56 protein-coding genes (1 of these 56 running past the window's edge) are annotated in these 57,671 nt (G+C 36.9%); 17 read left to right on the top strand and 39 right to left on the bottom strand.

Annotated elements, in window-relative coordinates; all coding sequences use genetic code 11:
* The 7 genes from C9J35_RS17035 to C9J35_RS17005 form a co-directional block, all read right to left on the bottom strand.
* Positions 1-867 carry the 5' portion of a PH domain-containing protein gene (locus tag C9J35_RS17035; RefSeq protein WP_107925466.1) on the bottom strand. Its footprint begins 612 nt before the window's first position, so 867 of the gene's 1,479 nt are visible here — the first part of the coding sequence; the start codon lies at positions 865-867; its stop codon lies beyond the left edge, outside the window.
* Positions 860-1,339 (bottom strand): PH domain-containing protein, encoded by a 480-nt coding sequence (locus C9J35_RS17030; RefSeq protein WP_107925464.1) that lies wholly within the window; start codon positions 1,337-1,339, stop codon positions 860-862. The genes C9J35_RS17035 and C9J35_RS17030 overlap by 8 nt, the downstream gene beginning before the upstream one ends.
* A 114-nt stretch (positions 1,340-1,453) precedes the next feature.
* Positions 1,454-3,013, bottom strand: a complete 1,560-nt coding sequence (cshA, locus tag C9J35_RS17025) for a degradosome RNA helicase CshA (RefSeq protein ID WP_107925462.1) — start codon at positions 3,011-3,013, stop codon at positions 1,454-1,456.
* A 351-nt stretch (positions 3,014-3,364) separates the two neighbouring features.
* Positions 3,365-4,057 (bottom strand): alpha/beta hydrolase, encoded by a 693-nt coding sequence (locus C9J35_RS17020; RefSeq protein WP_010860321.1) that lies wholly within the window; start codon positions 4,055-4,057, stop codon positions 3,365-3,367.
* Positions 4,058-4,382: 325 nt separating this feature from the next.
* Positions 4,383-5,750 (bottom strand): UDP-N-acetylmuramoyl-tripeptide--D-alanyl-D-alanine ligase, encoded by a 1,368-nt coding sequence (locus C9J35_RS17015; RefSeq protein WP_107925460.1) that lies wholly within the window; start codon positions 5,748-5,750, stop codon positions 4,383-4,385.
* An 11-nt stretch (positions 5,751-5,761) separates the two neighbouring features.
* On the bottom strand, positions 5,762-6,841 hold the full coding sequence (locus tag C9J35_RS17010; protein WP_107925458.1) for a D-alanine--D-alanine ligase: 1,080 nt from the start codon (positions 6,839-6,841) through the stop codon (positions 5,762-5,764).
* Between the two features lie 144 nt (positions 6,842-6,985).
* Positions 6,986-7,738, bottom strand: a complete 753-nt coding sequence (locus C9J35_RS17005; protein ID WP_107925456.1) for a hypothetical protein — start codon at positions 7,736-7,738, stop codon at positions 6,986-6,988.
* Positions 7,739-7,910: 172 nt separating this feature from the next.
* On the opposite strand from C9J35_RS17005, the gene C9J35_RS17000 reads away from it, so the two are divergent.
* Positions 7,911-9,098, top strand: coding sequence for an FtsW/RodA/SpoVE family cell cycle protein (locus C9J35_RS17000; RefSeq protein ID WP_107925454.1), 1,188 nt, complete (start codon positions 7,911-7,913; stop codon positions 9,096-9,098).
* Between the two features lie 82 nt (positions 9,099-9,180).
* On the opposite strand, the gene C9J35_RS23730 is transcribed toward C9J35_RS17000, so the two are convergent.
* Positions 9,181-9,318, bottom strand: coding sequence for an Lmo0850 family protein (locus tag C9J35_RS23730; RefSeq protein WP_167395997.1), 138 nt, complete (start codon positions 9,316-9,318; stop codon positions 9,181-9,183).
* A gap of 525 nt (positions 9,319-9,843) precedes the next feature.
* Between C9J35_RS23730 and C9J35_RS16990 the strand changes: the two genes are divergently transcribed.
* The 3 genes from C9J35_RS16990 (at position 9,844) to cls (ending at position 13,524) form a co-directional block, all read left to right on the top strand.
* Positions 9,844-11,004, top strand: a complete 1,161-nt coding sequence (locus C9J35_RS16990) for an MFS transporter (protein ID WP_107925450.1) — start codon at positions 9,844-9,846, stop codon at positions 11,002-11,004.
* 129 nt (positions 11,005-11,133) lie between these two features.
* Positions 11,134-11,925 carry a YwqG family protein gene (locus tag C9J35_RS16985; RefSeq protein ID WP_167395996.1) on the top strand — a complete coding sequence of 264 codons (792 nt, stop codon included), beginning with the start codon at positions 11,134-11,136 and terminating at the stop codon, positions 11,923-11,925.
* A 141-nt stretch (positions 11,926-12,066) separates the two neighbouring features.
* On the top strand, positions 12,067-13,524 hold the full coding sequence (gene cls / locus C9J35_RS16980) for a cardiolipin synthase (RefSeq protein WP_107925446.1): 1,458 nt from the start codon (positions 12,067-12,069) through the stop codon (positions 13,522-13,524).
* Positions 13,525-13,587: 63 nt separating this feature from the next.
* On the opposite strand, the gene C9J35_RS16975 is transcribed toward cls, so the two are convergent.
* The 4 genes from C9J35_RS16975 to C9J35_RS16960 all read right to left on the bottom strand — a co-directional run bounded on the left by C9J35_RS16975 (position 13,588) and on the right by C9J35_RS16960 (position 16,648).
* Complete coding sequence (locus C9J35_RS16975; protein WP_107925444.1) at positions 13,588-14,370, bottom strand: M15 family metallopeptidase; 783 nt, start codon at positions 14,368-14,370, stop codon at positions 13,588-13,590.
* A 181-nt stretch (positions 14,371-14,551) separates the two neighbouring features.
* The gene (locus tag C9J35_RS16970; RefSeq protein WP_107925442.1) at positions 14,552-14,800 is read right to left on the bottom strand and encodes a hypothetical protein; all 249 of its coding nucleotides are present in this window, start codon (positions 14,798-14,800) and stop codon (positions 14,552-14,554) included.
* A gap of 55 nt (positions 14,801-14,855) precedes the next feature.
* Complete coding sequence (gene yidC, locus C9J35_RS16965; protein ID WP_054768242.1) at positions 14,856-15,617, bottom strand: membrane protein insertase YidC; 762 nt, start codon at positions 15,615-15,617, stop codon at positions 14,856-14,858.
* A 236-nt stretch (positions 15,618-15,853) separates the two neighbouring features.
* Positions 15,854-16,648, bottom strand: a complete 795-nt coding sequence (locus C9J35_RS16960; protein WP_107925440.1) for a helix-turn-helix transcriptional regulator — start codon at positions 16,646-16,648, stop codon at positions 15,854-15,856.
* 502 nt (positions 16,649-17,150) lie between these two features.
* On the opposite strand from C9J35_RS16960, the gene C9J35_RS16955 reads away from it, so the two are divergent.
* From C9J35_RS16955 to C9J35_RS16945, 3 genes are all read left to right on the top strand, one after another.
* On the top strand, positions 17,151-17,801 hold the full coding sequence (locus tag C9J35_RS16955) for a LytTR family DNA-binding domain-containing protein (RefSeq protein ID WP_107925438.1): 651 nt from the start codon (positions 17,151-17,153) through the stop codon (positions 17,799-17,801).
* 317 nt (positions 17,802-18,118) lie between these two features.
* Positions 18,119-19,639 (top strand): succinyl-CoA:acetate CoA-transferase ScpC, encoded by a 1,521-nt coding sequence (gene scpC / locus C9J35_RS16950; RefSeq protein ID WP_107925436.1) that lies wholly within the window; start codon positions 18,119-18,121, stop codon positions 19,637-19,639.
* Positions 19,640-19,907: 268 nt separating this feature from the next.
* Positions 19,908-21,050, top strand: coding sequence for an MFS transporter (locus C9J35_RS16945; RefSeq protein WP_107925434.1), 1,143 nt, complete (start codon positions 19,908-19,910; stop codon positions 21,048-21,050).
* Positions 21,051-21,066: 16 nt separating this feature from the next.
* On the opposite strand, the gene C9J35_RS16940 is transcribed toward C9J35_RS16945, so the two are convergent.
* The 13 genes from C9J35_RS16940 to C9J35_RS16880 form a co-directional block, all read right to left on the bottom strand.
* On the bottom strand, positions 21,067-21,378 hold the full coding sequence (locus C9J35_RS16940; RefSeq protein WP_107925432.1) for a YbyB family protein: 312 nt from the start codon (positions 21,376-21,378) through the stop codon (positions 21,067-21,069).
* Positions 21,379-21,451: 73 nt separating this feature from the next.
* Entirely contained in the window at positions 21,452-21,901 is a 450-nt protein-coding gene (locus C9J35_RS16935; protein ID WP_054768241.1) for a GNAT family N-acetyltransferase, read from the bottom strand.
* A 386-nt stretch (positions 21,902-22,287) separates the two neighbouring features.
* Positions 22,288-22,569, bottom strand: coding sequence for a GNAT family N-acetyltransferase (locus C9J35_RS16930; protein ID WP_107925430.1), 282 nt, complete (start codon positions 22,567-22,569; stop codon positions 22,288-22,290).
* A 190-nt stretch (positions 22,570-22,759) separates the two neighbouring features.
* Complete coding sequence (locus C9J35_RS16925; protein ID WP_107925429.1) at positions 22,760-23,674, bottom strand: DUF1002 domain-containing protein; 915 nt, start codon at positions 23,672-23,674, stop codon at positions 22,760-22,762.
* 182 nt (positions 23,675-23,856) lie between these two features.
* Positions 23,857-24,714, bottom strand: a complete 858-nt coding sequence (locus tag C9J35_RS16920) for a CvfB family protein (RefSeq protein WP_107925427.1) — start codon at positions 24,712-24,714, stop codon at positions 23,857-23,859.
* A 127-nt stretch (positions 24,715-24,841) separates the two neighbouring features.
* Entirely contained in the window at positions 24,842-25,261 is a 420-nt protein-coding gene (gene mntR, locus C9J35_RS16915; protein WP_010860342.1) for a transcriptional regulator MntR, read from the bottom strand.
* Between the two features lie 135 nt (positions 25,262-25,396).
* Complete coding sequence (locus C9J35_RS16910) at positions 25,397-25,678, bottom strand: late competence development ComFB family protein (RefSeq protein WP_369122298.1); 282 nt, start codon at positions 25,676-25,678, stop codon at positions 25,397-25,399.
* 161 nt (positions 25,679-25,839) lie between these two features.
* Positions 25,840-27,969 carry a heavy metal translocating P-type ATPase gene (locus tag C9J35_RS16905; RefSeq protein WP_107925425.1) on the bottom strand — a complete coding sequence of 710 codons (2,130 nt, stop codon included), beginning with the start codon at positions 27,967-27,969 and terminating at the stop codon, positions 25,840-25,842.
* The gene (locus tag C9J35_RS16900) at positions 27,950-28,321 is read right to left on the bottom strand and encodes an ArsR/SmtB family transcription factor (protein ID WP_054768238.1); all 372 of its coding nucleotides are present in this window, start codon (positions 28,319-28,321) and stop codon (positions 27,950-27,952) included. Before C9J35_RS16900 ends, C9J35_RS16905 begins: the two co-directional genes overlap by 20 nt.
* A 173-nt stretch (positions 28,322-28,494) precedes the next feature.
* On the bottom strand, positions 28,495-30,858 hold the full coding sequence (locus C9J35_RS16895) for a penicillin acylase family protein (protein WP_235616346.1): 2,364 nt from the start codon (positions 30,856-30,858) through the stop codon (positions 28,495-28,497).
* Positions 30,859-31,087: 229 nt separating this feature from the next.
* Positions 31,088-31,849, bottom strand: coding sequence for an exodeoxyribonuclease III (locus C9J35_RS16890; protein ID WP_107925421.1), 762 nt, complete (start codon positions 31,847-31,849; stop codon positions 31,088-31,090).
* 62 nt (positions 31,850-31,911) lie between these two features.
* Positions 31,912-32,826 carry a UDP-N-acetylmuramate dehydrogenase gene (gene murB / locus C9J35_RS16885; protein ID WP_054768237.1) on the bottom strand — a complete coding sequence of 305 codons (915 nt, stop codon included), beginning with the start codon at positions 32,824-32,826 and terminating at the stop codon, positions 31,912-31,914.
* Positions 32,827-33,098: 272 nt separating this feature from the next.
* Positions 33,099-33,404 (bottom strand): winged helix-turn-helix transcriptional regulator, encoded by a 306-nt coding sequence (locus tag C9J35_RS16880; RefSeq protein ID WP_054768236.1) that lies wholly within the window; start codon positions 33,402-33,404, stop codon positions 33,099-33,101.
* A 142-nt stretch (positions 33,405-33,546) separates the two neighbouring features.
* On the opposite strand from C9J35_RS16880, the gene C9J35_RS16875 reads away from it, so the two are divergent.
* The 3 genes from C9J35_RS16875 (at position 33,547) to C9J35_RS16865 (ending at position 35,476) form a co-directional block, all read left to right on the top strand.
* Positions 33,547-34,410: a VOC family protein gene (locus tag C9J35_RS16875; protein WP_054768235.1), complete on the top strand. Its 864-nt coding sequence runs from the start codon at positions 33,547-33,549 to the stop codon at positions 34,408-34,410.
* Positions 34,411-34,549: 139 nt separating this feature from the next.
* Entirely contained in the window at positions 34,550-34,990 is a 441-nt protein-coding gene (locus tag C9J35_RS16870; protein WP_235616345.1) for a YceI family protein, read from the top strand.
* Between the two features lie 117 nt (positions 34,991-35,107).
* The gene (locus tag C9J35_RS16865) at positions 35,108-35,476 is read left to right on the top strand and encodes a DUF2500 domain-containing protein (RefSeq protein ID WP_054768234.1); all 369 of its coding nucleotides are present in this window, start codon (positions 35,108-35,110) and stop codon (positions 35,474-35,476) included.
* A gap of 23 nt (positions 35,477-35,499) precedes the next feature.
* Here C9J35_RS16865 and C9J35_RS16860 read toward each other — a convergent pair whose 3' ends face one another.
* The 3 genes from C9J35_RS16860 to C9J35_RS16850 form a co-directional block, all read right to left on the bottom strand.
* Positions 35,500-37,863: a bifunctional 2',3'-cyclic-nucleotide 2'-phosphodiesterase/3'-nucleotidase gene (locus C9J35_RS16860; RefSeq protein WP_107925419.1), complete on the bottom strand. Its 2,364-nt coding sequence runs from the start codon at positions 37,861-37,863 to the stop codon at positions 35,500-35,502.
* 306 nt (positions 37,864-38,169) lie between these two features.
* On the bottom strand, positions 38,170-38,796 hold the full coding sequence (locus tag C9J35_RS16855) for an FMN-dependent NADH-azoreductase (protein WP_107925417.1): 627 nt from the start codon (positions 38,794-38,796) through the stop codon (positions 38,170-38,172).
* A 230-nt stretch (positions 38,797-39,026) separates the two neighbouring features.
* Positions 39,027-39,734, bottom strand: coding sequence for a DsbA family oxidoreductase (locus tag C9J35_RS16850; protein WP_107925415.1), 708 nt, complete (start codon positions 39,732-39,734; stop codon positions 39,027-39,029).
* Between the two features lie 127 nt (positions 39,735-39,861).
* Between C9J35_RS16850 and C9J35_RS16845 the strand changes: the two genes are divergently transcribed.
* Positions 39,862-41,241 carry an FAD-dependent oxidoreductase gene (locus tag C9J35_RS16845; protein WP_107925413.1) on the top strand — a complete coding sequence of 460 codons (1,380 nt, stop codon included), beginning with the start codon at positions 39,862-39,864 and terminating at the stop codon, positions 41,239-41,241.
* A gap of 194 nt (positions 41,242-41,435) precedes the next feature.
* Here C9J35_RS16845 and C9J35_RS16840 read toward each other — a convergent pair whose 3' ends face one another.
* Complete coding sequence (locus C9J35_RS16840) at positions 41,436-42,362, bottom strand: manganese-dependent inorganic pyrophosphatase (protein ID WP_107925411.1); 927 nt, start codon at positions 42,360-42,362, stop codon at positions 41,436-41,438.
* Positions 42,363-42,718: 356 nt separating this feature from the next.
* Between C9J35_RS16840 and C9J35_RS16835 the strand changes: the two genes are divergently transcribed.
* Entirely contained in the window at positions 42,719-43,510 is a 792-nt protein-coding gene (locus C9J35_RS16835) for a GNAT family N-acetyltransferase (protein WP_235616344.1), read from the top strand.
* Positions 43,511-43,776: 266 nt separating this feature from the next.
* On the opposite strand, the gene C9J35_RS16830 is transcribed toward C9J35_RS16835, so the two are convergent.
* Together C9J35_RS16830 and C9J35_RS16825 are read right to left on the bottom strand one after the other, a co-directional pair.
* Complete coding sequence (locus tag C9J35_RS16830) at positions 43,777-44,643, bottom strand: MurR/RpiR family transcriptional regulator (protein ID WP_107925407.1); 867 nt, start codon at positions 44,641-44,643, stop codon at positions 43,777-43,779.
* A 374-nt stretch (positions 44,644-45,017) separates the two neighbouring features.
* Positions 45,018-46,250: an MFS transporter gene (locus tag C9J35_RS16825; protein ID WP_107925405.1), complete on the bottom strand. Its 1,233-nt coding sequence runs from the start codon at positions 46,248-46,250 to the stop codon at positions 45,018-45,020.
* A 204-nt stretch (positions 46,251-46,454) separates the two neighbouring features.
* Between C9J35_RS16825 and thrC the strand changes: the two genes are divergently transcribed.
* From thrC to C9J35_RS16810, 3 genes are read left to right on the top strand one after another with little or no spacing between them, the layout of a single operon-like run.
* Positions 46,455-47,507, top strand: coding sequence for a threonine synthase (thrC, locus tag C9J35_RS16820; protein WP_107925403.1), 1,053 nt, complete (start codon positions 46,455-46,457; stop codon positions 47,505-47,507).
* Entirely contained in the window at positions 47,504-48,397 is an 894-nt protein-coding gene (thrB, locus tag C9J35_RS16815) for a homoserine kinase (RefSeq protein ID WP_107925401.1), read from the top strand. The genes thrC and thrB overlap by 4 nt, the downstream gene beginning before the upstream one ends.
* A 54-nt stretch (positions 48,398-48,451) precedes the next feature.
* Complete coding sequence (locus C9J35_RS16810; RefSeq protein WP_107925399.1) at positions 48,452-49,117, top strand: 2-hydroxy-3-keto-5-methylthiopentenyl-1-phosphate phosphatase; 666 nt, start codon at positions 48,452-48,454, stop codon at positions 49,115-49,117.
* Between the two features lie 87 nt (positions 49,118-49,204).
* On the opposite strand, the gene zupT is transcribed toward C9J35_RS16810, so the two are convergent.
* The 7 genes from zupT to C9J35_RS16775 all read right to left on the bottom strand — a co-directional run bounded on the left by zupT (position 49,205) and on the right by C9J35_RS16775 (position 56,378).
* Positions 49,205-50,014, bottom strand: coding sequence for a zinc transporter ZupT (gene zupT, locus C9J35_RS16805; RefSeq protein WP_107925397.1), 810 nt, complete (start codon positions 50,012-50,014; stop codon positions 49,205-49,207).
* Between the two features lie 171 nt (positions 50,015-50,185).
* Positions 50,186-50,794 carry a phosphatase PAP2 family protein gene (locus C9J35_RS16800; RefSeq protein WP_107925395.1) on the bottom strand — a complete coding sequence of 203 codons (609 nt, stop codon included), beginning with the start codon at positions 50,792-50,794 and terminating at the stop codon, positions 50,186-50,188.
* 277 nt (positions 50,795-51,071) lie between these two features.
* Positions 51,072-51,971 (bottom strand): hypothetical protein, encoded by a 900-nt coding sequence (locus C9J35_RS16795; protein ID WP_107925393.1) that lies wholly within the window; start codon positions 51,969-51,971, stop codon positions 51,072-51,074.
* 442 nt (positions 51,972-52,413) lie between these two features.
* Entirely contained in the window at positions 52,414-53,028 is a 615-nt protein-coding gene (locus C9J35_RS16790; protein WP_235616347.1) for a response regulator transcription factor, read from the bottom strand.
* Complete coding sequence (locus C9J35_RS16785; RefSeq protein ID WP_235616343.1) at positions 53,012-55,315, bottom strand: ATP-binding protein; 2,304 nt, start codon at positions 55,313-55,315, stop codon at positions 53,012-53,014. The genes C9J35_RS16790 and C9J35_RS16785 overlap by 17 nt, the downstream gene beginning before the upstream one ends.
* The gene (gene comX / locus C9J35_RS16780) at positions 55,306-55,464 is read right to left on the bottom strand and encodes a competence pheromone ComX (protein ID WP_054768231.1); all 159 of its coding nucleotides are present in this window, start codon (positions 55,462-55,464) and stop codon (positions 55,306-55,308) included. Before comX ends, C9J35_RS16785 begins: the two co-directional genes overlap by 10 nt.
* Before the next feature lie 11 nt (positions 55,465-55,475).
* On the bottom strand, positions 55,476-56,378 hold the full coding sequence (locus C9J35_RS16775; RefSeq protein WP_107925389.1) for a polyprenyl synthetase family protein: 903 nt from the start codon (positions 56,376-56,378) through the stop codon (positions 55,476-55,478).
* Between the two features lie 507 nt (positions 56,379-56,885).
* Between C9J35_RS16775 and C9J35_RS16765 the strand changes: the two genes are divergently transcribed.
* Complete coding sequence (locus C9J35_RS16765) at positions 56,886-57,263, top strand: inorganic diphosphatase (RefSeq protein WP_054768229.1); 378 nt, start codon at positions 56,886-56,888, stop codon at positions 57,261-57,263.
* Positions 57,264-57,307: 44 nt separating this feature from the next.
* A complete protein-coding gene (locus tag C9J35_RS16760; RefSeq protein WP_107925387.1) occupies positions 57,308-57,505 on the top strand; it encodes a hypothetical protein in 198 nt (65 codons plus the stop codon).
* A gap of 77 nt (positions 57,506-57,582) precedes the next feature.
* On the opposite strand, the gene C9J35_RS24900 is transcribed toward C9J35_RS16760, so the two are convergent.
* On the bottom strand, positions 57,583-57,666 hold the full coding sequence (locus C9J35_RS24900; protein WP_369122299.1) for an IS3 family transposase: 84 nt from the start codon (positions 57,664-57,666) through the stop codon (positions 57,583-57,585).
* Positions 57,667-57,671 lie beyond the last annotated feature (5 nt).

Below are 57,671 nucleotides of genomic sequence, written 5' to 3'. Positions count from 1 at the left end.
TAAGGTAATGCGCTTCTTTTCCAGCAAACCCTTTGTAATAATAAGCTTTTCGTCTTCAATTCGAACTGTATAATCGTAATAATTTACAAGTGTAATCATGACGGATACAAACCATGCGACTATAAGAATTAGCATGACTGTCAATGCTACTAAAAACGCACCAACTTTTACAAAGTCGGAAAGCTCATGGAATACTGCTTCATACGGAATAATATCTGAAAACTGTGAGACTACTGCCACAAGCCCCGAAAGCACTACGCCAATTCCACCAGAGGTTGTTGCTAACACCAGTAAATCACGGATTGACATATGATAAATTGTCGGAACTATCACTTCTTCCACATGCGTAGAATCAAGCGACTGTCCTGCTTCAATGTGTTGATCTACTTGACTTTTCGCCCGACGCATTTCAAGTTCAATAACATCTGCTGCCACCTTGCGTATTGCTGTTAATTCTACCTCTGGCTTACCGCCCTTACTACCAGCGGTTTCAACTTGCACCTTTACTAAACCAAATAAACGATGAAAAATGCCCTCATTATAATTTAAGCTTTGAATGCGTTCAAATGGAATATATCGTTTCTTCTTTACGAACAATCCGTACTTTACACGTAGTTCACCATCCTCAAACCAATAGACAAATGTGCGCCATTTTATAAGACCACCTACAAGTGCAAGTACTGCCGCTCCACCCCATACACCAAACAATAAAATCGTTTCAAAAAAATGTTCACTGTGGAAGTTAAATGAAAAATTAAAGCCATTACTAATAATAATAATCGCAACTGGTAAAATCATACTCTTCAATGCTTTTATAGTCGTGATAATGGCCGACACTGGGTGCAAACGATAAATTTCATTAGACATCATCTTCCGCCACCCTTGCTAATTCCGAAATACGCGCACGAAGTCCATCTGCCTCATCCATGATAAGTGCAGGAATTGTATGTACAGTAGCAGCAGTAGAAATCGAAATATTACCGAGATTATATCTTTTTAATATCGGCCCTTGTGTTGTATCAACGTGTTGAACACGCACCATTGGAATCAGTGTACGTTTTACAACGAATAAGCCATGCTGCACTTCGATTTCATGTTCACGTACTTCATAACGCCAACGATCCCAACGAATCTTCGGAAATAAATAGACAGACAGAATGACACTCAGTAAAACAACAGCACCTGCAATAAAATAAATGAATGTTGGCCATTCAAAATAATATACGCCATAACATACAAATGCTGCCACAATTATGAGTACCACGGTCTGAATTACACCATATAGTCGCCATACCGTTAGCCCTTTACGAGAAATTTGATGAATTGGTTCTGCTCTCAAAGTTGTTCCTCCTCTTTTATTCAACTATGTATACGTACCTAAACACCATATTGTTTCAATTAAAAACGAAAAAAACCTTACAGTCAAATTAGACTGTAAGGTTCAAAATGAGTATTAGTCTTCATGGCGGCGAGGAGCTCTAGAACGTCCTTGGCCTTGTCCTTGACTTTGACCTTGTCCACCTTCACGGCGACCTCCGTCACGACGTCCGCCATCTCGGCGACCTCCACGATCTCCACCGCGGCGTTCTCCGCTTCGTCCGCCTTCTCGACGGCCTCCGCTGAAGTTACGACCTCCACGGCCTCCACGATCTCCACTGCGGCCTCCGCCACCGCCAGAACGTTCACGACGCATTGGTAATGGACGCTCTTCTGTAATTGTTACAGGTGTATCATCAGGCTCTTTTGTTAATGAGCGTAATGCAGCAGCAACTACATCTGTTGCATCATGGTTTTCAAGTATTTCTGCAGCAAGAGTGCGGTATTCACCTAAGTCATTGTTAGTAACAAGACCCTCAAGCTTCTCAACAGCTAAACGTTGTTGACCAACCAATGCTTCGTCAGTTGTTGGTGGACGAAGTGGCGTCATGCGTTTTTTCGTAGTATCTTCAACGATACGTAGGTAACCCATTTCACGTGGTGTTACGAAAGTGATTGCTGTACCCGATTTACCAGCACGACCAGTACGTCCAATACGGTGAACGTAAGATTCTGGATCTTGTGGAATATCGAAGTTGTAAACATGCGTTACGCCTGAAATATCAAGACCACGAGCAGCTACGTCCGTTGCAATTAAAATGTCAATTTTACCCTCTTTGAATTGGCGTAAAACTGAAATACGTTTCGCTTGGCTTAAATCACCATGAATACCTTCTGCAAGGTAACCACGTACGCTTAGCGCTTGTGATAATTCATCAACACGGCGTTTTGTACGACCAAAGATAATCGCAAGTTCCGGTTTTTGAACATCTAATAAACGAGATAACGCATCAAATTTCTCACGTTCAGTCGCTTTCACGAAGAACTGCTCGATATTTTCAACTGTCATTTCTTTTGCTTTAATTTTAACTACTTCTGGGTTGTTCATGAAAGTTTCAGCAATTTTACGAATAGCTGGTGGCATAGTAGCTGAGAACAATAATGTTTGACGGCTAGATGGCACGCTTTCTAAAATTGTGTTAATGTCATCGATGAAGCCCATGTTCAGCATTTCATCCGCTTCGTCTAGTACAAGTGTTTGAACTTCTTCTAATTTAAGCGTACGACGATTAATATGGTCTAAAATACGCCCTGGTGTACCAACAATAATTTGTGGCTTATTTTTCAGTGCACGGATTTGACGACCAATTTCTTGACCACCGTAAACTGATAATAATTTAACACGTTTGTCGTAACCTAATTTATATAGTTCTTCTGAAACTTGAATCGCTAGCTCACGAGTCGGAGCGATGATTAAAGCTTGGATTGCAGGGTTTTTAGGATCGATTTTCTCAATAAGTGGAATACCGAATGCTGCTGTTTTACCAGTACCAGTTTGCGCTTGACCTAAAACGTCGCGGCCTTCCATTGCAAACTTGATAGTACCTTCTTGTATTGGTGTTGCTTCTTCAAATCCCATTCGCTTTAGTGAACGTAATGAAGATTCGCTAATATTTAATTCTGAAAAATTTGTCAAACTTCTCAATCTCCTTTTTCCTTTATAAGTTGACAAATGGTTACATTTTCAGATGAAGTTGTCGGCAAATTCGAGCCTGTGGTGTGGAACGTTTCCGTTACTTAAAAATTCTCTCTACGTGGATGTATCGTGTAGAGCTCTCTTATATGAAAAGGAAAGCCCGGTCTTTACCGAGCGGTTCAATTCTGTCGTAATTATTCACTTAGAATAAAACCGTTATGTTCAAAAAAAAGCACTCTTCAACCAAATCATGAAGAGTCTTCGCACAAAATGTATCCATTGCTTACACTAGTCTATCACGTGAATCAGTCGTATGCAACGATAACGCATGAGTCGTAATAATCTGACTACTTATTGACCCTTTAAAAATTCAAGAACCCTTAAAAACCAAGCAGAGCAATCCTCGCCATAACAAATATGATGCTTGCCATTATCAGAAAAATACAAATGTTTGTCTTTCGAGGCAAGTTGATCATACAAAAATTGTGCCGTATGATATGGTACAATACCGTCTAATTTTCCCTGTATTATAAATACTGGATTTTTTATATTTTTATAATACGGCGCTACCGCTTGAACGAGTTTCATAAATTCAATTGTTGCTGATAAGGGCACGTTGTTAAATTTACTGCGATAACGTAAAAACAGTTCATTATTAGAAAGATTGCGATGGTAAGCCTCTGTCGCCAGCATTTTAAAATCCTTAACAAGCTGCTTTGGACTCACGTACCTCGCGGCCGCACTAAGTAACACAAGCTTTTTCACTTTATAACGTTTCGCCAAGTATAAAGCGATAATACCACCCATCGAAAAGCCAACTATTATTACTTCATCCACCTTTTTCGCAAGTGCACGAAAAGCTAGTTCAGTATCCATTAGCCAATGTTTTGCTGTAAAACCTCGCATATGCAATTCTTCACCATGTCCAGATAAGGTCGGCGTCTCAATCAACCAATCTGTCTGCGCCCGTAAATAAGCTGTAAATGGTTCTACTTCGTAAGGTCCACCTGAAAATCCATGTATACATAGCACCCCTACTGTCATTACCTCACCCCTAGAAAAGAAACTAGTTTGACAACTAGCACTTATTGATTAATCCCACACTAATTAAATACTAGGAAATCTACTTCAAAAGATGGGAATTCGAGATGATTCAAAAGTGGCCCATCATCATTATGTACCTAAATAGAATTAATATACTCCATTCACAACACCCTTTGAAGCCATCTATGTAATGATAATATATGAATATGTAACTAAATCCTCCAGTCTTTAACTCCGTTAATGTAGTGCTGAAGCAAAAATAACAATTTTAAGCTCAGTTATCTTTAACATAAAAATCGATGGGGTTCGCCCCCATCGATAAATTTTAATGCGTAAATGCTTTTAAAATATTTTCTAACTTCATTCCTCGTGAGCCTTTTAATAAAACGATGGATTGCTCATTAGCCAGCTGTAACTTTTCAATAATCGGTGCATAATCATCTTCTACGTATAGTAAATGCTCCTTGTCAAAACGCTCTTTTAACACCTCATACAAACAAGCCATGCGCGGTCCATATAAGCAGACGTATGCAATTTCTTCTACATCAATATCTAGTGATAAGTCTTTGTGGAAACTTTGTTCATTTACGCCTAACTCAAGCATATCACCTAGCACAAGCCATTTTTCTGGTCGAATCGTCGTTGTGGCTACAAACTGAATAGCAGCCTTTACGGAAGTTGGTGCCGCATTGTAAGCATCATTAATGAACAATGCACCATTTGTACCGTACACTTGTTGCATGCGCATATCAGTTAAGGCCACTTGTTTTAACGATTCCCGTATTTGGTCATTATTTAAACCTAGCTTTTGTGCAATTAGCATAGCAACTAATGTATTTTTCACCTGATGCTTGCCGAGTACAGAAATAAAGAAATCCCCTTCGATTACACCGTGTGTCGTGAAACTACTTCCGTTAGCAGTCGCTTCTATATTTTCGGCAAATAATAAATCTCCAGGCTCTAAACCAAATGCCTGTGCATTTAAATTTTCTTCTTGGTCAACCAATTCCTGCAATAACGGCTCATCACCATCATAGAAAAGTACTCCGCCGTCTTGCATACCTTGAATAATTTCAAACTTCGCCTTGGCAATCCCTGCACGTGAGCCTAGATCTTGCATATGCGCCTCACCAATATTCGTAATAACTGTTATATGCGGGCGGGTTAGCTTTGTTAAAAATTCTATCTCACCAAATCCACTCATGCCCATTTCAAGCACAGCGACGTCAGTATCTTCATCAAGTTGTAATAGCGTAATTGGTAAGCCTAACTGATTATTAAAGTTCCCAATGGTTTTTTGCACCTTGAAAAATGGAGCCAATGTTCCTGCTAGAATATCCTTCGTTGATGTTTTACCATTCGACCCAGTAATCCCTATAAACTTAGCTTTATGTTCACTGCGATAAGCGCGCGCCATATGCTGTAATGCCTTTTCTGGATCATCGACAAACAGTAACGGAACGCCTGCTGGCGGATTCGGTTCGTCCTTTTGCCACAGCGAAGCTCCAGCTCCTTTTTCAAAAGCCTGCAAAACAAATTTATGGCCATTTGCTTGCTCACCACGAAATGGCACAAATAAGTCTCCTTGTTGAATTGTTCTTGTATCAATAGAGATCCCTGATACTAGCGTGTCACCGAAAGCTGGCACTTCCTCATTTAACCATGCTGCTAATTGCTTTAATGTCTTTTTCACAATAATCCCACTCAGTCTTTTTTATAGTGAAGCTCTTGTTTTTCCTCGTATCGCTCAATCGCTAGCTCAATTAATCGATTAATTAGCTCTGGATAACTTACATTTGTATGTTGCCATAGAAGTGGATACATACTGACAGGTGTAAATCCAGGCATTGTATTTACTTCATTGATATAAATCTCGTTATTAGCTGTAACAAAGAAATCTGCACGTACTAAACCGCTTCCATCTAGGATTTTAAAGGCACGTTTCGCATAATCCGTTAAGTTTGCTACCACATCTGTAGACAATTCTGCAGGAATAATAAGCGCCGTTGAACCATCTTTATATTTGGAATCATAATCATAAAACTCTGTTACTGGCTTAATCTCACCTGGTACGGAAACTTCTGGAAAATCATTGCCCAATACACCAAGCTCTATTTCACGTGCTACAATACCTTGCTCCACTACGATTTTTCGATCATATTGTAATGCAACTTCAATTGCCTTAGTAAGTTCTTCGCGGTTTGATGCCTTGCTAATGCCAACACTTGAGCCTAAGTTGGCTGGTTTCACGAACATCGGCCACGTTAATTTTTGTTCACAGTGCGCTAAAATAGCTTGCTGTTCATTTGCCCACTCACTGCGGATGAAATACGTATATGGCACTTGTGGTAAGCCAGCAATTTCAAATAATTGCTTCATGATTACTTTATCCATACCTGCCGATGATGCTAACACACCATTTCCTACATACGGAAGATTTAAAACTTCCAGTAACCCCTGTACAGTACCATCCTCACCATTTGTACCATGTAGCAGTGGGAAAATCACATCGAACTGTACAGCTTTACCATTGTCGTCGATTAAGAAATTTGTAATATTGTTTTCTAAAATAATGGCATCATCACCAAATTGTAATTCTTCAATTGTACTTGCAGGTTTTACTAGGCGCTTACCTTGTCGCCACTCCCCATCAAGTGTAATGAAAATCGGATATACTTCATACTCCTCGAAATTTAAAGCCCCAGTGACTGCGCATGCCGTCGACAATGACACTTCATGCTCTGCAGACTTTCCGCCGTATAATAAACCGATTCTTTTTTTCATTTTTGTGCCCTCCACATACTTCTTGAGTACTATTAGTTTATCACGAAACGGCTTGACAAATTACATAAAAATCTCACCGTAATTTTGACGGTGAGATTTAAGTATCCTATTCAATCCACGCTTAAAAGGTGAATGTGAGTTCGCTTAAATAATATGAATCAGTTCATCGTGTTCGTTTTTCAAAATCGCATTTAAATCATCCCATACTTCGTCAGGGAAAGAATAATCTGATAGGTTGCGAATTTCAATGCCATATGCTGCTTTTGGTTTTTCAATCCGATAAAGTGACAATAACGCTCCGTCTTTAGCGAAAGAACGATATGCTCTTAAAAATTCTGGTGTGAGTGAAGGCGTACTGGATTTCACTTTTCGACGCCAAAAACCCGTGCTACGTTCTTTTTCACGTATTAAACTATTAAAAATATTGGCAACCAGCAAATCTGAATCACTTAAATGGCGAAAATAAACTTTTGTCATCTTTTCCACATCGGAAGAATAATAGACAAACCGGTTTTGCAATTTATTAAAAAATGGAGAAGTAATTGGTTCTTTTTTATGACTTAGGTAAAGTAGTTCCCCTTGCTCCATAGGCGTCAACTGATTTAATTTTTTTTCATCCATAAAGTCTACCCAACACAATTCTTTTGACTCAGTCGCTTTTTTCACAAAATGAGGAACTTCCTCATCTGGTACATAGTCAAATTGTGTATGCATATTAAATGATCCATCTTCATAGGAATGTTTCAATAATAGTAAGTGATGCAGTGGATCTAATGAAGCTACAAATTGTGAGAGCTTAAGGCCACTAAAAATGACGAATTTATCGACATCATTCATATGAACATATATATGGTACATAAAATCTTCAGCTGACTTCAATTTTTTAGCCACACCCATCACCCCATTCTTCATATCATTATAAAACTAAACCGAATTTTTTTGAAACATTTTATGCTAATTGTCGTCACAACAATATACGTAGGCGGAAAAACGTTTTTTGCGTTATAATGTTAATGTTCTACACGCGTTAGCGCACATATTTTTAAATATTTTATTTTAGGTGGCTTTTATGGAAAATAAACGAAATTTCGCGAATCGTTTCGACTGGACACTCGCTTTTATACTTATCACTTTCCTTGTCATTAGTTTATTAGCTATTGCATCGGCGCAAACTTCAGGACAATATGGCATTAACTATGTACCTAAGCAACTTCAATGGTACGTGATTGGTGCAGTTATTATTGGTATTGTCATGTTTTTCGAACCAGATCAATATAAAAAAATGGCTTGGTATATGTATGGAGCCGGTATCGCTCTCTTAGTACTACTTATCTTTATGCCTGAAGGAGAAGGACAAATTGGTGCACCTGTTAACGGTGCTAAAAGCTGGTTTCATACACCTATGGGGAATATTCAGCCCTCTGAGTTTATGAAAACATTTTACATTTTAGCACTTGCACGATTAATTAGTAAGCACCACGAAGTCTATTCTTTAAAATCATTAAAAACTGATTTCATTTTACTCGCTAAAATCGGTGTCGCTTTGATTATACCATTAGGCATTATTATGAAGCAGCCCGACCTTGGTTCAGCACTCGTATTCTTTGCTATCACCGCTGCACTTGTTATAGTTGCAGGTATCACTTGGAAAATAATTTTGCCGACTTTCGTTGGGGGTGCTGCAATTGGTGGTATTCTCCTATGGATGGCACTTTATATGCAAGATTTCTTAGAGAAAACTTTCGGCTTTAAGACTTATCAGTTCGCCCGTATTTATTCATGGCTCGATCCTTATTCATATTCATCAAGTGATGGCTACCATTTAATTACTTCTTTGAATGCCATTGGTTCAGGTGAAATTTTCGGTAAGGGTTTCCGTGGCCGTGAAGTTTACGTGGCCGAAAACCATACCGATTTCATCTTCACTGTTATCGGTGAGGAATGGGGCTTTATTGGTGCAAGTATCGTTATTTGTATTTTCTTCTTGTTAATCTATCATTTAACGAAAACAACACTTTTACTGAAAGATCCGTTCTCAACTTATGTATGTGCTGGCATTATTGCCATGATTACGTTCCACGTCTTTGAAAATATCGGTATGACCATACAGCTACTACCGATTACGGGCATCCCTTTGCCATTCATTAGTTATGGCGGGAGTTCATTGATGGGGAATGCACTTGCTATAGGACTTGTCTTTAGCATGCGTTTCCATTATCGTACTTATATGTTTACAACGCATGATGAGGACGATTAAATAGTAAAATTTACGAATGCCAAAGATATAGGAAATGGGTAGTCTCAATTTTAGGAGACTACCCATTTTCATTTTAAACGAGTTAAGCTTGAACTTGCGGTGTTTGCGTTGGCGGTGTGAGTACTTTTAAAAGCTCAAGTCGAGACTTGGTAACAGTAGCTTTCACACCCAACTTCGATAAATTCGAAACAATCTTTTTCAAATCTACTTCCTTCGTCATACGTTCCACCTCAATCTTTCCTCGAATTTTATAACGTTTAAATTACAAAAAAGTTTCAATTTAATATGTGTAAGATGTCTGACAAGTATATCTGTTTCTATCATACCATTTAACTTGACTTTATAGTTTTTCAATTTTGTTACAATGTAAATTTTATTTACCCACCAACTAATGCCATCCACATACCCCTCATTGGTATGTAAATATTATACTGTAGAATTACTCGGAGGTGCTATATGACAAATGATTCAAATCAAAATGCTCGGCAAAGTGTCGATTGCTCGCTCCCCGGTTATCTATAGCTAAATTATTTACATATCACGTCACTTCTATTCGCTTTCAAAAAATTCTTCTTCCATCAAACAATCATTTTCATTGTAATGTGTGACCAATGTAACCGTTAGCCAAAGACATAGTCCCAGTATTTATTAAAGTTGAACAGTCTAATGATTCCTTGTAATAGCAAGAACAAGAGAGGTAGAATATACATACTGAAATATCGTAAGAAAGCAGGGTACTGTATTTATGAAAAAGGCTATTCTATTGTTAATGTCTGTTCAATTTCTCGTTTACCTAGGTTTCGGAATTATTATTCCTGTGTTACCAGAGGTTATTGTCCAGCAGGGCTGGGATGATATACACGTGGGTGGTTTACTAACTGTGTATTCACTCGCAAGTTTTTTTACTGCACCACTTTGGGGAATGCTATCTGATAAGGTAGGGCGCAAGCAACTTATTTTAATGGGTCTAATAGGCTTTAGTTTAAGCTTCGTTATTTTCTCGTTATTTATAGATAATTTAACCATTCTCTACGTATCACGTGTTGTAGGTGGTTTATTTTCAGGCGCACTATACACAGCCGTAACAGGCTTTATCGGTGATATGTCTAGCGAGGAAGATCGTAATAAATACATGGGTCTAATGGGCATGTCCATCGGTCTTGGTTTTATCTTCGGTCCAGCTATTGGTGGTGTGCTTGGCCATTATAGCTTGCAATTACCTTTTATCGCTTCTGCAGCTTTAATCGCACTATTATTTATTTATGCAAGTATCGTCTTAAAAGAACCTGAAAAACGAAAAGATTCAAGAAAACGTGCAATTGTGCCAAAAGGTGCTGGCAAAATGCTGCAATATCGAGTGCGATATTTATTTATGTTCTCTTTTTTAGTGACATTTATGCTAGCGGGCGTTGAAGCGACTTTCCAACTATTCCAAATTGACCGCATTAACATCACCCCATTACAGATTGGTTATCTGTTTATGTTTAGCGGTTTTGTGGATGCAGCTATTCAAGGCGGTGTCGTTCGACGAATTAAAAATGGTACTGAAACATCTTGGTTAATTGGCGCTCAAGTTATTACTGCGCTTGGTATGCTGTTATTTACTTTAACGGCTAATTTAGTGGTGGCTGGGCTAGCACTTTGTGTCTTTACAGCCGGGAACGCTCTTGCTAGAACATGTGTCGTCTCTCTTTCGTCCAAAGAATCCGGTGGTCAATATGGCACTGCGGCCGGTCTTTCCTATTCTATGGATAATTTAGGCCGTATTCTCGGCCCGCTATTCTTTACATGGTTGTTCACTGTAGAATCGAATCTTGGTTATTACATTTCAGCAGGCATAGCTATTGTATCGATTACCTTAATTTTTATTTATAAATCATCAAATAAATCTTTACGGCTTGAATAATTTAGCCGTTAAAAGGCGTAACCTATAATAATTCACAACTTTATATATTAGATCAAATACGTAATAAGGTATATGGAGCATATGTAAAGAACATTGAATGCTTTTATGTGTAAAATCGGAGGGCTTTACATGAACAAAACAACGAATCTTTTACTTCCTAAAGAACTTGAAACGTTTCGTTCTGAAATTGAAGAAACACTTCTTTCAGCGGTGATTATCTCACCATTCAAACGTTCTACTTCGTTAACGGAAAGTAAATTTGCTGGCGAACCTTACTTACCTTATTATCAAACCTACCCTAAGGATATAACTGGTGAACCGATGCGCTTATTAGCTCAAATTAATTTTGCAGAAATGCCAACACTTCAGGATTTTCCATCACAGGGCATTCTTCAATTTTTTATATCATCTAATATATTTACCAATGCGGCGCATTACCATGAGGATATTTTCCAGCAGTTTTATAAAATACGATTTTACCCAACAGTAAATACTGACATAGCTGCTCCTATACACGAGACAACTGTGAACGCATCAAATGATTGGTTTCCTATTAACCAAGAGCTAGCACTACAATTCAGATCTGAGCAAGAACCTGTTTCTGCATTAGATTATCGTGCAACCCACTATTTACCGAACCTGAAACCACATCATGATGATGTTAATTTGCATGAAATATACTTACAGCATTTTTTAGGGGCTGGTGCAAAAATTGGTGGCTACGCATATTTTCTAGAGGAAGATATTCGTCATGAATCACAATTGCTTCAGCGCTATGACGTTTTGTTGCTACAAATCGATTCAAATGATGAATTTGGTATTATGTGGGACGATAGTGGTGTTGGGAAATTTTTTATTAACCGCGAAAGACTTCTTCAAGAAGATTTTTCAGATATATTATTTCAATGGGAACATTATTAATGTTAGGCCTGGATTACCTCAATCTAAATTTTGAGGTAATCCTTTTACATGATTACAAACTATTAATGTATCTTCTTTCATTCCACCTGTGAAGTAAGCTATACTAAATATATCGGAAATATAGTAAAGGCAGGTGCAGGAATGAGCATTTTTACAGATGTAGAATATCTAGTACCTTTAATTTTATTCATTAATATTTTATCAGCAATGACTATTATTTTTTTAGAGCGTAAAGATGCTACTTCTACTTGGGCATGGATTCTAGTATTATTTTTCCTGCCGTTAGCTGGGTTCGTTTTATATTTATTGTTGGGACGGCAATTGCGAAAAAAGCATTTGTTCCGTTGGGAAGGTCGCAAGGATATTGGGATAGATACCCTTATAAATTATCAGAAAGAAACGATTCGGGACGATACATTTGAGTTTCGTATCGAGAATGCAGAAAATTATAAAGAAATGATTTATATGCATTTAAAAACAAATAATGCTGTACTTACACAGGATAACGACATTACAATTTTGGACGACGGTGCCGATAAGTTCGAGATGCTGCTAAAGGATATTGACGCAGCAAAAGATCATATCCACATTCAATATTATATTTTCCGTCTAGATGATTTAGGAACTCGTATTGTTAATGCACTTATAAAGAAGGCCAAACAGGGCGTGAAAGTCCGACTCTTATATGATGAAATGGGTTCACGTAATGTGAAAAAGCGCCATTTTAAAAATTTACTTAGTGCAGGCGGAGAAGTTGAAGTGTTTTTCCCATCTATTTTACCTCTGCTTAACCCGCGGTTAAATTTCCGAAATCACCGTAAAATTGCAGTCATCGATGGTCGAATTGGTTACATTGGTGGTTTTAATGTCGGAGATGAGTATCTGGGTTTACAAAAGAAATTTGGCTATTGGCGCGATACACATTTACGCATTGAGGGTAGCGCCGTGCATCCTTTACAAACACGCTTCTTATTGGACTGGAACCAGGCATGTGCACAACAAAAAATGGGTTATTCAGACCGCTATTTCCCGGCTATCCCCAAAAAAGGCGATGTTGGCTTACAAATCGTATCAAGTGGACCAGATTCCGATTGGGAACAAATCAAAATTGGTTATTTAAAACTTATTAATATGGCAAAAAAATACATCTATATTCAAACACCATACTTTATTCCAGATGTTAGTTTTTTAGATGCCATAAAAATTGCCACCCTTTCAGGCATTGATGTCCGTATCATGATACCGAACAAACCTGACCACATGTTTGTTTACTGGGCTACATACTCTTACGTAGGACAATTACTACGTGCGGGGGCAAAGGTTTATATTTATGAAAAAGGATTTATACATGCTAAAGCCATTATTATTGATGATGAAGCATCAACAGTAGGAACCGCAAATCTAGATGTTCGAAGTTTCAGCCTAAACTTCGAAGTGAATGCCTTCATTTATGATTCTAAAATTTCCCACCAATTAGCGGAGATCTTTGAAAAAGATATTTTCGACTGCACTGAATTAACATGGGAAATGTACAAAAATCGTTCGAGTTTAATCAAATTTAAAGAATCTATTTCACGTTTATTAACACCGATACTTTAAAGCAAAGTTTACCTGTATTTAAAAAGAGGTTATCTCGATTTCTATCGAGACAACCTCTTTCTATTATTTCACACCTAAGTATTCCTCTAATGTTATATTTTTCTTCTTAATTTCTTTAGCAATGTCGATGCCAACATATCGGAAATGCCACGATTCATACATGTAGCCGGTAATGTCTTCTTTATTTTGAGGGAATCGTAAAATAAAGCCGTATTCCTGAGCATTCTCCACTAACCATTTTCCTGCTGGTGTTTCACCGAATTCTTCAGTAAGCCATAAATCATCTTTACCCCGTTCACCAATATCAAAAGCTAAGCCTGTTTGATGTTCTGAATAGCCAGGACGCGCACTATAACGGTCTGCAGCAGCTTGTCCGTCACGATTGACATAGTTATTGTATAAAGTTGTTTGATATTCAAAAGAACGATAACCACTAAACGCTACTAAATCGAAGCCCTTTTGTTGCTTTGCAGCAGCTAGCATTTTTTCTAGTGCCTGACTTGCCTCTGGGTTTACATCAGGTGCAAAGGTCGATGGAAGCGGATAGATTTTATTTGCTAATAGAATACCGTCAATATATGTAGGCTCTGTTGGTAAGGTTTGGTTTGGTAAATAACCATTTTCGTCAGGTTGTTGCTCTGGTTGTTCAATTGGTTTTGTTGCATCATCTGTTGCTGGTTTATCCGTTACTGAAGTATCTTTTTTATTCGCCTCTGTTACTGATTGCTGCTCATCTGATGCCACATTTACTTGATTATTTTTATAGTAAACGACTACGAAAATAGATATGATTAACGCCGCTGATATTAAAGCACCAATGATGAGTGGTTGACGATTTTTTTTCACTGTATTAGCCCCTCTTTCATTTATCCTACACGAACGGGTTGTGAGGGCTCCCTACTTTAAAATAGATATTTAAAGTAGGAGCTCAAGCACCGTAACTCGATTAAAGCTTTACTTTATCTATATAGTTTTATTTTAACATTTATCACATTTTTAGGTATATCTTTTCGTCATATTTCTTTGCTTAGTCTGTAAGATTGATGAAAAGTACAACAATTGCTGCGATTGTAAAAAAGATAGCCATATACTTCATCCATTTTGCTTCTTTCACGTAACCCTGCTCTTTAAAACTCTTAGCTCGAAAACCATTTGATAATGCAAACATTATCGTCATTGCAAGTACGGCAAAATTAAAATTACCCATAATTACACAAACAATAGCCGCAATACTGAAAACAGCGACGAGAATAGATGATAACCACTTTGTGTTCATCCTGTTGACCCCCTAAAAAAATCGAGGCTACATAAGCGCCTCGACATACATTTTTTTATGATTTTGCTTTTTCGGGATGCTCCGAATAATATTTTCGTCCAATATAAGTTTGAATAATCAGTAACGCACCACTTACAGACCAATAAAGTGGTAAAGCTGCCATTGATGACATTGAGATAAAGACAATCATAATTGGAGAAATATAAATAAACAATTTCATCTGTGCTTTTTGCTGCTCTGGTACCGTCCATAGTGACACACGTGCTTGAACTAAATAAACAATACCCGCGATAATAGTCATAATAATATCTGGTGAACCTAAGCTAAACCATAAAAACATATGTGATTTCACATCGGCTGAATATAAAATCGAAAAGTAAAGACCCATGATGATTGGCATTTGGATTAACATCGGTAAGCAACCCATATTTAACGGATTAACACCATGTTTTGAATACAAGGCCATCATCTCTTGTTGGTACTGCATTTGTTCTTCTTTTGTCTTAGCTTCCTTCATCTTTTTCTGAACTTCTTCCATTTCAGGCTTGAAGGCATCCATTTTAGATTTCATTATTTGTTGCTGACGGTAGTTTTTCAACATAATCGGCATTAAGACTAAACGAATAAGCACTGTAATAGCAATAATCGCTAAACCATAACTACCTGAAAATATATCATTCCCGAAAAACTCAAGTAAAAATTCCATAGGCTTCACAAAAATACTATAGAAAAAGCCTTCTTTGTTCTGAACTGCTTGACAGCCACTAAGTACAAAAACTACAAGACCAAGCATTGATAATAGCTTTAAATTTTTCATTTTTCCACCTACTATTATTTTTCAACTAATGTCAAGTATACCTTATAAAGACTATCTTTATCAAATAGCAAGTGCTACTAATTCAATCCCTTCTAAGCATCAACATAAGCTTTCAACTACAGTTTTTATTAAAAAAAGATGCGAGCTTAGCATCGCTAACAAGGCCGCATCTCTTACTGTTTGTCAAATTTTGCATACAAGCTTCCTACAACGGTTTAAGACAATAACTCTAAATATTATATATTTTGAAGCTCTGACTCGGCCATTTCAAAACGATAAAATTCGTGATGTAATTCGTCGCGGAAATGCTTAGGCGTTACGCCTGTGTATTTTTTAAAAATACGCGTAAAATAGCTTTGGTTACAGAAGTGGAACTGATCTGAAATAGAAGTAATACTTTTATTTGTATGACGTAAATAGTATTGAGATTCCTCCACACGGCGAACATTTAAATATTCAACAAGTGTAATGCCCACATGTTCTCTAAAAATACGTGATAAATGGCTTGTACTTATATGGAAGTTATTTGCGATGCTCTCTACTGTTAAGTCATTCTCTAATTCATCGTTTATATACATTATCACCTTATTGACGGTCTGGTGACGGAAAGTCGGTTGCTTGCGATCTGCGATAAAATAGACAAAGAAATCAATTAAGTCATCGGCAAATTGTAAAAACTCTGCGTCTTTCATCTGATTTTCAATCATATCATTGCAGGCAATATTAAAGGCAAAAGCTTTCTTCGAAGGTACTTGATTGTCAAGTAATTTACGAGCAACAATCGACGACAAAACGGAAAAATAACTTCGAACAATTTTAATGACTTGCTTGCCAAAACGTATTGAAAGAATATCAATTAACTCATGCAAAGATTTCTTAGCCTTTGCAGATTCTAAATGATAAATTTCAAATATTAATTTCGACTCAATATTAAAAAATTCTTCCACACCGATGTATTGATTAATATTATCGATTTCTTGGAAGTATCTTTTTGATATCGTTTCTGACATTGAATGTTGATGTAGTTGCATAATCTTCCCCATCTTTCCTCAGAGTGCACGAATTACTTTACAATATTTGACACCATTTTACATAATGTTAAATAAGAAAATAGTATTTACTTTTTCTGGTATGATTTGAGTCCTATTTCACAAGTATATAATGACTATAACTTAAAAATAATCCAACTAAAACACCAGTCGTAATAAAAATAGACTATACAGAGGATTTTACCATATTCTGCGATTTCCTTTCAACCACATTTTGTTGTCTTCTCTAGTTCTTATTTATCACATAGGCATAGTAGAAACCTAGTAAACTTACTTAGACCCAATTAAATTTTACCATATCAATAACAAAAAAATTAGTAATTAATTAAAATTTGTTACATATTATGTAATAGAATTTCCACCTTTTTATTTCACATTCGACATTTCTCTATTTTATTCCTAAATCTTCTCTATATAATTTATAGGAATATGTAGTAAAATAGATGATAATACTATTTTTAAAAGTTCAAACGAGGTGTTAATAGTGGATCCAAAACAAATAGAAGAAATCATGGAGATTATTAAGGAGTTCTTCCCAGAGAATACTTCAATCGCAATCTCCGACACAAACGAATACTTGTATTACCAACCAAGCAAAAAAGTTGATTTAAAAATTAAGCCAGGTGACCCTATTAAAGAAGGTTCAGCTGCCCATAAAGCTCTAAGCTATGGACAAAAAATCAGCACTTACATCGAACCAGATGTATTTGGCGTTGCCTATTTCGGCATGAGTATCCCTTTAATGGAAGAAGGCGAAACAAAGGGTGCCATTACTGCCATCTTCCCACAAAAGCCATCAGCATTTTTAACAAATTACATCACGATCAAAATTGATGATTGCTGGTATCCAATCAAGCATGATCAAGTCATTTATCTAGAAACTCAGCTCCGAAAAACATTTGTTAAAACAATGGGACGTGAAGGTTATCACCGACTAAATTTAAGTGATCTTGAGCTATTTTTAGCACCTGATTCATTTATTCGATGCCACCGTTCATATATCGTCAATATCGACTACATTGATGAAATTCAACCAGATTCACATTCCACTTTCTTATTAATCATGAAAGACGGCACACGCATCCCAGTTAGCCAACGTTATGCGAGCTACTTCCGTCGATCTTTAGGGTTCTAAAATCTTAATAAATCCAGCGAGCATTTTACCTTATTAAATGCTTGCTGTTTTTTTATCTTTTTATTAAGAATATAATATCAACTCAAAATGGCTACTGCTATAATAAAACGTTTTCTCTGTCGAAAAAGCGTTCTTATGCTCGAAATTCCTTTTTTTAAACAGTTTAATGCTGTTTCTAAAGTAATTGTGACAGTTTGGTGATAGTATTATTCAAATGGTTGGTGCTATACTACAACTAAATAAACAGAAAATTCTTATAAGTTTTTTCTAGTTTTGTAATCGGTTTCCATCAAAACTTTTAGGGGAGGATTTTTTTAATGGATGCAATTGTTCAAAAACGTTTAGGTTTAAAAGAGCTTGAAAGTAAAATCGTTACAGCTGATGTAGCTGCAGCACTTATTTCTGACGGTGATGTAGTAGGTATGAGTGGTTTCACTCGTGCTGGGGACGCTAAAGTTGTTCCAATGGCATTAGTAGAGCGCGCTAAAAACGAAAAATTCAAAATTGATGTATATACAGGCGCTTCTTTAGGCCCTGAAGTAGATAAATATTTAGCTGAGGCTGGCGTTATCCGTAAACGCGGACCATTCCAAGGCGATGCAGGCATCCGCAACCTTATCAACTCTGGTGATATTCAATATGTAGATGCCCACCTTTCTCATAACGCTGAATTAGTTCGTCAAGGAATTATGGGTCCAATTAAATATTTAATTCTTGAAGCTGTTGCTATTACAGAAGACGGATTAATTATCCCTACAAACTCTGTAGGTAACTCACCTATTTTTGCTGAGTATGCTGAAAATATTATTGTCGAGTTAAACATCTCTCACCCAGAAGCTTTAATCGGTATACATGATATCTACGTACCTGCTGAGCAAGGTCAACGTGAAGCAATCCCAATGACTGATGCGACACAACGTATTGGCGAAATCGGTATCAAAGTAGATCCAGCAAAAATTAAAGCAATCGTTATTTCTGAAGAGCCAGATGCTCCTTCATTAATTGTTCCTCCAGATGAAGAAACACAAACAATGGCGAACATTTTATTAGACTTCTTCCGCGATGAAATTAAAGCTGGTCGTCTAACTAACAAATTAATGCCGTTACAATCTGGTGTAGGTTCTGTAGCAAACGCTGTACTTGATGGCTTTGCTGATTCAGAGTTTGAAGATTTAGTTGTTGCTTCTGAAGTACTTCAAGATGCAGTATTCAACTTAATTGATGCTGGTAAAGTTAAATTTGCTGCAGCTACTTCCATTACACTTACGGAAGAATTACAGAAAAAAGTTTACGGCAATTTAGAAAAATATGCTGATAAAATTTGCTTACGCCCACAAGAAATTTCTAACCACCCAGAGCTTATTCGTCGTTTGGGCTTAATCTCAATCAACACAGCCCTTGAATTAGATATCTATGGTAACGTAAACTCTACACATGTTTCAGGTACAAAAATGATGAACGGTATTGGTGGTTCTGGTGACTTCGCACGTAATGCGCGTCTTGGCATTTTCGTAACAAAATCATATGCTAAAGGTGGAGCGATTTCTTCAATCGTACCTATGGTTTCTCACGTAGATCACACTGAGCATGATGTTGATGTAATCGTTACTGAACAAGGTATTGCCGATCTACGTGGTCTTGCTCCAAAAGAGCGTGTTCAACTAATCATCAAAAACTGTGCTCATCCAGATTATAAAGAGCAATTATGGGATTACTACAACCGTGCTGTTGAAGCAACAGGTAACCAACAAACACCTCATATTTTAGAAGAGGCACTTTCTTGGCACGTAAATCTTACTAAAAACAAAACTATGAAAAAAGAAGTTGCAAAAGCTTAATTTACATTGTAACGCCTAATAAGTCATTTCGACTATTAGGCGTTCTTTTTTTGTCGAAAATGGTATAATGAAGTGAAACTTTCATCGGTGGGGATATATTTTCCCCACCGATTATTATTGAGCTCTACAAGATGTGGTGAATTTTTGTGTGTTCTTTTATCCAGTACTTACCGTGAACAAAATTTCCTCCAACTGCGTTGTGAAGTGAAAATATTAGTGTCCTTTGTACGGATAAACCACCAGGTCGTAATTTGTAACAGGAGGAGTTATGAAGAAATTTATCTATGTAATTATATTCTTTTCATTTTTTGACTTATTTACTCAGCTTCCTGTAATGAGTACATATGCAGAATCTTTAGGTGCCTCTGCCTTTTTAACGGGTTTGGCAGTGGGCATGTATTCCCTTTCTAATACATTCGGGAATATTATTTCTGGTTTTTTAACCGATCGTAAAGGACCGTTTGTGATTTTAGTTATCGGTCTTTTTACTACAGGACTCTCGTTAACACTTTATAATTTAGTAGCAGAACCTATTGCTCTACTAGCTGTACGTTTTGTACATGGGTTAGTAGCAGGTTTTATCGTCCCAGCGGCGTTTACATTCTTAGCTAATGCTACAGAACAAGAAAAACGTGGTAAAGGCAGTGCAATTTCAGGTGCCTTCGTTGGAATAGCCGCTATTATTGGTCCTGCATTTAGTGGTATTTTAGCAAGTCGAACAAGCGTACCTTTCGTTTTTAATATTTCAGCAAGCTGTATGCTACTTTTAGGTATTCTCGCCGTTTTTTTCTTAAAAGCAACTATAGGAAAAAAAGAAAAAACCGCACCGAGCACACATATACCCATTCGTGTTTTTTTTAATAACATTGGAACATTAAAAGCCTTTTCAGGAGCATTCTTTTTAATGTTTTCACAAGGCGTTATTGCCTACCTACTGCCATTAAAAGTACAGTCGTTAGGATTTGATTCTCGCTTAAGTGGGACACTTATGAGTGCTTTCGGCATTATTGCTGTTCTAGTATTTGTTCTTCCTACTAATCGAATTTTTGACAAAGTCGCCCCTGTTAAAACGTTATCACTTGGTATTAGTTTAATGGGTATAAGCCAAATACTTATCAGTCAGGCCGATTCCAGTACTTTACTTTATATCGCGATGGCTTGTTATGGTGTTGGCTTCGGCTTCTTATTTCCTTCTGTAAATTCGCTATTAATTGACTCCACGACAGTTGAAAGTCGAGGAAAAGCATATGGTTATTTTTATGCCTTTTTCTCATTAGGCGTTGTGCTGGGCTCCTCATTGCTAGGTTGGCTATCACTCGGCATTGTAAGTGGCTTTATTTTCACTGGAATAGTGTTAATAAGCTTTGCTGTGATTACACTTATTCCTAAAAGGAAACCTTCTCATAGTTAAATGAGAAGGCTTTTTCTTACTTTTCTTTTTCCTGAATTTCTTCGTTGTAAAAATGGACACCTGTATGTCCGCCACCTTCAGCAACCATTTCATTTGATGCTAATTTTGTTGGAGATGTCCCTGCTTCTGTCGCTACCTCAGTAGCTACACGTTCAGCGATTCTGTCATCCATATTAACATTTGATGTATTCAAATAAGATTCAAATTTTGATTTGGCACTACTTAACATATTCAATGCTTTATCACGGTTCTCTTTTTTACTTAAATAAGATGCTGCTAATCCTGCTAATCCTGCAAGTACAACACCCGTTCCTTTGCGTTTTGCCATTATAAATCCCTCCTAAAAATATAGAAACTGGCCTTATAACATATCTTTTCCCTATTTTAAGAGGTCTAAACATTTATTTTTCCGCCTTATATAACATATCAAGATGCGGCAAGCTATCATATATATAGGGCTCTGAGACTTGTTTGAAGCCAAATGAGCCATAAAAATCTTTTAAATATTCTTGCGCCTGAATAAAAATTTCTGAGCCTGGCCATTCTTTTTCGATTGTATTTATAGCTAACTGTATCATCTCCTTACCAAGCCCCGTGCCACGTACATCTTGCTTTGTGATAACACGACCTATCGATGTCATATCAAATTTTTCACCAGGTGGTAATAAACGTGCATACGCGAATAATTCTCCATTTTTAACATATGATATATGTATAGAGTTTTGATCATGATTATCTAAATCCTCATAGCATGTCTGTTGTTCAACAACAAAAACATTTACTCGTAGCTGTATAATTTTATACAATTCTTCCGTTGTTAATTCATTATACGTCTGTATTTTCCAAGACATTTTCTATCACTCTCCTACTCGATATTATCGCACAATTCTAACTATTTTTCGTTAACTAACTTTATTTTGTAATTTTTTATGATTATAAATAACAAACTAAGGGAATTAATTAATTATTACAATTAATAGGAGAGTGATTTACATGAAAGATTTAGACTTACTATACGATTGGGTAGACATGGCTTCATTATTGGGGGGCGCCGTTTTTTTAACATTGTTAATATATAGTGTAATTTTATTATAAGGAGCGTATTAAATGATTTCTGTAAAAGCTTAAAAGGCAATCCGCTTACTAGCACAAGGCTACTAGCAGATTGCCCTATTTTTTTATACTTTGATCGAACATGTCAGATAGTGATCGACAAGTGCGCTATGATAGCTTTACTTTATTGTTTAACATCATCATAGGCATCGGATTTTTCAAATGCTGCTACTACATAGGAACAAACTGCTTCCATTTTATAGTCGTTTTCACGTGCATAATCTGCTGCACGATCTAACAATTTTTTCGCCACCCCTTGACCACGGAGTTTGTCTGAAACATAGGTGTGATCCATTACCATCACTTGCCCATTTTGTTGCCAAGTAATCTCTGCTAACCTTTCCCCTTGCTGCTCATACACAAAAGCATGCTTGTTTGCTGTAACATTCTGTAATTGGAATTCCATTGCTCACCACTCCTTTATTTTCATAGTAACATAGCCTTTTGTTTTTTTACAAAGATAGTGAACATAGCTTACATTCGATTGGTACACACGTCTATCTTCTAAAAATAACGGCAAAGAAAGTTTTTACCGAATATGTTCATCTCCCATCAAAAAAAGCTCAACTGCCATTGACAGTGAGCTTTACTATTTTTTATTTAAACCAAGATGAAATAGATTCTTTTAAATTAGCGAAGAAATTTTTCACACTCGTCCAGAAGCCTTCATCTTCCATTAGTGCACCGAATTTTTCTTGTAACGTATTACTAATATCATTTAATTGATCTGACCATTTACTAAAATCAATATCAAGTTTACTAATTTTGTCCATCAAATCAATTAATAGTTGTCGATCCTTCTCGCTTAAATTTATTTCTAGCTTATTTAACTGCTCTTGCACGATTTTTTCAACATCTTCACGTGTTGCCGGTTTTAATTCTGCGATTTGTTTTTTTATTTCTGTTAGTAGTTCTGCCACCTTTGCATCATCGACACCCGAAGATTCGGCAAGAGAAGTTGCTACTGAAAGTTCTTCATTGGCAACGTCTGTGCGCTCAATATCTAATGTCTCGCCCGTTTTCACTTCATAAGCTTTATAAATCCCTACAAGTGCTGAATGACCAGTTACAGCCTTTGGCGCAGCTACCTGTACCGTAGCATCTTCGATACCCGCTGTCAGCATCGCATTTGCATACATTTCAGATGTTACTTGTGTAATATTTGAAGGTGTAACAATCTCTATCACTAAGCCCTTCCCAGCATCCTTACGAGTAATTTTTGCAGAAGAATACATGCGTGAACTTGAATTACTATCTTTAATGTATTTAGTTAAGTCTTCCCCAGATACTGTAATCTCTTCAATTTCAGGTTCTTCACTTACTTTTAAAGACTTTTTAACAGATTCTTTTTCTGTCTCTGATAAGTTTGCACCATATACCACAATTGGCACGCCTAGTTTTTCATCTATTGCTTTTGTTGTCGAATTATCGGCCGCAAATCCTGTTGCTGGTGCCATCACACCAAATACTAACATAGTAGCAGTTAGTACTTTCACCCATGTTTTTTTCAAATTGTGTGACCCCTTTCACTAGATAAATCATTTAGCCTGTATAATGTATGTCACTATACAACTATTAGTACGAAAAAATGACGAGAAGGTTTCAAGCAGTCTCTCGTCATTCGTGTGATATCCATTGTGGACTATTAGATGACGTCTCACTTTTGCCACCTCAAACTAATCAAGGAAAGAAGTTAAATTTCTTCTGTCCAGCCGTTTTGTTGTTTGATTTTACCGGCTTTCATAAGTGTACCTAGAGCTCGTTTAAATGCCGCTTTACTCATATGGAACATTTCTTGTATTTCTTCCGGTGAAGACTTATCACCAAATGGCATTTTGCCACCGACATCTTGTAAATAGCTTAAAATCTGTTGTGCATCTCCAGTAATGCGTTCATGTTTACGTGGTAAAAGTGAACCGTTCATGGAGCCGTCCTCTTTTACGTCAATAATACGTACATCTATATCTTGTCCAAGACGAGGTTCTGCATAACGCTCAGATTCATGGACGAAAATGCGATACGGGGCTTCCACACCTAGTAAAAATGAACCTACTGGCAATAAACGATATGGTCGCGCTTTAATATTTTTATTGTGCATATCTTCAAATGCGCCTTCATATAGCTCCAGAATTTTTTCTTCCGTTGCTAGACGTCCAAATAAATCTCCGTTACGATCTGTGCGCAATGTCATAAATAAATGGTCGCCCACTGCTGGCCAAACCTCTTTAATGGCAGGTAAATCCTCCGCTTTTACAAGCACTTCACGTGATGTTCCAATATCAACAAAAGCTCCTTCACGTTCCACTACGCGTAATACGCGTGCCCAGCCATACTCGCCTTGTGCAAACGTTGGAATAGCAGTTGTAGCAGCTAAATCTCCACGACGATCCGTAAACAAAAATACTTGAAGGCAATCACCTACAGCAAGTGGTTCTGTGACCTCTGAAGCATTTAATGGTAGTTCCGCTTCTCCATTCGTTAAGATCCATTTCGATGCTTGTTGCTCTAATACAGTTAATGTTACAACTTCACCTGATTTTAATTCGTTCATAATGTCTTCCTTTCCTTCACACCATCATTTTCGCAAAATATTGTACTCCGAACTACTATTGTCCTCAGACACTCACTCTAATACAACAGTTAGTACGCGCAACCTATAGTGTCACAGTAATGTAGCACTATAGGTTGTGCTGTGATCTAGATGCCTCTAATTTTTTTGCGATGTCTGGATTTTCTTCCATTACTTGCACAAGATCAGCAATTCGATCGATTGAATTCCAACTAAGATGGTGCTCAATTCCTTCTACATCATTGTAAATACGTTCTTCATCTACACCAATGATTCGTAAAAATTGCTCTAGCAGTTCATGGCGTTGTACAAGACGTTTTCCAAGCTTTTCACCTTTTGGCGTCAATGTAAGGCCACGATATTTTTCATAAACTAAATAGCCATCTTTATCTAATTTTTGAACCATTTTCGTAACAGAAGAAGGAAGAACAGATAATGCTTCCGCTATGTCAGACACACGAGCATAACCTTTATTAGCGATTAATAAATATATTTGTTCGATATGGTCCTCCATACTTGGTGTTGGCATATCCTATTCCCTCTCTTTCGTTTTCTTACTCTCTAGTTTACTACAAGCTTGCCTTAAAAGTTAACTGAAAATACATAACGACAGCAATCATTGTCATTACGCATAAAAAGAGCCGACCTCTTATAGAAGTGGGCTCTACTTATGCCGAGGATACTTATTCACTACATGTAATGCACGAATAATCTCTCTGTTGACCAGCTCGATATTTTCAGGTGTATTCATTGTTCTAAAAGCTTCATCGCGTGCGTCCATAGATGTAACATACTTACTAGGCAAAGCATTTAAAGCGATTGCAACTGTGTCTAACTCACAGATTTCACATTTACAAAATGTTTGATATTCTGGTCCTCGTAAAAGAAAACTTACTAAGCCACGTACAATTTCCTCTGTAACATTTACTAAAATAGGTTCTGACATATACAACTTTCGCCTCATTTATAATTAATTGTTACATTGTCCTCAACATATATTAGCACTAAATAAGGGCTTTTTCAAGAATCGCTAGTAGCATGAATATCAACAATAATTACTAATTCAAAGTGGTAGTTTTTTCCCAGAAAGCATTAAATTTAATCTTTTTAACTGTATTTTTTTGTGGTAATTAGTCTTAATGAGTTGAAAACAACAAGCAATGTCGCGCCCATATCTGCAAAAATGGCGATCCATAATGTTAACCAACCTGGGATAACGAGTAATAAAGCAATCAATTTTAATGCCAGTGCAAAAATGATATTTTCTTGTATAATGCGTAATGTTTTTCTACTTAAACCAATTGTATAAGGTAATTTCGTTAAGTCATCACCCATTAAAGCAATATCTGCGGTTTCCAAAGCTGCATCTGTACCCGCACCACCCATGGCAATCCCGACACTTGCTGATGCTAAGGCTGGTGCATCATTCACACCATCCCCAACCATAGCAACGGCTCCATACTGCGTACGTAATTCTTTAATTGCTGTTAATTTTTCCGCTGGTAATAACCCTGCTCTTACATCACTCATATTAAGGGAAGTAGCAATAGCTTCTGCGGTAAGTTTGGCATCTCCTGTTAACATAACAGTATGCTTCACTTTTAATGCTGTTAGGTTTTGCAGTACACTTTTACTTTCCTTACGTAATTGGTCAGCAATTCCGATAATACCGATTAATTGCGTGTCACTTACAGCTGCCACAACTGTTTTTCCTTGTGCCTGCAATTGATCGACTTGTTCTTTAATTACTTCATCCACTGAAGTTAAAGTGGAAATCCATTTTAAACTTCCGACAGAAACCTTTTTGCCCTCAACTGTTGCAAAAGCCCCTTTTCCTGTCACTGATTGGAAATTGGTCGGCACAAACTCAGCTAAACCTTTTTCATGTAATGCAGTTAATATTGCTTTCGCTAGCGGATGCTGTGATTGCTTTTCAACGGCTGCCACAAGTTGCAACACCATATCCTCTGACATATTACTCTGCGTGTATATATCTGTTATTTCTGGTTTACCCTTTGTTAACGTACCTGTTTTATCAAAGGCCACAGCTTCAATATGACCTAATTGCTCTAAATGGATGCCACCTTTAATGAGCACACCCTGTCTTGCTGCATTGCCGATCGCTGTAACGATAGCAACTGGTGTTGAGACAACAAGCGCACAAGGGCAGCCAACAACCAATACAGCTAAACCTTGATAGATCCAATGCTGCCAATCTCCTATAAACAATGGTGGAATAACTGCAACAAGTAAGGCAACTATCATAATGGCAGGTGTATAGTATTTGGCAAAACGATCCACAAATTGCTGTGATGGTGCTTTTTCTGCCTGTGCTTCTTCTACGAGGTGAATGATTTTAGCAATAGTTGTATCCTCCACACGTTTTGTAACTCGGACTTCGAGTGCACCTTCCTCATTCAATGTTCCCGCAAATACTTCGTCATCTATAGTTTTATTAACAGGTATCGATTCACCTGTGATAGCGGCTTGATTAACTGCCGACAATCCACTTACTACAATCCCGTCCATAGCGATTTTCTGACCAGGTTTGACAATTAAAATATCGCCAATTTCAATTTCTTCAGTCGGCACTTCCATTTCATGAAAATGCTCACCGTGAGCCCGTTTAATAGTTGCTGTTGAAGGGGCAATATCCATAAGTTGTCGAATTGATTGACGTGCTTTATCCATTGAATATGCCTCAAGAGCTTCACTCACTGCAAATAAAAAGACAACAACTGCCGCTTCTTCCCATTCACCAATAATTGCAGCTCCTATTACGGCAATCGTCATCAGCGTTTTCATATCAAATTCAAAGCGTGCTAGATTACGGAATCCTGTTTTAAAAATTCCAACTCCACCTACTAAAATTGCTACGATAAACATGCCAATTGCAAAAGGATCTGTTTCTCCACGCATTGTCACCAATACATAGCCAAGGATTACAAATAACAAGGCAATTCCAGCTAAAATGTTTTCTGTTTTTTTATAAAATGGTGTTGATTTTTCAATTGTGCTTTTTGGGGATTGTGATACTTTAATACCGTCAAAAGCACCTGCTTCTTCAATTTGATTGACATCTACCTTACCGATTACTGTTATTTTAGAGGCACCAAAATTAACTTGTGCATCTTGTACCTCCGGAATAGCTTTCACATTTTTCTCAAATTTTGCTGCACAGCTGGCACAGGATAAGTTTTGCAAACGATACTCTTGCTTAGTTGGCGCTGTTGTCATCGTCAATCCCCTCTTTCGCATGTTCATAAGCAATCGTGACAATTTGGTATACGTGTTCATCGGCTAAAGAGTAATACATTTGCTTTCCTTTTCGATGCGATTTCGCTAGACTATTATCTTTCAAATAGCGTAAATGATGCGATGCTGTTGCGACAGATGATCCGATAATTGTGGCGACATCACAGACACATAATGCATCTTCTACTGTTAAAGCATAGGCAATTTTCAGTCTAGTTTCGTCAGACAAAGCCTTTAAAAACTTTGCTACACCCGATAAATCTGGCATTTGTTGTTGTACCTTCATGACCGCTTGCTCATTTACATGCGTTACTTCACATATTTCTTTCGGCATTTCCTCACCTCATTCAAATGTTCGTTTGATTGTTTTCAATATATCATAGTACTTCATCTTATTCAAATGGACATTTGAATGAGTATGATTGCTATCACGTAATTATATTTAGATTTATATTCGGACTCTTACAACAACAAACAGCACACAAAATAGTGTGCTGTTTTTCCTTATTATTGTGCCTTTAATAATAATGTCTTCCCTTTAATTTCATCTTTCTTGACAAAAGTTTCATGATAATTCCCGTTAGCCCAGTCCTCCACTTGGTCTTGATACCACTTCGATTTCACATGGCCACTCTGTCCTGGCCCGACAATATGATAGGCCGAGCTCAAATCACCTACATCTGCTACAAATCGCCAGGATGCTCCATGATCTACATAGCCATCCATATCATCGTCGGCTGCTTGTACAGTTACTTTCGAACCGCCAATGGGTACCTTTTTTGCATTAAAATATGCCGCCAGTATTGGTGATGCACTTCCTAGTGTGTGATTAAAAGTGAGTTGATGGAAATCTCCCCATTGCCACTTAGAGGGCTCCGATCCAAAACGATCCTCAATTAGTGCGATAGAGCGCTCTAATGCTTCATATACTGCTGCATCTACACCACCCTGTTGTTCAATCCAAATGCTGCTCTCACCTGCATATGCTTTTCGCAGTAGCTGATCCGTTATATTGTATTTACCATCCATTAGCTTATACATATCTAGAGGCATTTCATCTTTAAAGAGAACTTCCTGCAATTGTTCCATTAGCGTATGAAAAACAAGCGGTGCGCCAGAATCTTTTGCATCCACCATATCCCAATTCTCTAATAGGGTGATGACTTCTGCATACTTTCCATCCTTATCCTTTGCTTTCAATGAAGATAATAAATTTGGTAAAAACTCGCGTGCATACAAATTATGCTGATCCATTTGTAACTGCATCATATCTTCTACTGTTAGTGAATCATTGGCTTCTAACACTTCTTTAATACGCTCGTAGCGATATGGCTGTGCCCAGAAATCCGTTATATGATACGGATATTCTTCGCCAATTACCTCATTATTCGCAGTCGCAATAAATCCTTCCTTTGGGTTTACGACTGTCGGTAGTTCATCCCATGGGATAAAACCTTCCCAGCCATAGTCACTTGAATCTCCAGGTACTGGTAACTGCCCTTCTCCCTGCTTACGAATCGGAATTTGGCCGTTTGCTTTATAGGCAATCGTGCCATCCTTGGATGCAAAGACAAAGTTTTGCGCCGGTGCTTTAAAATCTTCTAAAGCCTTTTCAAAGTCACCCCATGAATTTGCCTTATTAAAGCCAAGTATTGCTCGCAGTTCTGCTGTGGATTGAAGCGCTGTCCACTGCATCGAAAACTGTGCTGGTGGTTCAGTATCCTTAAACGCTAAATCAGTCATAATTGGCCCGTGTCTAGTTACAACTACATCAAAACCAATTGTTTTTCCATCCTTCACTTTAATTGATTCATTTCTCACTTCAGCCTGCTCCCACTCACCATCATATCGGAACTGTGTAGGATTATCTGGATTTGGAATTTCAATATACAAATCCTGTACATCTGGTCCTACATTGGTAACCCCCCAAGCGATATCATCGTTATGACCTAGAATAATGCCAGGAATGCCTGCAAATATAACACCGCTAACATTTTGTGCAGGTGACTGAAGATGCATTTGATACCAAATAGACGGCGTGCTTAAACCTAAGTGTGGATCATCGGCTAAAATTGGAAAGCCTGATTTTGTTTTATCGCCCGATACAACCCAGTTATTACTGCCATTAAATTCATTTGGCAATAGGTCTGCGTTAAATTGACCCGCTACCGCTACAGGATTCTCTATGTTTGACTCAATAATTGAAGACGCGTTGTCAGGATATTTTATAAATAATTCCTTTGCCTTTTCTTCATCGAAATTTTGTAAAGCCCAGTGACGGAAAGCCAACGTATTCCAATTGCCCCCTAAATCGTATGCCATATATTTCCCAATCGTCAGAGAGTCTACAACAGACCACTCTTCCGGCTCATATCCTAGTAATGCGAATTCATAGCTTAATGTATTATGTTCCTTTGCCTGCGTAATAAAAGCATTTACTCCTTCTGCAAACCATTCAAGTACCTGCTTACTTTCCGCATCATATGCAACTAACGATTTTTCTGCTGCATCGCGTAAACTAAACGTAAGAAAATGTTTATCCGTACTAATGGTTGCCTCACCAATAACTTCTGATAATCGACCACTTGCCTGTCTGCGTGCTAAATCCATTTGAAACAGTCGATCTTGAGCCTGAATGTAACCTTGTGCACGATATAAATCCGCATCTGTCTCCGCTAATATATGTGGAACCCCTTTATCATCCCTAGTAACAGTAACATCCTGATCAAGCACACTTACTGCAAGATCCCCATCAATAACGGGCCTTGATTTATTCATAAACCAAGTAAAGCCAATAAAGACTACTATTAATGCAATTGCTAAAAAGCCAACTACCCCAACGAGCCTCTTTTTCCATCTCTTTTTTTTCACAACTACTAACCCCCTCTTAAGCAATATATTCTTTATCTAGCTTTACAAACCCTTTCCTAGCAGACATAATAACTGAAATTTTTAGCGAAATTCGGTGTTTTATCAGCGAAAAATCACTTTTTCATCGAAATTCAATATTTCGTTGTGCACAAACCATTAGTAAAAATCATTCCTCGTGCTATAGCACTATGTAAAAAATCGTACCTCCAGTGAGAGGTACGATTTCTGCTTAGTTTTTAATGTCGAGTTGTAATTCAATGGGACAATGATCACTGCCTAAAATATGGGTATGAATTGTCGCTACGTCAACATGCTCTTTCAATCGCTCGGATACAATAAAATAATCAATACGCCAACCAATATTTCGCTCACGTACTTTATTCATATAGGACCACCATGTGTAATGGTCTGTCTCATCCGGATGCTTGTGGCGGAAAGTATCGATAAACCCACTTGCTAAAAGCTCAGTCATCTTAGTACGTTCTTCATATGTAAAACCAGAATTCCCAATATTCGATTTTGCATTTTTTAAATCTATCTCTGTATGCGCAACATTCAAATCCCCACAGTACACAATGGGCTTTTTCGCATCGAGTTCTTTTAAATACAAAGCTAAACGATCCTCCCAATCTAGGCGTATCGGCAATCTCGCTAAATCTCGCTGGGAATTTGGTGTATAGACGTTAACTAAATAAAAGTTTTCATATTCTAACGTAATAATGCGGCCCTCGTCCTGTGATGTCTCTTCACCGACACCATAATGTACTGAAAGAGGTGTATGTTTTGTGAAGACAGCTGTACCTGAATAGCCCTTCTTCACAGCATAATTCCAATATTGTTGATAACCTTCAAGTGAAAGCTCTACTTGTCCCGCTTGACATTTCGATTCCTGAATACAGAAAAAATCTGCATCTACCTCATGAAAAAAATCTAAAAAGCCTTTACTCACGCAAGCGCGGATTCCATTGACATTCCATGATAGAAACTTCATAGTTTTTCACACCCCTAAAAAACGCTCCTCGCCATTAGCGAAGAGCGCCATTTGTCATTTACTTATAATTCATCGCCGACTATTTTCACTTCGGTTTCTAAGTCAATACCATATTTTTCTTTGACAACTCGCTGCACCATTTGAATGGTTGCAATGTAATCGGTGGCCGTGGCATTGCCTTTATTAACAATAAAGCCTGCATGCTTAGTTGATACTTCTGCTCCACCTACACCTTTTCCTTGCAGGCCACTATCCTGTATTAGCTTGCCTGCAAAATGACCAGGAGGACGTTTAAAGACACTACCCGCAGATGGGTATTCTAGCGGTTGTTTAGATTCCCGTTGGTACGTTAAATCAGCAATTTTGGCATCAATTTCTTCCTGTACGCCTTGAGTTAGCTGAAATTCCGATGACAGAACATAATAGCCCTTCTTCGCAATGATACTTTGACGATAGCCGAGCTCCAACTCTTCTTTCGATAATATCAAAATCTCCCCTTCTTTTGTTAAAACTTTAGAAGAAATAATAATATCCTTTATCTCGCCACCATATGCACCAGCATTCATAGCCATAGCTCCACCGATAGAGCCAGGAATACCACATGCAAATTCAAATCCTGTTAGGCATGCCGTGGCAGCCAGCTTCGATACATCCTTAATGAGTGCCCCACTTTGTGCATATACATAATCACCGTTAATATGAATTTCATCTAGATGTGCAAATGTCACAACTATTCCTCGTAAGCCGCCATCACGAACGACCATATTGGAGCCATTACCTAGCATTAATAATGGAATTTTATTTGTATGCGCATAGCGAATAACTGCTGCCGCTTCGTCTTCCGTTTCAGGTAGAACAAAAACATCCGCCTTGCCACCTAATTTTGTCATTGTATATTGTTGTAACGATTCGTCTAACTTAATATTGGCTGGATTAATATTTTGCGCTAAATCCTTCGCCCATTGTTCTTTAGTCATGAGAGCTAATTCCTTTCTAACGTCCTTCTTACTCTACACTAGTATGGATTTAGAACCTCGATTTGACAAGTAAAATGAAGGGTATTTTTCCCGCATTAACGGGCAGTACGCTAATCTTTTGCAAAAGTGTTTTATATTATCTAAAAATCCGCGGCCATTCTAAATGCCCGAGTAAAGGAACACTTACTAAAATTCATCACTTCCTGTGGTGAACGTAAGTGTAACCTGCTTCCTGCAAGCCTCAACTAACCAGCAAGGATGGAAGTTTCACTTTATAACCAGCCTGTTGCCCAAGTTTCAATATTACGGATAGCACCTTCTAGTGCTTGACCTTTTTCTGTTAATGAATATTCTACACGCACAGGCACCTCTGAATATACTTTTCGTTCAACGAGCCCTTCCTTTTCAAGCTCCTTTAAACGTTCTGATAATAAACGACCACTTACAGGTAAAGCAGACTCAATTTCATTGAAGCGCTGTGGTCCGTCTAATAATTGATATAAGATTAGCCCTGTCCAGCGTTTCCCGATTAAATCCATTGCCTTAGCTAAACGAGGACATAAAGTTGTCTCATTCATATTTTTCACCTCTTATGTATTCTATTGTACTGATTATTTAAGCAAAAGTAAATTTTAAGTAACTTATTTACTTGACGTAATTTGTTTACCATTTTATATTTAATTACAAAAAGTAACTTATGATCTGGAGGATTTTTCTTAAATGGCATTCAAAATTGCTAATACATTAGAGCTTGAGCATTTACACTTACTTGTACAGTCATTAGATGTAATGACTGATTTTTATAACACACTTGGTTTACAAATACTTAATAGAACTACCAATCAAGTGGAATTTGCTAATCCCGGCAATACAAAACCTATTTTAATATTGTCATCTAATGAAAAAGTGTCGCTTCGTCCACCACATACCACAGGTCTATTTCACTTTGCCATTTTAGTACCGACACGTGAAGACTTAGCATATGTGATTGGCAATTTATTAAACTTAGCCATACCTATAACTGGTGCTGGTGATCATATTTATTCAGAAGCTTTTTATTTGAATGATCCGGAAGGTAACGGCATAGAAATCTATCGTGATCGCCCTCGTTCTGAATGGCTAAGTGATGGTAAGGGTGGACTAATTACAGGAACCGAGGCAGTCGATATAGAAGGTGTAATGGCTCTATATGACAATCTGCGTCTATGGACAGGTTTCCCTAAAGGAACTGCATTAGGTCATATACACTTAAATGTTAGCATTATAAATGATGCAACAACTTACTTCTATATAGATGCACTTGGTTTAGACATTATGACTAACTTTCATGATAGTGCACTATTCCTTTCCGCTGGCGGCTATCATCACCATATTGCGGTCAATACCTGGCAAGGAGTCGGTGCATCACTACCACCACAACAAACAACAGGCTTACTGAGCTACACGCTTTCACTTTCTTCACAAGAAGAATTACAACAGCTTATAGCTAATCTACAGGCACATCAAGTTCCACATACATTGGAAAATGGTCGCTTATGTGTTTTAGATTTTAATCAGGATGCTATGAATTTTTACATTCGTTAGTATTTGTAATGATTATAAATATTCACAAAGCCCACTATATTCAGTAACAGTTTTTCTAATATTTACTAAAAACTCATTGAACTAACAAATTATTTAATTTATCATTCGTGTAAGATGCTGTTGTTAGGAGGACCTTCCAATGAAAAAATATGCGATTGATTATAGTCACTCAACAATTGGTTTTTCTGTTCGACATATGATGATATCACAAATTCATGGAACATTTGAATCTTATCATGCTGAATTTACCGTGTCAGATATCGAACAAATGCAAGATGCAAAGATATCATTCTCGATAATTGTTGCTAGTGTCTCAACCAAAAATTTTGATCGTGATGTTCATCTTGTATCACCTGATTTCTTTGATGCTGATGTCTATCCAAAAATTCATTTTGAGTCTACATACATTGAAAAGCTCGAAAATAATATATTTGCTATTCATGGAGATTTAACTATTAAAAACATTACGAAGCCCGTCATATTCACAACCATGTATGTTGGCCGTGGTATGAACCCATGGTCACAAGAAGTATATGGTTTTCAGGCAAGATCAAAAATTGACCGCAGAGATTTTGTATAATACACTCCTTGAAACAGGTGGTGTATTAATCAGTGATGAAATTGAAATAGTAGTAGACCTTGAAATAAATCCAGTTTAACAATTTGCTCTATCACATCATGGATTTGGAGGTTATAAATGTTTTGGGCTGATAGCTTTCATTTCGAATCGATTTTCATCTCTGTAATCTTTATCATTGTCTTCGGTACATTTGCATTTGTCATGATTAATGGGATTACACAATGGGCTAAAAATAACGCAGCCCCAGTATTAACCGTGCCAGCAAAAATCGTAACAAAGCGTACAAATACAAGGGGCGGTAGTGGCAATTCTGCAGCTCATACAACTTATTATGTAACTTTTGAAGTTCAAAATGGTGACCGTATAGAATTACAGCTAAATGGACGTAAATATGGGCAGTTGGCAGACGGCGACTTTGGTTTACTTACATTTCAAGGCACGCGTTTTCAAATATTTGAGCGACACAAAAAGGAGAGTAGCGAATAATATCGCACTCTCCTCTTTCATCGTTATTTAATTAAATATTTCCCAAATCCAGCATCCTCTGTATCACCAAGATATTCTATATTGCTACCAGCTGGAATGACCTTTTGTGCATCCTTTGCAGAAAGGTAAATAACCTTTGTATTCGCTGGGAATGGTGCAAATGACCAGTTGTTGTCCGCAGCAGGATTAATTGTTTTATTTGTCATGATGTAGTCAATCACTGCTTGACGATTTTCATAGGCATAGTTTGTTACATTGGAGCCGTCGGTATTTTTAAATGTAGCTCCGTAAGAGCCGCCTACACGATAGTTGTTCGTAATGATGATAAACTCTTGATTTACATCAATTGGTTTACCGTTGTATTGTACATCTTTAATACGATTCGCTTTTTCGTCCACTAAATTACCACGACGATCGTATTTTGCAGGCGATGTCACATCAATTTGATATGTTAAACCGTCTAATACGTCGAAATTGTAAGAACGTGCTTCTGCGTCAATGATATTTTGTTCTTCTGTTTTATTCGGTTCAATTGTTGAGAAAATACCCGCAGCCATTTCTAACCACTCGATTGCTTGTGCACCCGTAACTTTGATAGTTGCTACAGTGTTGTCATAATGATAAATATCTGCCATGTTCTTAATGGCAAGTGGCCCTACAGGAATATTTGTGTAGTCCGCAGGATTATTTCGAGAGCCCGCCTTGAAAGGTGCACCAGCAGAAAGGATTGGTGTGTTTTCATCAGCTGTACCCTTTAATTCTTTTTCAATATACCATTTTTGTGCTTGTGTTACGATTTGAATAGAAGGATCATCTTGAACCATAGAGAAATAGCTGTGGATTGGTGCAGTTGTCTCACCAACAGCTTGGCGAATATACGTTAACGTACCTTCGTGTGCTTCTTTAATAGCATTTAACACTGTTTGAGATGGTTGTAACCCTTCTTGTTTGATAGAACGAAGTGTCCCTTGTCCATCTACTACCACCCATTCAGAGCCTTTTTGCTCTAATTTCAGGTCAATAACACCAAGATGACTACCATAACTTCCTGCCATTACTGTAGGAACACCGTTAATCGTTCCTTTTTCTTGATCAACATTTTTAAGGTCTTTATAATCACCAGGGAATGTTAGATGTGAGTGACCTGTTATTAAAGCATCGATGCCTTCAATATTAGCAATTTGGTACCCAACATTTTCTGCACCCGCTACATAAGAATCTTCACCAATACCTGAGTGTGAAAGTACGACAATCACATCTGCCCCTGCTTTTTGCATTTCTGGCACTACCTCTTTAATTGCCTCCACAGGTTCTTGCATCTCTACCTTACCTGCTAGATGAATGGCATCCCACTCAACAATTTTTGTAGGTACGATTCCAGTTACGCCCACTTTAATAGTGTGTTTTTTACCTGCGTTATCTAACACTTCTTTATCCATAATTACGTATGGTGTGTACATATGCTCTTTTGTTTTTGCGTCATACGCATTTGCATTAACGACTGGATATTTCGCATCATTTAATACTTCACTTAAGAAATCTAATCCATAGTTGAATTCGTGATTCCCTAAAGTCCCACCATCATATTGCAATGCATTTAGCGCTGCAATAGCTGGATGAACCTCACCTGGTTTTAAGACGTTTTCTAACGCTTTATATGAACCAAGTGGCGTTCCTTGAATTAAATCACCATTATCAAATAATAATGTATTTGGGTTTTCTGCTCGCGCTTGCTCTATTAAGGTTGCAGTGTTTGCTAACCCAACATCAGCGGAATCGGCATCTAAAAAATAATTATAGTTTGCTAAGTTCGTATGAATATCAGTGGTACCTAAAATTTGAAGATCTACTGTCGTTTCCTTCACTGGCACTTTGTATGCTGCTACAAAGCGTTCTACAATACTTTGCATTTGTTCAGTTGTTATATAGTCACGTGGACGAATCGTATTGTCTTCGAAACCTTGTAATATATTTGCTGCGACTGCATTTGCAAGGTCTTGTCTATGTGTCTCAGCAATCTTATCTGCATCCTTGAAGTTATTTAACACTGTCAACGAGGCTTTTTCAGTGACTAGACCGCGTGCAGATATAACAAATGCTTGCTGACGTGTTAATTTATCGTTCGGATCAAAAATTGTAGTTGTTTTACCTTTGATAAGCTTTAATTCTAATGCTTTTTCTACATAAGGAGCTAAGTCCTTTGGTACATCAGTAAAAGTAAGTGTAGAACCATCACCAAGCTCGACATTCAAGCTTTCTACTAATTCTTTCACGAAGTCCCCACGTGTCACATCATTCGATGTAGCATTGGCAGATAGTCCCACAGGGAAAACTGTGAAGAGAATTAGTAACATTGCTAAAAGATTAGTAATTAATTTCTTATTCATGTAACGACCCCCTTATAAATCTAATATTTTCCTACGTTTCTATTATATTATACTAATCTGTGATTTAACTGAATATTTAGACCTAATTGTATGTACTTTTAAACTAATAGCACAACACTTTACTAATATATAATATATATTTATCATCTATGAACTATTCACAGCCACGTGATGTTATTTTATGTAAAATCCAATTAACTGACTAGGGACAATACGTCAGACCTTTATGCCCCCACCAGACCTCTAATGATTCAACAAAAAAAGTCCCCTCAAATTTGAGAGAACTTTTTAATAAAAAACAAATGATTATGCGTTTACAGTTTGTAGAGATTGTGCAACTTTTTTCACTGCTTCTAAACCATTTGCAATGATTTCTTGTGCTTTATCTTGTGATGCATTATGTCCTTCAATAATTACTTCTTCAATTATTTCCATACCAAATACGCCACCTACTACATTTTTAATGTAGTTCACAGACATTTCCATTGGTTGTGCTTCTGGTGATGAATAATAACCACCGCGAGCATTTAGAATTACTGCTTTCTTGTCAGTCATTAAGCTAACTAGTTGGCCGTTTTCGCCATATTTGAATGTGAAACCAGCTTGATATACATAATCAATGAAAGTTTGTAAAGTAGCTGGAATTGTTAAGTTCCAAAGCGGGAAAGCAAATACTACTACATCAGCAGCAGTTAATGCGTCCATTGCTTTTTGCTTGGCAGCTAAAATACGTGATTCAATATCCGTTAATTCTTCGCCGTTTTGTACTTTACCGAAAGCGTTGAATAGATCTTGACCGAAGTATGGCATATCTTCAGCAAATACGTCGAAAGTCGTTACATCTACGCCTTGTACATTTTCCATGAAAGTGTCATACATTTTTGTTGAAATACCGTCTGGACGGTTGTTTGCTTTTACTACTAATACGTTCATTATATAAATTCTCCCTTAGTTTTCTACCATTTTTATCTCGAATTCGAGATATATGAATATATTAAAAAATTTTTTCAAAAAAGTCAACGATAGTAGTCTCATACTTTTGACTGAGATGTAAAATTAGTAATGCCTTCTTTTACTTTACCGCATGCAAAAACACTCAGACTCCTGTTACTTGAGCCTAAGTATTTCTGCATCTAGTATAGCTTTACATCGTTAAGTAAAATTTAGAATTCGCAGCTTTCATCAGTACAAACCCCAGCATTTGAAGAGCCCTTCATCTGCAATCCTGGTTGTAAGCCTTCTTCTGCTGCTACTTTACGTAAAGTATCTTCAAAAACTTCCTGTGGTTGAGCACCGGAAATGCCATATTTTCTATTCACTACGAAAAATGGAACTCCACGTACACCAAGTTGAAGACCTTCTTGAATATCTTCCTCCACCTCAGTTGTAAAATCATCGCTAGAAAGAACATCGTCTACGTCCTCACGTTTTAGGCCAACTTGCTCAGCAATTTCCATTAATACGTCATCATGACTAATACGTTTCGCTTCGATAAAGTAGCCCTGTAATAAGGCCTCAACAAGTGCTGAATCTTTACCTTGTTGTTGTGCAAATTTCACAAGTCGATGAGCCTTTAACGTATTTTCTTCCATAAGCTTGTCAAAATTATAGTCCAGTCCTACTTCCTTAGCACGAGATGCTACACCTTGCGTCATTTCCTTCGCTTTTTCTATTGTCATACCATATTTTTTTGCTAACGATTCATACGTAGAAATATTCGTCTCCACTGGTGTTGTTGGATCAAGTTGATAACTTTTATAAACAAGCTCCACCTGATCTGCTAAGCCTGTGTCCCGAAGTGCCTTCTCTAATTGTTTTTTACCAATATAACAAAATGGGCAAACATAATCTGACCAAATTTCAATTTTCATAAATATACCTCCTCCTTTTGTAAACATTGTATAGACAGTGCACAGTTCTAAGCAATTTTTCTGCTTCATTGCATAAATTTTCAAATCAATCTCCATACTGAGCGTAAAAACAATGTGAGGGTTATGTATGACACAATCTCTTTGGCTTGCAACGAGCGAGTCTGTTTCCCTGCCATCTCTTACTGATTCTACTACGTGTGATGTTTGTATTATTGGTGGAGGTTTGACTGGACTATATACTGCCTATGTCTTAGCAAAAGCAGGTGTAGATGTGGTACTGCTTGAAGCAAACACCCACATCAGTCATGGTACGACTGGACATTCAACAGGCAAACTAACAGCACAGCATGGCTTATTATACGCCAATATTATGGAAAAGCTTTCTGTAGAAGAGGCGCGGCTCTATTATCAACTTAATCAACTTGCTGTTGAAAAAACATTACAGTTACTCCCTAAGGAATCCATCCAACAAGTTGATTCAATGCTTTATTGTCAAACGAAGGAAGGCTATAAACAATTATTAAATGAGTGGAATGCCTATAAAGTATTAAACATTAAGGCTAAAATCACCTCAGAAACAGAGCTACCCTTCGCTATTACAAAAGCATTGAGCATGTCGCACCAAGCACAAATAAATCCTGTGTCCGTTTGTAACTTTTTAGTAAAGAAGGCATTATCAATGGGTGCAAGATTGTATGCCAACACACGCGTCCAACAATTACGCCTAGCACAAAATGATTTACATACCGAAAATAATATGTCGGTTCAATATAATAAGCTTATTTTAGGTACGCACTATCCAATTGAAGCCTTCAAAGGTCTACAACTATTTAAGCTCTCAAATAGTCGCTCTTACATGGTCGCTAGCAAAATTTCAGACACTTTCCATGGTCAATATTTATCGGTCGATTTTCCTTCACGTTCTATTCGCACTACAACTATTAACGATGAACACTATATATTGCTTGGAGGCGCTAATCACACCGCTGGCCAAACAACAAATACCGAGCCTTTTTACGACGCTATACAAAATGAAATGAAAGAGCATTTTGAACAAGAACCTCTTTTTAGATGGTCAGCACAGGATATTGAAACGCCAGATATGGTGCCTTACGTTGGCAACATTTCGCACTCCACACCAAATGTCTTTATCGCGACTGGTTATAGAAAATGGGGAATCTCCAATTCCTTTGTGGCGGGAGATTTATTATCTTCACTTATTACGGGAGCAAAGGCTGAAGATGGCGCAACTGCACTTTATGCACCTACACGTACGAAATTTGGTGCTCAGTTTATGCAAATGTTAAAAGTTGGAGGTTTCGTAGCAAAGGAATTTGTAACAGGTTATGTCAAGCACGCTAACGCACCAACCTGTACACATTTAGGCTGTAAAACAAAATGGAATGACGCAGATGAAACATGGGATTGCCCTTGTCATGGCTCCCGCTTTAATGTCCAAGGGGAAGTCCTTGAGGGGCCTGCTGTCTTCCCATTAAAGCTAGAATAGCCAAAAGGGGTATCTCAAAAGTCAATTGAGACACCCCTTTTCTGCGCGAAAGCGAAGCATAACGAAGCGACAGCAGCACTTTTCTGTATCAAAAGCGTGTATCGAAAGCGTAGCGGCTGGCTAAAATCGCTTGTTTTCAATCAATATTACTATCAAAATTTCTTACTTTTGACTTATCGGACAACCCTTTTTGATTATTTCAATGCGTCTGTTAATACTGGCACGATTTGTTTTTTACGGGATACAACACCCGGTAGTATAACACGATTATTCACAAGCTCTGCCCCAAAACCTTTTGCTGCAGCTTCTGCCACTTGCCCAATCGCTACCGCTGTTGAATCATTGTTTAAAATATCCGTCACAACAAAGAAGAATAAATCTAAACCATTTTCAGCAACATTCTTGTTTAATAAAATTTCTAACTCTTCTTGACGTCCAAGCACATCCTCAACATCAACAGCGTTTACTTGCGCAACTACTGATTTATATTCACCAAATTGGAACTCTTTTGCGTCTAGAGATAAAAGATCTTCTAATGACTTATCTGAAAGGTCTGCGCCCGCTTTAAGCATTGCTAAACCATATTCTGCAACATTTACACCTGCAATGTTCGCTAGCTCTTCACCAGCTTTCACGTCCTGCTCTGTGCATGTAGGTGATTTGAATAAAAGTGTATCTGAAATAATTGCTGAAAGCATTAAGCCTGCAATGTTTGCAGGTACCTCTACGCTATTTTCTTTGAAAATTTTATTTAAGATTGTTGCTGTACAACCAACTGGCTCTGCACGGTAGTATAGGGGATCGGCTGTTTGGAAGTTTGCAATACGATGGTGGTCAATGACTTCTGTAATTTGTACTTCATCAATACCGTCCGCTGATTGTTGGAACTCATTGTGGTCTACAAGAATTACCTTTTCCGCTTCTCCTACTACGGATGTGATGAATCGTGGTGCTGCAAAGCCGAATTTGTCTAATGCAAATTGTGTTTCGTTGTTCAATTCACCAAGACGTACAGCCTCAGCATTCTCACCAATTTGTTGTTTTAAATATGCATATACAATAGCAGATGTAATTGTGTCTGTATCTGGATTTTTATGGCCAAAAACTAAAACTTTACTCATTGAAAATATTCCTCCTAAATGGCGATACCAATTTTATTTTTATTCTATCATACCTTTTAAAATAAAATTATATAAAGTAGAACTTTAATCGTGTTTTTCCATATGTATATTAGCTTATCTTAATCCGTTATGAAGAGATACTAAACTTTAGTATTTCTTTCTTTTTAATTGTTTAGCTATTTTTTACCATCCTTTATTTAACATTTAATATTGAAAACTGATTTTATATTGAAATTACTTCACTCAAATAGATATATAGTTGCGTTTTATTATTCAAGAAACCATAATTTTATGCTATCATCATGTAGTCTATATGTTAGGAAATACAGGAAATGGGGATTACAATGACGAAGAAGATGGAAAAAAAGTATATTCCTTTAGCAAGCTATTTTGAAGTAGCTTCGCAACAAGACATTACTTTATCCTTTAACGCACTAGAAAACATTATGGGGCAAGCCTTACCGAATGCTGCTTATTTAAATAAGAGCTGGTGGAAAAAAACAAAGCCTCCCCTCACTCATTATTTATCATGGACAAATGCAGGATATTATGTCATTGATGTCAAGCTCGGTACAAGTGTCACTTTCTCTCGCAATCAAGCGAAAGCCTCATCAAGCGATATTTCTGAAAATAATGAAAATCCTTCTGCATACATAATCAGAACAATTGAAGCGTCTGACGCTAGAGCATTTATTCTGTTACAAGAAGAAATCTTCCAGCAAACTGACTTTATGTATAATGAGCACAATGAGTTAGATTTGACAGTACAGCAGCTTCGTAAAAATTTAGCTTATTGGAAGCAACTAAAAAACCGCACTATTTTGTTGTGCGTTTTAAATGGTCTATTTGCGGGTTATGCCGTTATTCACGGCAGTAAACATTCTAAAGCCAAACATGTTGCTTCTGTTCGTCTGGCAGTCAAGGACGAGCATCAACAAAAGGGCATCGGCGCATCACTAATGAAAGCAATCGAAAAATGGTCAACACAGAGAGATATATCACGCTTAGAATTATCTGTTATGGAACACAATGACGTTGCCATCAATCTTTTTAAGAAGTTTAATTTTCAACATGAAGGCACCCGCCAAAATGCTATTAAACTAAACAACACTTTTTTCAATGAACATATTATGAGTAAGATGTTATAAACATTTTGTCGCAAGTCTCCAAAGGTCTGAAGTGCCGGCGGGGTCTTGCTTAAATCGTTTCACTTACGCTACACATACATATGCTTCTGTCGCGAATAACGATTAGGAATATCACATATTGTTTTTCTTTTATCGTTAAAAAAATTGCAAAGACATGCTCTAAATTACTGCTTAAGCATAGGCCCAACTCCTCTAATAAATCTACATTTTAAAAGCAAAAAACGCACAGAAAAGTAAATGCTACTTAAACTATGCGTAATACGCTATCAAAACACTTGCTTTTCTCTTGCAGCATCTAGGAATAATAAATTATTCTCTACTTGTTCATATGATTGCTGATGCTGCGTATATTGTTCTTTATCGTGACTAATCATTTCCTCTATCAATGCATGCATAAACGAAAACAGAACTGGCACAACGTCGAGTGAAGATTGATTCTTCATGCCAAGTGCAAATAGTGCACTTGCATAATCTCTTATTGGTGACAATGCTGATCCGGTAATGACAATAATTCTTACTTTTTTCATTTTTGCAATTTCAACAATTGTTTTTACATCATTCGTATGCTTATCACACGAAAAGACGATTAACGTCGTGCACTCACCCATACTGTTAATTTGTTGCACAATATCTTCTGAATCTGTACGTAGTTGTTTAACATTCGGTCGTAAGGTTTTCAACGTATAGGATAACCAGTTTGCAATAGAAGCAGATTGACGCGCACCCAGTATGTAAATAGTATCAGCTTCATGCATCCATTTTGAACTTTTCTGAAGCATATTATCGTTAATAAGATGAATGGTATCTTGAATATTTTGTATATCACGTTGCATGACCTTACTAAAGCTTGAATTCTTTTGTTTATTGGATGGATATGTAGCAGTAAGATGAGTTCCCTCATTTTGAGACATTAAGTAACTTCTAATTTCCTCTTGCAGCTCCACATAACCTGACAAATCCATGGCATAACAAAAACGGATCACTGTTGATTCACTCACATTAGCCTGTCTACCAACTTCAGCCGCACCATTGGCAATAACGACTGTCGGATTATCTGTTACAAACTGTGCAACCTTACGTTGCCCCTTTGACAATCTTACAAACTTTCTTTTTATATGTTCATTTATACTCATTCCTAACAACCTTTCTTTCAAAGAAATTATCACGAATGGAGATTGTTCCCTACTGACTCTAAATTCGATTAAAAATACAGTATCATGATTGCTATTTGAATACAATGACTTTTCAGAAAAATCTTTAATGCTTTAAATCACTAATACAGTAGTTCGTAATAAAATGACATAAATTCGCTATATTTTCATTATCCATAGTTTCTTTATCAACTTAGTTCCTAGGGTGAAAGTTTATACTGATTTTTCATTTTAACAGATTTACAACAAAGGTGTATATTAATTAATAAAAGTTTATTTTTATGTATTCATAAAGCAAATTATGTATAAAAAATGTCTTGAATTCTTAGTGAATTCAAGACATTACTATCTTTTTGTTATTCTAATTCTGTTTGTTTTGTTTCAGTGCCTAACAAGATTACGCCAATAACACCAATAATAATTGCTCCACAGAAAATAGCAAAGATAAAGCCAATGTCATAACCAGCAGTTAACAGTGAACCAACTAATAGGGGACCAAAAATACCACCAATTCGTCCTACTGCCGCGGCCATCCCAGCACCTGTGCCACGAATAATAGCTGGATACTGTTCTGGTGTGTAAGCATATAACGCACCCCATGCTCCTAAGTTAAAGAATGATAAAAACATGCCTGATGTTAGTAGCACTGCCATTGTTTCTGCATTACCAAAAATGAAAGCACTTACAGCTGTCCCAATTAAATAGGAAACAAGTACAAACTTTCGACCAAATTTTTCTATGAACCACGCTGCTGTAAAATAGCCTGGTAGTTGAGCTAGTGTCATAATGAGGACATATTTAAAGCTTGTAATCATGTCAAAGCCTTTTCCAACCATTACGCTAGGTAGCCATAAGAACATTCCATAATATGAAAATACAACAGTAAACCATAACACCCATAACATCAATGTAGCGCGTGCATATTTTTTCGACCAGACATCACGAATATTTTGGAGAATGCTCCGTTTCTTAGATTCAACCTTTACTGTAAACTGTGGTGAATCTGGTAAATGCCAACGAAGATAAATTGCATACACCGCAGGTATTGCAGTTAATAATAATGCTACACGCCAGCCCCATGTAGGTATGACAAAATAAGAAATAAGTGCAGCAATTAACCATCCTGCAGCCCAGAAACTTTCAAGTAATACGACCACTCTGCCACGTTCTTTCGCTTCTACGCTCTCTGATACAAGTGTCGATGCGACTGGTAATTCTCCACCAAGCCCCATACCTACTAAGAAACGTAAAGCCATAAAAGCAACAAGTGTTGTTGTAAATGCAGACAAACCACTTGCAATCGAAAATAACACAAGGGTCCACATAAATATTTTCTTGCGCCCTACTTTATCGGCAAAAACACCGAAAACGAGTGCACCAACAGCCATACCAATGGAGTTTACGCTTCCAATCCAACCCATTTGGCTAGAATTTAAACCCCAATCTACAGCTAAGGCTGCAATGACGAATGATAATATCCCGACGTCCATTGCATCGAAAAGCCAACCGACACCTGCTACGCCCAAAAGCTTATTTCGCGAAATAGACTGCTGTGGCTGCTTATTAGTTGTTACTGTATTTGTTGTCATTTTAATCACCTGTCTTTACAATTGACTTTACATCATGAGTTTACTATACAGTTGTTTCAAATAAGTGACAAGTAAAATTCAAATGACCGAATTGTTTAGACAATTTCTGAATTGCTATTGAAAACATAGGGCGATTTGCGTTAAAATGTCTTTTATACAAAAACAACTGTTCTTCCTATAAGAACAAAAGGAGATCGTACCGTTATGTGGAAAGGCCTTATTGAAGAATATAAACAATTTTTACCCGTAACAGAAAATACACCTGCACTAACTTTAAACGAAGGCAATACGCCTCTTATACATTTAGTCAATCTATCTAAAAAACTTGGCATTGAGCTTTATGGTAAAATTGAAGGTGCAAATCCAACTGGCTCTTTTAAAGACCGTGGTATGGTATTTGCAGTCGCAAAAGCTATTGAAGACGGTAGCAAATGCGTCATTTGCGCATCTACTGGTAACACTTCTGCCGCTGCTGCTGCTTATGCAACGCGTGCCGGTATCCAATCAATTGTTGTTATTCCAAAAGGAAAAGTTGCGCTTGGTAAATTAGCACAAGCAACAATGTACGGGGCAAAAATTATTGAAATCGACGGTAACTTTGACGACGCATTAAATATTGTGCGCCAAGTGAGTGAAACTACACCAGTCGCACTAGTAAATTCAGTGAATCCTTACCGTATCGAAGGTCAAAAAACGGCTTCATTTGAAATCGTAGACGCTTTAGGAGCTGCACCAGACTATCTATGCATTCCAGTCGGTAACGCAGGGAATATTACGGCTTACTGGAAAGGCTTTAAAGAGTATAACGATGCGAAAAGCTCTGGCTTACCAAAAATGTACGGATTCGAAGCTGAGGGTGCTGCAGCGATTGTAAAAGGAGAGCCTATTGCGAATCCAGAAACAGTAGCAACAGCCATCCGTATTGGTAATCCTGCAAGTTGGAAATATGCTGAAGCAGCACGTGATGAATCTGGTGGCATTATTGACTCTGTAACAGATGAAGAAATTTTAGCAGCTTACAAACTAATTGCTGGAACTGAAGGAATCTTTGTTGAGCCTGGATCAGCAGCATCATTAGCTGGTGTCATCAAATCAGTTGAAAATGGCAAGATTGCACAAGGCTCTAAAGTTGTCACAGTCTTTACTGGTAATGGCTTAAAAGATCCTGACACTGCCATGAACGTATCAACAGTGGATGTTGTATCTCTTAAAAATGATGAAGAAGAAATTCGTAAATATATCGAGGGCGTACTATGAGAAAAAAGTGGCAAATCTCAGTTCCTGGAAGCACAGCCAATTTAGGCCCTGGCTTTGACTCAATCGGACTTGGCTTGTCTCTTTATTTAAAGCTAGATGTTTCTCTACAGGATAGTTGGGAAATCATACATCTTGATGATAACGGTCCTAGTGAGTTTGAGCTCGAACAACATTTACTATACGTTATTGCAAAAAAGATTGCTGATCAATATGGTAAGGAGCTTCCTTCTTGCCGTGTTGCACTGTCGAGTGAACTTCCATTAGCACGTGGTTTGGGAAGTAGTGCTGCTGTTATCGTTGCAGGTATCGAGCTTGCCAACCAAATATGCGAACTAGGGTTAACAGTCCAAGAAAAATTGAATTTATCTTCTCAAATTGAAGGACATCCAGATAATGCAACCGCCTCTGTATTGGGCGGTTTAACAATCTCTTCGATGGATGAAAACGGTATTGTAGATACATTCCATGTAAACGATATTGAGGCTTCGTTCGTCGTATTTGTGCCTAATGTTGAACTAAAGACAAGCGAATCTCGGTCCGTATTACCAGAGCAATTTGAGCGAGCGTATGCAGTACATGCATCGGCAAATGCAAATATGCTTGCAGCTTCATTAATGGCACGCGATTTTGAACGTGCAGGTCGTTATATGGAAGCTGATTTATTCCATGAGCCTTTTCGCTCAACATTAATACCTCAATATGCAGAAATCCGTGCGGCTGCCAAAGTATATGGCGCATACGGTACAGCGCTAAGTGGTGCAGGTCCGACCCTGATTTCTATCATTCCCACGACTATTGCCGAAGACTTTGTTACAGCAATGGCCGTAAAATTTCCTGAACACCATATTATCCTAACTAAAGCCGATGAGTATGGTGTACAAGTAATATGATTTAAAACGTCTACTCCCTAGCAGTAGGCGTTTTTTCTTGAAGGAGGAAATATTTTGAAACCAATTATTTTCTGTGATTTTGATGGTACTATCACAGCAACTGATAATATCGTCTCCCTTATGACACATTTTGTTCCAGAAGAATCAGAAAAAATTGCTAAAGCAATGATGGCACAGACGATTACCTTTAAAGAAGGTGTCACAGCTATGTTTGAGCTACTATCCACTACTCAAAAAGACGATGTTATTCAATATTTATTAGATACAGCTGTCATTCGTGAAGGCTTTGGTGAATTTGTTCACTATGCACACGAACATGCTATTCCATTTTACGTTGTTAGTGGCGGCGTAGATTTTTTCATAGAGCCGATGCTAGAAAAGTTCGGTCCATTTTCAGGTGTTTATTGTAACAGTGCGGATTTTTCAGAGAAGCAAATCACACTGATCTATCCAAACAGTTGTGATGAGGAATGTGCCAAGTATGAGAGTCAAGGCTGTGGTTGTTGTAAGCCAACAGTCATGCGGAAAGTTGCGCACAACGATCATTTCAAAATCGTTATTGGTGATTCAATCTCTGATTTTGAGGCAGCTAAACAAGCTGATTTAGTCCTTGCCCGGGATCATCTAATTACGCGTTGTGAAGATTTACATATTTCACACAAGCCCTTTGAAACTTTCTATGACTGCTTAGAAGCCATAAAAGAGCTTGTAGAGGCTTAAAAAAGGAATCTAGCTGGATTGGCTAGATTCCTTTTACTTTTACTATATCCTTAAACGGTAAACACCCATTAATTTTCAAGTATTGGTTTATGCTAGTAATACTAAGCTAACAGCCATTACAGCCATTCCTGCTACCAAGCCATACATCGATAAATGTGTTTCATCGTATCTTTGTGCAGCGGGCAGTAATTCATCCAGTGATATAAATACCATGATCCCTGCAACTCCTGCAAATACAATTCCAAACATAACATCAGTTAAAAAAGGCATTAATAGTAAGAACGCCACTAGAGCACCTACAGGCTCTGCCAACCCTGATAAAAAAGATAGCTTAAATGCTTTTTTACGGTTTCCTGTTGCAAAGAAAATCGGCACTGATACTGCGATTCCCTCAGGAATATTATGAATCGCTACAGCTATCGCAATAGCAATTCCGACATTAGGATCATTTATGGCAGACATAAATGTGGCAATACCCTCTGGGAAGTTATGAATCCCTATCGCAAGTGCGGTAAATAGCCCCATCTTCATTAAATGATCTTCGTCGACCTGAGGTTTTATGGCATTTACATCCTCAACTAGTTTCACTTCATGTGGATTTGTAGCTTTCGGAATAAACTTATCAATTAATGCAATAAATAACATCCCACCAAAAAAGCCTGCTATTGTCATCCAATAACCATTGGTTGTACCTAATGCATTCGTTAAAGCATCCTTGGCCTTCACAAAAATTTCAACAAGCGATACGTATATCATAACCCCTGCTGAAAAACCAAGCGCTACTGATAAAAATTTTGTATTTGTTCTCGATGTGAAAAACGCTATTAAACTACCTACACCTGTTGCTAGTCCGGCAAAAAGAGTTAACCCTAATGCCAATAATACATTACCTTCCATTCCCTTCTTCCTTTTCCCTTTTTGTTATTGTACTCATCTTAACGTAGAAGTTTCCTATGTGCAATTCTTTTTTACTAGGCTAATATTAAACAACTAAGCATACCTTATATTACTAAACAAAAAAGCAGCACTCTATTCCCTACGAATAAAGTACTGCTTTCTAGTTATTTGCTACTCATTATCTTTTTCTATTCTTCGCTTACGTCGTTCATACCAAATAACACAAATGATGAACCACGTAAAACCGACGCTCCATCCTGCCAGTACATCCGACGCAAAATGACGAGCTCCTGCTACACGTGACATACCGATAAGTATCGTTAGCACAATCGCCACATTCCACAATTGTACTTTACGAACCTTCCTATTATTTTCCGCTAATATATAAGCAGTTGCAAACAAATATAGGATGCCTGTCATGGCATGTCCAGAAGGAAAACTAAAGGAAGTTAATTGATCTTCAATTTCAGGTCGTGGTCGTTGCACCCACTTTTTCAATAATTGGTTTAGTACATTTCCAGCTGCAAATGTTAGTAGAATAAAAACCAAACCACGGTAATTTTTCATCTGCCAAGCTAGATACACCATTAACACAATCGCTACACAAACTACAAATATAGGCTCACCGATATAATGAAAAACTTCAATTAAACGATTGCCCAATAAAATATCTGCCATTTTGGCATCGAAGTTTTCTATAGTTTTACTTTGATAACTAGCATGTAAAACAAAAAAGAAAAAAAGTGTTAAAACTGCCAATGGATATGCCCATTTTTTCATAATTGCTTTCACCTCAAAACACACTCTATATATTTTCACATCATATCATATATACGTGCAATTAGAGGTAATAAACAAAATTCTTCAAGCGCTTCTTGACATAACAACATCAGTTTGCACTCTTTACTTGTGCAATTACAATTGTTTCTTCATCCGGTTTATGGAAATAATTTGATAGTGCTAGTGCAACAATAAATAAAATCACAATTATAGGTAGTATTTTTTTAAACAACATAAACACTTCCTTATCATACAGAGTTTTTTGGCCCATAGTCGATTACTTTAATAATACAGGATCAAATAACCAATCTTTTGGACCGAAATTGCGGTCCTTTTCTCCCTTCACTTCTCGAGATATATTATTATTGATAATTAATTCTCTGAACCTTCTACTGAATAATGTTTTTCTGTAAAGATATCTGCCATCATGGCTCCACTCAGCTGAAAAGAATACATCTCCCTGTAAGTTCGTTATATCTTTTCGATTATAACTATCAGGGCCGTTGATAACACCACTCAATCCGCATCGACATGGTGGTTGTTCTGTCGCAAAATACAATTTAACTCTTTCTGAGCTACATGTCGGAAGCATTTGTTTTGGTATTATTTGATAGGCAGGCTGCTTTCCTAGTTGTGGTCCTTGATGGATTACCTCCAGAAGATCGTAACCTTCTATGTTCTCTTGTTTCATTAAAGTCACCAATTTCTCTGAAGCTACCCAATAACCGCTTACATGTACTAGATGACGATCCTCTATTTTGGATGTATCAATAACTAATGGCGAAAGTTGTTCTTTTTCCATTAGGCCACAATGCTGACAATATGTGCTTATAGAAAATAAGGTTCCTCTGTCATCCAAAAACATTTCTGGTGAGTTTCCTGTCGAATTTAACGTAAATAATAATGCTTGCTCGTATTCGCTATCTGAAAAGTCGAAGTAAAATCGTTCCCCTATTGAAACAATACCTAATTCATGTTCTAAAGATTTATATAAATCTGCCACCTGTTCATACGTTACATCTTCATTTAATGTAAATATTGGATTAAAGGATGCTTTTAAATTTCTTTTTCTTATTTCCGGCGCACCTATAAAAATACCATAGCGATTATAAACTTTAATGACCTGATCTTGACTAGATTCATCTATAGAAAATAAATTTTCAAGTTCTACTTTCAAAATATACGCCTACCTTTATATAAAGTTTTATCGTGAAGTATGTTTCTAGCTAGTAACATTTTTAGGTAATCTAACATAGTCTACTTTATTCATAGATAGCCAGGCAGCTTATTTTAAACGAAAATCTCATCTTGTATTATTACCCACTACAGCAAATTTACTTAACCACGATTATCTTAAGCGTAACAGCACTTATACCGACATTTCAACGTCGGGTTTACGCCAATTTTTTGGCGGACATTGGAGGTTTTTTTGGCGTGAATTGGCGGGCTAAAGAAAAACACCGCCAAAATTTGGCGGTGTTTTTTAATATATATAGGTATTATATAACGCTTATTTGTTTTATTTACCCAAAGGAAAATATAGTTATTTATTTGGAATAAATTGAAGAACATTAATTTGAAAAATATCCCATTTATGAATATTGTAGCATATTAAAATACTAGAGTAAATTCATTCTTTCTGCAAGGTCTACAGCTTCTGTACGAGAATCTACATTTAATAAAGTAAACAATTGTGTTAAATATCTCTCAGTTGTACGCTGCGGAATATTTAATTCTATCGCAATGGCTCTATTCGTATGTCCCTCTGCAATGAGTCTTAATATTTTCTTTTCTTTTTCATTTAAATGAATATCAAGTTTTGCATCCTGTAATTTAAATCGATTATCTAGGAAATCTAAGAAATTAATAGGAAGAACAATTTCACCATTGCCGATTGCACGTACAGTCCGCAAGATTTGATCCTTAGAAGCTGTTTTAGCTAATATCCCTTCTATTTTCCGCTCTAAGATAAGTGAATAGTAATCCGTTATGTCGTCTCCCGTATAAAGAATAATCGAAGCATTTGATTGTATCGCTTTAATATTTCGTGCTAAGGTAATGCCATTTTCTAGTGGCATGTTTATATCAATCAAATAGATATGATAAGGCATTACTTTAATTCTCTGCAGTACACATGTAGCATCGCTTTCTGTGTCAACGACGATATCGTCATCTTCTTTAAATAAATTTTTCGTTCCCTCTAAAACTATAGGGTGATCATCCACTATGAGCATCGTAATCAAGTGTGTCACTTCCTTCTTTTACTGTTATCCGAATGGACATCCCTTCATTGATATTTGAAGTTATATAAAAATGACCATTAAAGGCTTTTACGCGTTCCTGCATACCCTTTATTCCCATGGAATCAGTTTGTCTAATGTCTCCCACATTACACCCCACACCATCATCATTGTAGATAATTTCAAACCCATCTGTCATTTCTTGGAGGTGAATTTCAACTATCGTTGCATAGGAGTGCTTTAACGCATTGTTAAGTAGTTCCTGAAAAAGTCGGTAAATCATTAAATTCATACGTTCATCCTCTAGATAGAGGCGATCAATTGTATAAATTAAATCATAATTGGACCTTTCTGCTACTTTACGAATTAGCTTCTCTAGTGCAGCATTCAGCCCTAATGTATCCAATAATGGTGGCTTCAAATTTTCACAATATGCTCTTAAATCGTGCAAGGATGTTACCATTTGTTCATGAATCTTTGCAAGCTCTTGTTGAATATCATTGGTATCTTTCGCATGAATAAGTACATTAACTTCTCTGGCAATATGAAGTTGTTCTTGTAGATTTGTATCATGTAATTCTTGAGCCAATTGATATTTTTCTTCTTCAAATCTTAACCATAAAAGCTTGTTTAGCCAAGGTAGTTGACCATCATCTGCTTGCTTCATATGTTTTAGTTCCTCTAACAGTTCTTCCACCAGCTTTGTATTCTCAATAAAGTTATTTACATATAATAGTAGCAATTCAAGCCACAAAAGTTCTTCATCTTTTAGATGAATTGAATTGTTATGTCCTAAAACTAAGACCCTTTTACAATGAGCATCTTGGTGGAGGAAGGCTAGATAAACTGTGTCAACTTTGCGTATTTCTCCTAACCTTAAATCTTCCATTAAGTCTGGATTAACAGGAATTTTCCCCTCAACCATTGAAGTAATTTGATTGGTATCATACTCATAGGTTAATACATATACTTGCTCAAGTTCGAGATGTAATGACACCTCTTGAGCGAATTTCTCTAAAAGTTCTTCTATTCTAATTGTTTTTCCTATCTTATCTACAGCTGTGTACAACTGATGAATATAATCTCCCTTTGTTGAAAATAATATTTTACGCTTTCGATAATCTACTTTCTCTTTTATGTAAAACAGGATAATTAACGATATGAACGTAAAGAAGAAAATCCCCGATAAAACAGTTAAAGATAATAACTTATCCGTAATCCAATAAAGCCCAAAAATAAACCAAAGAGTAAATATAAGCGAAAAGATAATATAATAGCGAAGCCGTGAAATGTGATATTCTATATCAAAAAGGCGCTCCGTCAGTTGCGAAAAAATAAAACTAAATGGAATTAGTAATAAAAATAAAGCACTTACCTCAGCTGAAAGTATAAATTGATGAAACAAGAGATTAGGCAATGCATACAAAAACAGAAATGGTAAAAACGGAATCATTAAACTAATTAATAATATTTTTAATTGTGGTGTTTTATATTTTATATAGCTTAGTAATAAAATACTAAGAATTAATAAGAGTAAGATGAAGAAACATGCTAATACAATATTAGAAAGTAAAATACCAGTAGAAGGATAGATAATGCCGATTATGCTAAATAATATAGCAATTACGGGTACAATATAGAATAGTTTAATGTTATTAGCGAACAGCCAATTAGTCTTTAAAAAAGAAAAATAATTTTTCATGAAATTTAGTAATACTACTAAACAAAGTATCATGCTACTACGATTAACAATAATCCCTATTTTATTCAAACCACCAGATGCGCCAATACTAACATAAGCCAAAGAAACGAAGAGCATAAATAAGATGAGCAAACTTAAAAGTGGTGTGTTTTTTTGTTTATAATGCAAATAAAAAGCGATAATTAAGGTTAAAAGGAAATAGCATAAAGGAATTATTAATAAATAATAAATTTGCTCAGGTATATCAAAATTACTTATTTGTACTTCTATGATTTGACCATTGGGCTTCAAAATCGTTAATGCATTTGCAGCGCGGACTATATTATCATATTTTACATTTGGGACATCATCTATTCGCACATCATTTACTTTTAAAATAACATCCCCTGTTGATATATCGTTCCCATTGGCCCATTGTTTATAGTATGGGTCTACTATGATCCAACGTTCATTATCTTCTTTTACCTCTAAACCCAAATAAGGCGTGCTATAAGTAACATAAAGTAGATAAAAACCCAATACTAAATAAATACTTATAACAAGCCAAAAATATTTCTTTATAATATCTATTAACTCCAAAGACCGTTTTCCACACATAATTCATCTTCAAAAGACTCTAAAATTGCCTTTTGTTCAATTGCAGAAATTCCGATTAATGAGGCTTTGTGTTCGATTAATAGCGCAACTAGGGATGGGTTTTTTTCTAGATACTGAATAACATTAAGCATACATTCTCTCCTCATTTCATTAGTTTTTTTAAGTACTCTTTACTGGCATTACTCAAAGCTACACTTTCGAGATCAGATAACGCCTTATGTTTATATATATTTTTAATTGACATTGCATAGCGGATAGCACCACCCGCTGTCAGCTCTTTTTCTATAGCATTATTATCTAAAATTGTAACTATATCACCATTATAATAGTTCCTAACTGATTTCGAAACATTATTTTCCTTTGATAAAAGATAAATAATAGGTAATGAATACTTTTTATTTAAAAGATCATTTTTTCGTCCCCATGTTTTCAAACTTTGAATATCGTTCTTAATTTGCTGGATAATGCCTATATATTTGCCATATTCCTCAACTTGTGTAGACACTATACCTTTTGCAAGCGCTTCCCCAATTAAACAACTCATCCCCGTCAATGAACCTGATTTCTGCTCAATCATCTGTAAATACGATTGCTCTTCACAGCAACCATTGAGTAAATCTAGCTGTTGACCATTTATACTGAGCAAAGCATACTTCTCAAGGGTTTCTACAGCTAAACCTCTATGCCTAAAGGAAGTCTCTCGGATATTTTTGGAAGCCATAACAAGCATAGCTATTGCAATATTTAACGATAGCTCAGGTGTATTGCTCCAACTATAGTCTGCATCCTTATCTTGTAAGTCATCGATAATATCATAAGACAGTATAAGTAGCTCAATAGCTGCTGCAACCTTGTAAATGTCCTCATTCAAACAATCAGTAAATGCTTCATAGTGCAAAATACATAGTTTACCAAAAGTATAACCAACTATTTTTTTCTCTTCTTTAAAGTTCTTTAGCATTGCCCTTAATTCCATGCCTATCAACGTCTCTGATTCAATAAGAATGTCCAATGATTCATTGATTTGATTATCTAACCACTCCAATAGTCCTCTCCTCCGTCGAATGTATTAATAAATATTATATAGAGTATTGGCAATTAATACTATGAATCTTTGGATAATTTTTGTGCTTTTCTTTTTCCAGGTGGTTAATTTGAACTGTTGCCTTTTCAATCTTATTTTTATCTTCGCAATACATTTTCTTTAAAATGGCGGGATTAGCTTCGTGCCCGCCAATTCGCGCCACAAAAACACCCATGTCCGCCAGAAAAGTGGCGGAAACTCACCATTGAAATGTCAAACTTCAAAATGATAGGATTAAATTAACTCATATGATAAATAATGTTATTATATCAAATAAATAAAGGATAAAAATACCTTTTATCTTAAGTGTTGGATAATAAAAGCTTTAAAAGAAACAGATAAAATATGTATGTAAATAATTTTTCTTTAGTGTTTTTAAAACTGATAGCAACTTATCCCCTTTGCCTTTCTCAAGTTTTACACTTTAGTTTAGTCACCAATAATAAGACTACTTAAAGGAGGTTTTCTATGATAATGAATTATCTTTATACACAGGTAAAAGTAAAGGTAGACAGACCTTTAGGTTCAAAACATCCTAAATATAACTTTGTTTACCTTGTTAATTACGGCTTTATCCCGAATACTATTGCTCGAGACGGAGGAGGGATAGATGCATATATCCTCGGTGAATTTGAACCGCTAGAGACCTATGAAGGGAAAGTAATAGCGGTTATTAAAAGAAGGGATGATATTGAAGACAAGCTTGTTGTTTCAAACCGATTTTATACGACTGAACAAATTTGTGCTTTAATTGAATTTCAAGAAAGGTTCTTTTCAGCTCAGATAATTACGGAATTCAATCTAGGCATTAGCATTTCTCAACCTTCTAACAAACTCCACCATTAAACATGTGCATAACCATACTCATAGGGAAGGGAAAGGGAAAGCAAATGATTGTAAATCTAAAGAAGAATTTTTTAATCATCGGTTTATTAACCTTTATCGGTGTGATGCTGGGCTTATACATTAACACCTACTTTGTTCATAAAGAAATTATGCATATGACCAATACATGCTTTGAAAATAAGGGCGTTCCAACAGTAAGCAAAGGGTTTTTGTCGATTTCTTGGTCACTTACTTGTAAATAGGGTCTAATAGTAAAATAAAAACGCCCTGACAAATTGGTCTGGACTTACCCCTGTCAAGTAGACAGCTATAAAAAAGACTAAACAGCCATCTGGTGTCGATATTCTATCGGTGCCAGATGGTTGAGCCGTTTTTGGAAGCGTTGGTAGTTATAAAAGTAAATATATT

The organism is Lysinibacillus parviboronicapiens, from assembly GCF_003049575.1.
Classification (GTDB): Bacteria; Bacillota; Bacilli; order Bacillales_A; family Planococcaceae; genus Lysinibacillus; species Lysinibacillus parviboronicapiens.
This window is presented reverse-complemented; position numbering and strand designations above follow the sequence as displayed.

Bases quoted from the DNA above. Each gene is read 5' to 3' on its own strand.
- C9J35_RS16935 (WP_054768241.1), bottom strand. From the start codon at position 21,901: ATGTCTTGGAAAATACAGACGTATAATGAATTAACAACGGAAGAATTG.
- C9J35_RS16880 (WP_054768236.1), bottom strand. From the start codon at position 33,404: ATGAATGAGACAACTTTATGTCCTCGTTTAGCTAAGGCAATGGATTTA.
- C9J35_RS16800 (WP_107925395.1), bottom strand. From the start codon at position 50,794: ATGAAAAAATGGGCATATCCATTGGCAGTTTTAACACTTTTTTTCTTT.
- thrB (WP_107925401.1), top strand. From the start codon at position 47,504: ATGAGAAAAAAGTGGCAAATCTCAGTTCCTGGAAGCACAGCCAATTTA.
- C9J35_RS16940 (WP_107925432.1), bottom strand. From the start codon at position 21,378: ATGGCAAAACGCAAAGGAACGGGTGTTGTACTTGCAGGATTAGCAGGA.
- C9J35_RS16930 (WP_107925430.1), bottom strand. From the start codon at position 22,569: ATGGAATTCCAATTACAGAATGTTACAGCAAACAAGCATGCTTTTGTG.
- C9J35_RS16855 (WP_107925417.1), bottom strand. From the start codon at position 38,796: ATGAACGTATTAGTAGTAAAAGCAAACAACCGTCCAGACGGTATTTCA.
- C9J35_RS16990 (WP_107925450.1), top strand. From the start codon at position 9,844: ATGAAAAAGGCTATTCTATTGTTAATGTCTGTTCAATTTCTCGTTTAC.
- C9J35_RS16910 (WP_369122298.1), bottom strand. From the start codon at position 25,678: ATGTCAGAACCTATTTTAGTAAATGTTACAGAGGAAATTGTACGTGGC.
- murB (WP_054768237.1), bottom strand. From the start codon at position 32,826: ATGACTAAAGAACAATGGGCGAAGGATTTAGCGCAAAATATTAATCCA.
- C9J35_RS17020 (WP_010860321.1), bottom strand. From the start codon at position 4,057: ATGACAGTAGGGGTGCTATGTATACATGGATTTTCAGGTGGACCTTAC.
- C9J35_RS16830 (WP_107925407.1), bottom strand. From the start codon at position 44,643: ATGAGTATAAATGAACATATAAAAAGAAAGTTTGTAAGATTGTCAAAG.
- C9J35_RS16900 (WP_054768238.1), bottom strand. From the start codon at position 28,321: ATGCCGAAAGAAATATGTGAAGTAACGCATGTAAATGAGCAAGCGGTC.
- C9J35_RS16870 (WP_235616345.1), top strand. From the start codon at position 34,550: ATGAAAAAATATGCGATTGATTATAGTCACTCAACAATTGGTTTTTCT.
- C9J35_RS16840 (WP_107925411.1), bottom strand. From the start codon at position 42,362: ATGAGTAAAGTTTTAGTTTTTGGCCATAAAAATCCAGATACAGACACA.
- thrC (WP_107925403.1), top strand. From the start codon at position 46,455: ATGTGGAAAGGCCTTATTGAAGAATATAAACAATTTTTACCCGTAACA.
- C9J35_RS17005 (WP_107925456.1), bottom strand. From the start codon at position 7,738: ATGGGTGTGGCTAAAAAATTGAAGTCAGCTGAAGATTTTATGTACCAT.
- C9J35_RS16790 (WP_235616347.1), bottom strand. From the start codon at position 53,028: ATGCTCATAGTGGATGATCACCCTATAGTTTTAGAGGGAACGAAAAAT.
- comX (WP_054768231.1), bottom strand. From the start codon at position 55,464: ATGCTTAATGTTATTCAGTATCTAGAAAAAAACCCATCCCTAGTTGCG.
- C9J35_RS16920 (WP_107925427.1), bottom strand. From the start codon at position 24,714: ATGAACGAATTAAAATCAGGTGAAGTTGTAACATTAACTGTATTAGAG.
- C9J35_RS16765 (WP_054768229.1), top strand. From the start codon at position 56,886: ATGATAATGAATTATCTTTATACACAGGTAAAAGTAAAGGTAGACAGA.
- C9J35_RS16835 (WP_235616344.1), top strand. From the start codon at position 42,719: ATGGAAAAAAAGTATATTCCTTTAGCAAGCTATTTTGAAGTAGCTTCG.
- C9J35_RS16960 (WP_107925440.1), bottom strand. From the start codon at position 16,648: ATGCAACTACATCAACATTCAATGTCAGAAACGATATCAAAAAGATAC.
- C9J35_RS16825 (WP_107925405.1), bottom strand. From the start codon at position 46,250: ATGACAACAAATACAGTAACAACTAATAAGCAGCCACAGCAGTCTATT.
- C9J35_RS16970 (WP_107925442.1), bottom strand. From the start codon at position 14,800: ATGAACACAAAGTGGTTATCATCTATTCTCGTCGCTGTTTTCAGTATT.
- C9J35_RS17000 (WP_107925454.1), top strand. From the start codon at position 7,911: ATGGAAAATAAACGAAATTTCGCGAATCGTTTCGACTGGACACTCGCT.
- C9J35_RS16865 (WP_054768234.1), top strand. From the start codon at position 35,108: ATGTTTTGGGCTGATAGCTTTCATTTCGAATCGATTTTCATCTCTGTA.
- C9J35_RS16945 (WP_107925434.1), top strand. From the start codon at position 19,908: ATGAAGAAATTTATCTATGTAATTATATTCTTTTCATTTTTTGACTTA.
- C9J35_RS16875 (WP_054768235.1), top strand. From the start codon at position 33,547: ATGGCATTCAAAATTGCTAATACATTAGAGCTTGAGCATTTACACTTA.
- C9J35_RS16985 (WP_167395996.1), top strand. From the start codon at position 11,134: ATGAACAAAACAACGAATCTTTTACTTCCTAAAGAACTTGAAACGTTT.
- C9J35_RS16860 (WP_107925419.1), bottom strand. From the start codon at position 37,863: ATGAATAAGAAATTAATTACTAATCTTTTAGCAATGTTACTAATTCTC.
- yidC (WP_054768242.1), bottom strand. From the start codon at position 15,617: ATGAAAAATTTAAAGCTATTATCAATGCTTGGTCTTGTAGTTTTTGTA.
- C9J35_RS16890 (WP_107925421.1), bottom strand. From the start codon at position 31,849: ATGAAGTTTCTATCATGGAATGTCAATGGAATCCGCGCTTGCGTGAGT.
- C9J35_RS16905 (WP_107925425.1), bottom strand. From the start codon at position 27,969: ATGACAACAGCGCCAACTAAGCAAGAGTATCGTTTGCAAAACTTATCC.
- C9J35_RS16845 (WP_107925413.1), top strand. From the start codon at position 39,862: ATGACACAATCTCTTTGGCTTGCAACGAGCGAGTCTGTTTCCCTGCCA.
- cls (WP_107925446.1), top strand. From the start codon at position 12,067: ATGAGCATTTTTACAGATGTAGAATATCTAGTACCTTTAATTTTATTC.
- C9J35_RS23730 (WP_167395997.1), bottom strand. From the start codon at position 9,318: ATGACGAAGGAAGTAGATTTGAAAAAGATTGTTTCGAATTTATCGAAG.
- scpC (WP_107925436.1), top strand. From the start codon at position 18,119: ATGGATGCAATTGTTCAAAAACGTTTAGGTTTAAAAGAGCTTGAAAGT.
- zupT (WP_107925397.1), bottom strand. From the start codon at position 50,014: ATGGAAGGTAATGTATTATTGGCATTAGGGTTAACTCTTTTTGCCGGA.
- C9J35_RS17010 (WP_107925458.1), bottom strand. From the start codon at position 6,841: ATGAAAAAAAGAATCGGTTTATTATACGGCGGAAAGTCTGCAGAGCAT.
- mntR (WP_010860342.1), bottom strand. From the start codon at position 25,261: ATGCCAACACCAAGTATGGAGGACCATATCGAACAAATATATTTATTA.
- C9J35_RS16850 (WP_107925415.1), bottom strand. From the start codon at position 39,734: ATGAAAATTGAAATTTGGTCAGATTATGTTTGCCCATTTTGTTATATT.
- C9J35_RS16760 (WP_107925387.1), top strand. From the start codon at position 57,308: ATGATTGTAAATCTAAAGAAGAATTTTTTAATCATCGGTTTATTAACC.